A 54,917-nucleotide genomic window follows, 5' to 3' on the forward strand; every position below is an offset into this window, starting at 1 on the left:
GACCTGCGCGTCGAGCCCAAAAAGAAACGGACCCGAGGTCAAACCTTTGGGTCCGTTTTTTTATGCCTGTGCGCGGCTTCGGGTGCGCAGCAGGTCTTCCACAGCCGACACCTCCAGCGGGCGTCCAAACAGAAAGCCCTGCACTTCGTCGCACGCATGCGCCGTCAGGAAGGCCGTTTGCTCGGGCGTTTCCACACCTTCGGCCGTGACGGTCATGTTCAGCGCGCGGGCCATCGCGATGATGGTCTTGGTGAGCGCAACGCAGTCGGCCACCCCTGGCACGCCGCTGATGAACGATCGATCGATCTTGATGTTGTGGATCGGCAAGCTGCGCAGATACGACAGCGATGAGAACCCGATGCCGAAATCATCGAGCGAGATGCGCACGCCCCGCGCGGCCAGGCTCATCAGCAGCCGCTGTGTCGATTGACGGTCGGCCAGCAGCACGCTTTCGGTCAATTCGAGTTCCAGCCGGCCGGGCGCCATGCCCGAGGCCTTGAGGGCCTCGTCAACGTCGCGCTCGATCACGCCGGCATCGCATTGCCGCGCCGACACATTCACCGCCATGCGCCCCGTGAAGCCGAACTTGCGCGCCCAGGCTTCGCCCTGCGCGCAGGCCTGCATGAGCGCCCAGCGGCCGAGTTCGAGGATGTAGCCGGATTCCTCCGCCACGTCGATGAACTCGCTCGGTGATACGGCGCCCAGCTCGGGGTCGGACCATCGCATCAGCGCTTCAACCGCTACAAGCTCGCCTGAATGCAGCGCGTACTTGGGCTGATACACGAGCCGCACCTGACCGCGCCCCAGCGCCCGCCGCATGCGCTCGTTGAGCGTGAAGCGGCGCAGCATCTGCGTTTCCAGCGCGCGTGAATAACGGGCGATGCGGTTGCGGCCGCTTTCCTTGGCGCGGTACATGGCGGCTTCGGCATGGCTGACGAGCGTGGCCGCATCGCCGCCGTCTTCCGGGTAGGCCGCCACGCCGATGCTGGCCGACAGATGCACCTCGCGTTCGCCGCCGGTAAAGGGGCGGGCCAGCGCGTCCAGCACCTGTTGTGCGAGCGTGTCCGCGGCGTTCGGATCATCGATGGCCACGCAGAACTGGTCGCCGCCCAGTCGGGCCAGCAGCGCACGCTGCCCCGCCTCGGCGCGGATGCGCTGCGCCGCGGTGTTCAGCACGTGGTTGCCCATGTGGTGGCCAATCGCTTCGTTCACGGTCTTGAAGTGGTCCAGCCCGATATACAGGAGCGCCGATTGCCCGGTGGAGGGCAGCGCCAGCCGCGCATCGAGCCGCTCGATGAATGCGGCGCGATTGGGCAGCCCCGTGAGCGAATCCTTGGTTTCCAGCAAGCGCAGTTGCTCGTAGGCGGAACGCTCGGCCGTGATGTCGGTAAAGATGACCAGCACCGCGTGCGGCGATGCGCTGTCCTGCGAGAACATCGGCAGCACCGACTCGCGCAGCCACACGATTTGGCCATTGCCTGCCGGCACGCCCACCACGACGTTGCTGATGGCGCGCCCCGTGCGCGCTGCAAGCGTGGAAGGCCATGCGGCGCGCGGCAGGATGGCGCCGTCTTCGCCCAACATCATGTCGCTCAGCGCCACACGCGGGCGGCCTTTCCAGGAGGCGCCCGACATGCGAAGGATCTCGGCAGCGCTGCGGTTGTACGACAGCACGCGGCCATCGGTGGACAGCGTCAGCACGCCCTCGCTCAGATGGTTCACGACCAGCCGATACTGATCGCGCAACTCGCGGGTCTGCCGATATTCGTTTTCCAGGCGCAGCAGCTTGACCAGCGCGGCGATGTAACGGCCGCACTCTGCGCGCAGCGTCGCGTCGTCGGTCAGGGTGGCAGTTTCAGCGTTGGGGAAGAAGAGGCAGAGGAGATCATCGGCGACGGCCATGCCGCCATGCTGGGCCGGGATGCGGCATAGCCATGCCGGCTGCGCGGTGTCCAACACGCGGGTGAGCGCTTCGCGCAACGCAGCGGGCGCATTGGCCTCGCGAACCAGTTCGATCGGCGCCAGCTCATTGAGCAACGGTGCGATGCGGGCGAGCCCGATATCGACCTCGCCCTGCGCCGTGGGCGACAAATGCGCGGCATGGTCGTCCTGCAGCGCCAACCGCGCGCGGGCACGCTGGGTGCCATAGAGCCGCGCCCGGCCCGAAACCACGCGCACGACCACACACAACGCCGATGGCAAGGCGGCTTCGAGCGCGCGCAACGCAGCATGCAGCCGCTCGCCCAGCGACGCGGCGGAAGGCAGCGTGGAAAGCAGATGATCGAGATGCTCGTGCGGCAACGCGGCACCGATGGCGTCGGCGCTCAGCACGCGCTCGCCGGCCTTGCCCGGCAGCTGCGCATCCAGCGGCAGCGGCAACCCGTGTACGACGACCTGCTGCGCGGGCAATCCGTCAAAGCGGGTCGGCGTGACGGTCAGGCGGACGCTGACAACCTCGTTGGAATCGCCGGCGGAGATGGCTGCGACGAGCTGCGCCGCAGGAATGACCCGTGCCTCCGACGGCATGGCATCGGCGTGTTCTTCGGTAGGAGGCTCCAGCCACGCGGGCACATCCTGGAAGAAGCGCGAGAAGGGCTCGCCCAGCAGTTGGTCGGCCGAGAGCGCCCGCACCATGCAGACGCCTGCGGCATTGGCAAAGACGATGCGGCCTTCGAGCACCACATAGAGCGGAACCGGAAGGCTTTGCGCCGACAACGGGTAGGAAATTTCGTCTTGCATCCCGCGCTCCAACCTGAGGTATTGCCGTCATGTCTTTAAGCAGGGACTTCGGGCGAGGGTAGCGAAAACGTGCCGGCTGCCGGAAGTCGGGGGCAATGCTCTTCATGATGCGCAAAAGTCGTGCGCGGCGCAAAGTCTAGTTTGTGGTCGATACAACACATTTTGATCTCGTTTTGTCGACCGTGCCGTTGTCCGTTTGCAGCGCGGGTTTCAAAACGGGTGGTTCGGATGCTGAGGTATGCGCCGGTGGGCATTCAGCATTGGCACCATGTTGACTTTCTCGCGCGGCGAAATGCTGATCCATCCAGCGATGCGCCAGCGTCAGGCCGATTGCACATATCAAAATGCATGTTCCCATTGTCAGGATGAAATAGGCGCTGATCCGTTCGATCGAACGTTCCGGAAAGAAGAAAGTCGCGGCGGCAAACACGGTGCCTGCCAGCAAGCCAAAGAGCAAAAGCAGATAGTAAAAACGACGCGGCAAGAGCGAATTCATCGTTGTCTCATCCAACTGCAACCAAGTGTGTGCTGTTTTGAATCGTTTTACCGCTGGGCCAAATGGACATGCCGCATCGTTGCGATCACGGTGCAATGGCATGCCGGCGCGCGGCGCCGTGCGGATGAATCGGTATTGCGTTTGCTGGACTGCTGCAGACTGCCGCCCGCGGCAAAAAAACCAGAATTGCGGGACCCGGCGGCGCTTGCTATGGTGGTGGCACTGAAATGCAGTGCGATACGCGCTTGTGGCTTGAATGATCTCGTACGCTAATCCGACGCGTCAATCTGAGTTTCGGGTTGAAACTGAGCATCGGGCGTGCCACAAGTTGATTCTTGGCGGAGTGGCGTTCTTTGAAGGGCCTCGATCAAAAACATTGAAATTTGATTTCAGTTATGAATACAATTGATCTAATATCTGGTTCGCACCAGATTTCACACCAGACTTTATCGGGAGCCCCTATGGCGACATACAAGGAATTGATTGCACAAAAGGCCAAACTGGAAGAGCAGATCGAAACTGCGCGCGCCAAGGAGCTGGAAGCGGTGATCCAGCAAGTGCGCCAGACGGTTGCCGAATATGGCCTGACGGCTGAAGACCTGGGCCTGGCCCAGCGTCGTGGCCGTCGTGCCGGTGCCAAGGCTCCGGTGCCGGCCAAGTATCGCGACCCGAAGACGGGCGCGACGTGGTCCGGCCGCGGCCGCGCCCCGGCCTGGATTGGCAAGAACCGCGATAAATTCCTGATCGCCTGATCGGTCGGCCCTGCCTGACGCGCAAGTGCCGCAATGCAAATGGCCCACCTGCCCGGTGGGCCATTTGCATTGCGGCACGCGATGATCGTTCCTGTATAACGACGGCATGACGCCCCGCCTGCCCAAATACCTCGAACTGGCCGATCGCATTCGGCTCGACATCCTGCACGGAGCGCTGCCGGCCGGCAGCATCGCGCCCAGCGAGAACGAAGTCGCCCAACGCTACGGCGTATCCCGTTTGACGGCGCGCCGCACGCTGAATGAGCTGGCGGCGCGCGGTCTGCTTAAGCGCTCGCGGGGGCAGCGCAGTGTGGTGCTCGATCGCGTGGGGCCGCATCGGCCGGTGCTGTACGCGCCGGGCCAGTCCGATGCGGCGCTGGAATATGTGCCGGGCGCTGTCTATACGGTGAGTGCTTTTCGACTGGAGGCGGCCGACGCGACCGTGGCGGCCGCGCTCGACCTGGCGGTGGGCGCACAGGTGGCGTTTGTGGAGCGCCGTGCCCAGGTGGAGGGGCAGCCCATCATGCTGCTGCGTACCTGGCTGACGTCGCGGCTGGCGGCGATGCTCGAGGCGCGCGACTTTGAAGATCGCCTGTTCGTGCAGGTCTTCCAGCGTGCCAACCTGACCATTGCGCGCTCGCGCGAGGCGCCGCTGGCATGTGTGGCCGATGCTCACCAGGCTGCGCAGCTCGGTGTGGATGCGGGCGTGCCGCTGGTGCGCGTGCGTCGCATCGGTTACAGCGTCGCGGACACACCGATTTCCCTCACGTACTGCGATTTTTCTCCCGAACGCTATACGCGCGAAGTCGACATCCGCGTGCTTCAAAACGACTGAAAGCGCACTGCGCCAGACCGGTGCAGAAACGGCGCCACACACCCTGCAATGGGGACTTGTCCGCCTGGGGTATTCAAGCTAGTCTGCGCCCCTTCCCGAGAAAACACATTCATTTGTGAAGCGACGCTTTGCCGACGGCGTATTGGCACGGCAGTTGCATTCACGGCGCCATCTCAGCAGCGGCGGGTTGAGCCACCTGCCGCCTCCACGCTGATTCAGTCGATTCAACACAACGGAACCACAAGAGGGAGAACTCAACAATGCAACTCAAGCGACGTTTTTCGCTGGCCGTGCTGGCTGCCGCCGCCGGTTTGACCGCAGGCGCAGCGCAAGCCCAATCGTCTGTGACGCTGTACGGCCAGGTGGATGCCTGGGCGGGCGCCACCAAGAACCTGGGCCAGGACCGCGCCTGGGGTGTCAATTCGGGCGGCATGTCGACGTCGTATTGGGGCCTGAAGGGCAGTGAAGACCTGGGCAACGGCCTGAAGGCGATCTTCACGCTCGAAGCGTTCTTCCGCCCCGATACGGGCAAGTCCGGCCGCTTTGACGGCGACCACTTCTTCGCACGTAATTCGTTTGTCGGTCTGCAGTCGAATAGCTGGGGCTCGATCAAGCTGGGCCGCAACACGCCGCCGTACTTCGTTTCGACGATCCTGTTTAACCCGTTCATCGATTCGTACACGTTCTCGCCGATGGTGTTCCACACCTACCTCGGCAACGGCCGTTCGGGCGCCGCGGGCATCTCGGGCCTGGTCGGCGATTCGGGCTGGGACAACTCGATCATGTACTCCACGCCGGACATGGGCGGCCTGACGGGCACCCTGATCTACGGCGCTGGCGAGCAGGCCGGCCACAACGGTCAGAACAAGTGGGGCGGCAGCCTGCTGTTCTTCCGCGGCAATTTTGCGGCCACGGCGGCGTTCCAGCAGGTGCGCTACGACGGCGCACCGGGCGATCTGAACAGCCTGGTGGCGGGCTTTGCGCGCCAGACGGCGGGGCAGCTGGGTGCGACGTATGACTTTGGCGTGGTCAAGCTGTACGGCCAATACCAGTACATCAAGAACACGATCAGCACCGGCGACGCCAAGAGCAACGGCGGCCAGCTGGGCGTGTCGATCCCGGTCGGCCCGGGCAGCATCCTGGCGTCGTACGCGTACACGAAGACTTCGGGCGCGGCCGACGTGAAGCGCAACACCTGGGCGGTCGGTTACGACTATTCGCTGTCCAAGCGCACCGATGTGTATGCGGCGTATTTCCGCGACAAGGTGTCGGACCTGTCGACGGCCGACACCTTCGGCGTAGGCATCCGCGCAAAGTTCTAAGCCTTTCGCGTTTTGCTTTCCTTGTCACCGCCCGCGTCTCGACAGCGTGGGCGGCCATTTGCAACGGCGTCCGGATTCCGGGCGCCGTTTTTTGTTGTGCGCAAGACGGGGGAGGGCGGAGGGTCAGCCCGTGCGGGCCAGGCGCAGCAGAGGTGAAGGCAGCGAAGAGGACTCTGCCCCAATGTTCGGCTGATTCAGCAGCATGGCGCCGCGCTGCGTCGCCACGAAAACGGCCTCGGTACGGCTGCGCACTTCCAGCCGGCGATACAGCGCGTTGATATGCGCCTTCGTTGTCGCCTCGGAAATGCTCAGCATGCGGCTGATAGTTTTGACCGGATGCCCCCGTGACAGCAAGACGAGAATTTCATATTGACGCTGCGTCAGGCCGAGCAAGGCGCAATCGTCATTACCATTTCCGCTGGAAGCACCTGCCGCAATGGCTTCAGGTCTGGTCAGCACAATCGACGCCGGCACATAACGGCCGCCGGCGAGCACCAATTCCAATGCCGCCGCAATCAATTTGCCGGAATAGCTTTTCAGCAGATAGGCAGAGACATTCAATTGCATCAGCGTGCGGACATGGGCGGCGGAATCGGTTTCGCCCAGCACGGCAACATGTCGGGGATGTGGCTGTTGCAACAGCCGCGAGAGGGCGGGCAGATCGTCGATGCCCGGCAGGGGCAGGCCGATCAGGGCCAATTCGGCGTCCGCATGCGCCGCGAGATTCTCAAAGAGGGCTTCGTCCGGCTCGACGCTGACCACCTCGGTAATGGCCGGCAAGGATTGCAACACATGGGTCGCGCCGGCACGCACCAAAGGGTGTGCCTCCACTACGATTGATTTCACTGCGCCGCCTGTCTGGTTATGGTTTGTTTGTCCATTTCCGGAATCAGCCTGTTGCCGCGTCTATTTGAACTTGTGGTCCAAAATCAATGCAGCCGTGCCCTTGGAAATGCTTTTGGCGCGCGGTCTCGGTATATTTCCCCGTTCAACCGGCAGTCACCGCAGTACGGTGCCGCCGGGCCGAAACCTTGGCTCGCCATTCAGGCGCAATTTCCTTCCGGTTTTTCTTGTTTATGTCGCCAGGCGCGGAGGATTAACTCCGCCAAAATCGCAGAATAAATCCCCAGCATGCTTGTTGCACCCATCAATGGGATGTAAACCTTTTTGTTTACCCCGATCGGTGGTGTGCTAGACCCCCCTATACATAGCAGGATCAGACGGCAGCAGCTAGCCCCACTTCACGCCCATTGACGTGAGCGTAAAGCGCGGCTTTTGTACCCAAAAAGCGTGTTTTGGTGGCTTATTGCGCGACCACCGAGAAGCGCGGCATCGATAGCGGCTGTTTGCCGTCGCGGCCGTACGGTGTGCCGCCGCCGTTGTTGGCAGCATGCAGGACGGACAGCGCGTTCTGCGTGGCGCGCAGGCGCAGGTCGATCAGGGTGCCGTTGTCGATGTTGCGCTGGCGCAGCAGGCGGGCCAGCGCGAGGTTCTCGTCGAACAGGCGGCTGGCGGTTTCGTCGGTGCGCAGGTATTTGACCAGCCCGTACGGATCGGCACCGCCGTGCTGGGCCCACCACAGGCGGCGGTCACGGTCGGCTTCGCCCAGGGCGGCGAGCTGTTTTTGCTTGGTCTGGGTGATGCGCTCGAGTTCGACCATGTCGCCATCGCGCAACGCCTGCGCTTCGGCATCCAGGGTGAGGGTGGCGGCGCGCAGCAGTTCCTGCTCGTCGGCAAGGGTGCGGATCAGCAGTGTGTTGTCCATGGTGACTACCTCAGGCTCAGACTTGGAAGCTTGGGCAGCCGCCGGCTGGCACACCGCCCCGCCGCGATCAGTCCGAACGGACCGGCGGCGTCAGAAAATACAGGGGACGGACGACGGGAAACCCCCGTCAGACCTTCTTGGAGCGCGTGGAGAGCAGCGATTGCGCGTCGGAAAGCGCCGCATCGGCGATCTTGCCGGCGTCCATCTTGAGCGTGCCGTTCTGAATGGCACTGCGGATCTGCTCGACGCGTGCGGCGTCGAAGTCGCCGCTGCCCACTTGGCGCGAGACTTGTTGGACCGACAGCGACGGCGAATCGCCGGTGTGGCGCGTGGGGCCCGAAGCCGTCGTAGCGGCCGGGGACGAACCGGTCGCGCGCGTCGACCCGGACGCAGCGTCCTTGGTCGGCGCAACGGCCGGCGTATTGTTCACGATATGGTTGATTTTCACGGGTGTCTCCGAAGAGCGCGTTCATCCTAACACCCATATCGGCCAACCCCGGCCCAAACTTTAGCGGCAGGTATCGATCACGCATCACAGTAGAAAAGTGATCCGCCGTTATCAATCTGATCCTAAAACTGGATCGCCACGACGCCGGCGGACTGTGCGATGCCCGAGACGACATTGCCGTTGGCGGTGCGCACCTGCGCCACCTGGCCCACGGCGGCCTGGTTCAAGGCCCGGCCGTCGCTGCTGACCTGGAAGCCGCCGCCCTCGGCGACGATCTTGACGGTCTGGCCAGCCTGCACCGCAACGGGCAGGCGCAGGCTTTCGGCGCGCAGCGGCTGGTTGGCGGCCACGCTGGTGAGCAGTACACGCCCCACCACATCGGCCGGCTGCTGCACGACCGACGCCGGCAGCGTGGAGAGATCGCCCGTACGCGCTTCCAGATCGCCCATATCGAGCGTCTTGCCGGGCGGCAACGGGTGCGAAGCGACGTAGTACGTCCCCGTGATCTGGATGGTGGCCGGCACCCAGGCCGCCCAGGCGTGCGGCGAGCGGCAGCGCACGCCTACTTGTATACGGCCGCGCAGGCGGTTGGCCGCCGGCAGCATCAAGTCGATCTGGTCGCAGGGCTGGTTGGCCACGCGTGGGTCAATGGGGCCGACTTCCACGGAGGCACGTGGCGCACCCGTCTCATTCGTGCCGCCCAGGATGTCCAGTTGCGATTGCAGCTGTTGCTGAATCTGCATCTGGATGGCGTTCGGCCCCTGGATGGTCGTGGCTTGCGGCTGTTGCGCGGCTTGAGCAGGCATGGGCGCGTTGGCAGCGGCAGGCGGATAGCCGACGCGCATCATGCCCTGGGCGTGCGCCAGGATCGGATGCACGAGGCTGGCCAGCAGGCCCAGCGCCAGGATCAGCAGCAGCTTGCGCTGACGCCCCGCCAGCGGCATGGCCGCTGTGACAGGTCGGATCGGGTGGTGCGTGCTGCGTGCAAACCGCGTGGACATGGAAAGCCCCTTCATCAAAAGTCCGGTGAAGTGTAGCCACGCGTGCGCGAGGGCCAAATGCGGAAATGTCGGCCAATCCCCCCCTTATTCCAACGAATGGTCTTGCACACCGGCCCCTAGACTTTGCAACGTGGTGAAGTCCCTGGCGTTGCGCGGTTCCTGGCCGTGCAGCCTGCCCCGGTAGATCGGTTTCCCGGCCAGATATCGGATTCGCAGACAGGTCTTTTCCACTGAGGTGCATGACGGCAACTCAGCATGACAAGCGGTTCAGCGGTTTTGGAGACGGCATCGGCGGTTTTGAAGGGGCCGCTGATGCCGAGTTCTCCTGCCCAAGGGAACGCGCAATACGTAAACGCAAACGCAAGACAGAACGCAACCCCGGCGGGTGGCAGCAATTACCAGGACGCCACGCGCAAGGAATGACAGACATGGTCGACAAGCTGGATCAGTTGTTCGGTTTTCAGGAGCAGGCGTTGCACCTGCGCTCGCAGCGCCACCAGATTCTGGCCTCGAACATCGCCAACGCCGATACGCCCAACTACAAGGCGCGCGACTTCGATTTTCAGTCGGCGCTGCAGAAGGCGGTCGGCCAGCAAGGCGGTAACAGCCTGCCGATGACGGCAACGGCTGCGGGCCACCTGAGCGTGGATGGCGCGCCGGCCGGCGATGTGTCGCTGATGCAGGCATCGCTGTCGCAGCAGACGAAGGCGCTGCAGGGCGAGATGCAGTACCGCACGTCGCAGCAGCCGTCCATCGACGGCAACACGGTCGACATGGATGGCGAGCGCATGCGCTTTGCCGACAACACCGTGCGTTACGAGGCCGATCTGAGCATCGTGACGCAGAAGATCAAGTCGATGCTGGCGGCCATTCAGAACAGCTAGCGCGATGTAGCACCAGCAGCAACAGCAAGAGCAGCAGACAGGCATTAAGACGACCGCGCAGCGATCACGCGCGGCGAAAGAGGGGCGGGAACTGTGTGGCGCTCCGGGCCGGGAGAGTTCGGTCCGGAGCAAGCCGCCATACAGAACACCGGATCGGTCCGGCAGGCATGCCGGCAACAGTGTTTGAAGACATCGGAATCAACATGTCGCTATTCAAGGTGATGGATGTAGCGGGCAGCGCGCTCACCGCGCAGTCCAAGCGCATGAACGTGGTCGCCTCCAACCTGGCCAACGCAGAAAGCGTGACGGGCCCGGACGGCAAGGCGTATCGCGCCAAGCAGGTGGTGTTCTCGCCCGCGCAGCAGTCAGACGACTACGCCACCGGCGTGTCGGTCGACCGCGTGGTGGAAGACACCGTCACCCCCATGAAGCGCATGCACCAGCCGGGCAACCCGCTGGCCGATGCCGACGGCTACGTGACCATGCCGAACGTCGATGTGGTGGACGAAATGGTCAACATGATTTCTGCGTCGCGCTCATACCAGGCCAACGTGGAAGTCGCCAACACCACCAAGACGATGGCTTCCAAGGCTCTGACCCTGGGCCAGTAAGCGGCACCTTCCTAGCGAGACACGAACATGACCGTCAGCTCAACCACCAACACGACCAGCACCGCGGGCACGACCACCGGCAACCAGCTGGCCATCACCACCGGCAACGACCTGCAGAACACGTTCATGCAACTGCTCGTGGCGCAGTTGAAGAACCAGGATCCGCTCAACCCGATGGACAACTCGCAGATGACCTCGCAGCTTGCGCAGATCAACACTGTGAACGGCATCCAGCAGTTGAACACCACGATGTCGAGCATGCTCACGCAGAACGCCGCAACGCAGGCGTCGTCGATGATCGGCCGCACGGTGCAGGTGCCGACCAACAACCTGACGCTGGCCTCGGGCGCTGCCAACTTCGGCGTCTCGGTGCCCAACGGCGCCGACGACGTCGTCGTCACGATCACGAATGCGGCCGGCGTTGCCGTGCGCACCGTGGACCTCGGCCAGATGACGGCCGGCAGCGGCAACTACACCTGGAACGGCAAGGACGACAAGGGCAACCAGCTTGCCGACGGCGCCTATTCCATCAAGGTGACGGCCACGCAGGGTGGGAAGGTCGTCACGGCAAACGCGCTGGGCACCGACAAGGTGGCCGGCGTCACGATCAACAACGGCACGATGCAGCTGGCACTGGCGTCTGGCGGAACCGCCAGGCTGTCCGACGTTGCATCGATTCAGTAATCACCGGTCAACTGCGGGCAGACCCCGCGCTTTTATCTTCTACGGGAGAACACAATGGGATTCCAGCAAGGCCTGAGCGGTCTCGATGCCGCCGCTGCCAACCTCGACGTGATCGGCAGCAACGTGGCAAACGCCAACACTGTCGGCTACAAGAAATCGACCGCCGAATTTGGCGACGTGTACGCGCGTTCGCTGGTCGGTGCATCCGACAACCAGATCGGCCAGGGCGTGAGCGTGACCAAGGTGTCGCAGTCGTTCACGCAGGGCAATGTGACCAACACCGGCAACCCGCTGGACATCGCGATCAACGGCACGGGTTTCTACCGCATGGTCGATGCGTCCAGCGGCCAGGTGTCGTACACGCGTAATGGTCAGTTCCAGACCGACAAGAACGGCTACATCATCTCGGCAACCGGCCAGAACCTGACCGGCTACGGCGTGGATTCCACCGGCAAGGTCAACACCGCCGTGCTGACCAACCTGAAGATTCCCGTCAACGACCTGGCGCCGCTGGCCACCACCAACACCGCATTCGGTGTGAACCTGGATGCCGCGGCCACGGTGCCGACCACCACGCCGTTCTCGGCCACCAACTCGGCCACGTTCAACCACTCCGTTTCGGAGCAGGTGTACGACGGCACGGGCACGGCCCACATGCTGACCAACTACTACGTGCGTACCGCCGCTGGCTGGGACGTGTACTCGCAGGTGGATGGCAACAACCCGACGGGCGGCAACCCGGTGACGTCGCTCACGTTCAACAGCAGCGGCCAGCTCACCTCGTCGCCCAGCAAGGTCAACGTGGCCTTTGGCGGCATGAGCATCGCCACCATGGATTTCACGGGCACCACGCAGTACGGCGGCGGCTACAACGATACCGCCCCGGGCGTGACGCAAGACGGTTACGCCACCGGCCGCCTGGCCAGCTACGCGGTTGGTACCGATGGCACCGTCACCGCGCGCTACTCCAACGGCCGCACCTCGACGCTGGGCCAGATCGCCATGGCCAACTTCAAGGCACCGGAAGGTCTGCAGAACATCGGCGGCAACCAGTGGGTGGAAACGTCCAACTCGGGCGCGCCGAACCTGGGCACGCCGGGCATGGGGTCGTTTGGCCTGCTGCAGTCGTCGGCGGTGGAGCAATCCAACGTGGACCTGTCTGCCGAGCTGGTCAACATGATCATTGCGCAGCGTTCGTACCAAGCCAACGCGCAGACCATCAAGACGCAGGACACCATCCTGCAGACGCTGGTGACGATGTAATCGTCGTTGCCTGAAGCTGACTGACCGCACACCAAGGACACTCGCATGGACCGCTCGATCTACGTGTCGATGACTGGCGTAAAGCACCTGTTTGACCAACAGGCTGCCAGCGCCAACAACCTCGCCAACGCCAGCACCACCGGCTTCAAGGCGCAGATCGATGCGTTCCATACGGTGGGCGTGCAAGGCGATGGCTCGCCCACGCGCAGCTACGTGATGGCCTCGGCCATCGGTACGGACCTCGCGCCCGGCCCGATCGAGACCACCGGCCGCAGCCTGGACGTGGCCATCGACGGCCCCGGCTTCTTTGCCGTGCAGACGCCGGAAGGCGGCGAGGCTTACACCCGCGCCGGCGCCTTTCAACTGGGCCCGGACGGCACGATCCAGACGCTCTCCGGCCAGCCCGTGCTGGGCGATGGCGGCCCGATTACGCTGCCGCCCGACACCACGGTGCAGTTTGCCAAGGACGGCACGGTCAACGCGATCAGCGCCGACAGCCGTACGCCGCCGGTGTCGCTGGGCCGCCTGAAACTGGTGAACATCGAGCCGTCGAACATCGACCGCGGCGCCGACGGCCTGTTCCGCCAGCGCGACGGCCAGGACGCCGACGTGGATGAAAAAGTCCGCATCACCGGCGGGGCGCTGGAGGGCAGCAACGTCAACCTGACCGACTCGCTGGTCAACATGATTGCCATCTCGCGCCAGCTCGAAATGCAGATGAAATCGCTGCATACGAGCGACACGAATGCCCAGTCGGCCAATGAACTGCTGCGCCACGCCTGAACGGCCGGCGCATTGAATTGAATCAACCAAGGACTCGAACATGATTCGCTCCCTGTGGATTTCCAAAACCGGGATGGACGCCCAGCAATCGCAGCTGGATGTCATCTCGAACAACCTGGCGAACGTCAACACGACGGGCTTCAAGCGCTCGCGCGCCGTGTTCGAAGACTTGCTGTATCAGAACGTGCGCGAGCCGGGAGCCCAGTCGTCGCAACAGACCACGCTGCCTTCGGGCATGCAGATCGGTACCGGTACGCGCATCGTCGCCACCGAGCGTCTGCACACGCAGGGCAACCTGCAGCAGACCGGCAACTCGACCGACGTGGCCATCAACGGCAACGGCTTCTTCCAGGTGCAGATGCCCGACGGCACGCTGGCCTACACGCGTGACGGCAGCTTCCAGATCAACGCGCAGGGCCAGCTGGTGACTTCCAGCGGCTACCCAGTCCAGCCGGCCGTGACGGTGCCGCAGAACGCCACCAGCCTGACGATCGGCAAGGACGGCGTTGTGACGGTCACCACGCCCGGCACGGTCAACAACACGCAGGTGGGCACGTTCCAGCTGGCGAACTTCATCAATCCGGCCGGCCTGCGCAGCATGGGCGAAAACCTGTACGCCGAAACCGAAGCGTCGGGCACGGCCAACCTGGCCAACCCGGGCTCGAACGGCGTGGGCGCGCTCAACCAGAACTACGTTGAAACGTCGAACGTGAACGTGGTGGAAGAAATGGTCAACATGATCCAGACGCAGCGCGCGTACGAGATCAACAGCAAGTCGGTCCAGACCTCGGACCAGATGCTGGAGAAGCTGTCGCAGCTCTAAGCTGGGGCGGCGTTGTTTTTAAGGAAGTTTTGCGATGCATACCCCCCCGGTTTACTCGCTCACGCACAGCGGCCGCGCCGTGCGTATCGTTCGATTGGCTGTGCTTGGCACGGCCGCCTTGCTCGCTACGGCGTGCGGCATGCTGCCGCCGCCGGCCCCGATCGTGCAAGGCCCGACAACCGCGCGCCCGCCGATGCCGGTGATGGCGCCGCGTCAGAACGGGGCGATTTACCAGGAAGTGGCATCGGGCAGCGGTGGTTTTCGCGGCATGTTCGAAGACCGCCGCGCACACATGGTGGGCGACACGATCACCATCGTGATTACCGAGAACACGGCGGCCAGCAAGCAGACTTCGGGCAGCGTCAATCGCACAGGCAGCATGACGGCTTCCGTGCCGACGTTTGCGGGCATGAACCCGGGTGTGCTGTCGCTGCTGGGTGTGTCGGCCAGCGACGCGAACAAGTTCGACAGCAAGGGCGCCAACGGTGCGCAGAACAACTTCACGGCCACGATTACCGTCACGGTCGTGGAAGTGCTGGGCAACGGCAACTTGGTAGTCAGCGGCGAGAAGCAGATGGCCGTGGGCCAGGGCACCGAGTCGATCAAGTTCTCGGGCGTGGTCAACCCCACCACCGTCAACAATCAAAACACCGTGCTGTCCACCCAGGTGGCGGACGCACGCATGGAATATCGCGGCACGGGCTATGTGGCCGAAGCCCAGCAGATGGGCTGGTTGTCGCGGTTCTTCCTGACCGTGTCACCGTTCTGAGGGATCAGCCATGACTTTGCATCGACTCATCGGCGCGGCCCTGGTGGCACTGAGCGCAATTTCAGCGGTTGTTCCGATCACGGCACACGCCGATCGCATCAAGGATCTGACCACCGTTGCCGGCGTGCGCGACAACGCGCTGATCGGCTACGGCCTTGTCGTCGGCCTGGACGGCAGCGGCGACCAGACCACGCAGACGCCGTTCACGGTCCAGAGCTTCAACAACATGCTCACGCAGTTCGGCATCAATGTGCCGGCCGGCGCGAGCATCCAGCTCAAGAACACCGCCGCCGTGGTGGTGACGGCCACGCTGCCGGCGTTCGTGCGGCCCGGCCAGACCATCGACGTGACGGTGTCGTCCATCGGTAACGCCAAGAGCCTGCGCGGCGGCACGCTGCTGCTCACGCCGCTCAAGGGCGTGGACGGCCAGCTCTACGCATTGGCACAGGGCAACGTGGTGATTGGCGGCGCAGGCGCATCGGCCAATGGCAGCAAGGTGCAGATCAACCAGCTGGGCGCCGGCCGTATCGCCAATGGTGCGACGGTGGAGCGTGCCGTGCAGGCCACCGTGGGCGAGGCGGGCAGCATCCAGCTCGATACAGGCACGACCGATTTCGGCACCGTGCAGAACATCGTCACCGCCATCAACAAGCAGTTCGGCACGGATACGGCGCAAGCCGCCGACGGCCGCACGATCAACGTGCGCGCACCGGCGCTGGCGTCGGACCGCGTGGGCTTTCTGGCCAAGCTGCAGAACATTGACGTCACGCCGGCGCTGGCCGCGGCACGCGTGGTGGTCAACGCTCGCACGGGCTCGGTGGTGATGAACCAGCTGGTCAAGCTCGAGCCCTGCGCGGTGGCGCACGGCAGCCTGTCCGTCACCATCAGCACGGACCCGGTGGTGAGCCAGCCGGCGCCGTTCTCGCAAGGGCAGACGGTGGCGGGGGCGCGCTCGAACATCGAGGTCAAGCAGCAAGGCGGCAGCCTCATCAACGTGAAGGGCGGCACCAACCTGGCGGACGTGGTCAAGGCCATCAACGCGATTGGCGCCAACCCGCAAGACCTCATCTCGATCCTGCAGGCGATGAAGGCGGCCAACGCGCTGCGCGCCGACCTGGAAATCATCTGACGCTGCGGAGGCCACGATGAACCAAACCGACCTCACCAGCCGCCTGGCGCTCGATTCCCGAGGGTTCGAGTCGCTCAAGCAAACGGCACGTACGGACCCGACCGGCGCCGCCAAGACCGTCGCCAAGCAGTTCGACGCGATCTTCGTGAACATGATGCTCAAGCAGATGCGCGATGCATCGCCGCAGAACGGGCCGCTCGATTCGTCGTCGAGCAAGATGTACACGTCGATGCTCGACCAGCAGCTTTCGCAGACTATGGCCTCGCGCGGCGTGGGCGTGGCAGACCAGCTTCTGAAGCAGATGCTGCGTCAGGCCAACCATGTGAACACGGATGCGGGTGGCAAGGTGAATACCGCGCTGTCCAACACGACGGCCACGAATACTGCGCTGCCGGGCGCTGCGGGTGCCACGAACGATGCCGCCAAGGCCATCGCCCGTTCGTCGCTCAACAGCATGGCCGCAGCCGTTGCGCCGGGCACGGAAGACGACGGCTCGGGCATCAGCACCGTGCCGCGCCCGGGCCTGGAAGAGCGCGTGCAGCGTGCGCTGGCCGCCCTGCGCAAGCAGGCGGATGCCCAGGCGCAGACGCCGAGCGCGCCGCCCGAGGTCGATCTGTCGACGGTGGCATCGGAGCCGCGCGGCGACCGCATGAGCAGCTTCTACAACAAGCTGATCGGCCACGCATCGCAGGCCGCGCAGGAAACCGGTATTCCGGCCAACTTCATGATCGGCCATGCCGCGCTGGAGTCCGGCTGGGGCCGCCGCGAGATCAAGGCAAAGGACGGCACGAACACGCACAACCTGTTCGGCATCAAGGCCGGCGGTTCGTGGGCAGGCAAGACCGCCACGGTGACCACCACCGAATACATCGGCGGCGTCGCCCACAAGGTGCAGGAGAAATTCCGCGCCTACAGCTCGTACGCCGAGGCGTTCAAGGATTACGCCAACCTGTTGGCCAACAACCCGCGCTACAGCAACGTCGTGGCAGCCGGCAACGGCAACGATGCGGCGTCGTTCGCCAAGGGTTTGCAGCGCGCAGGCTACGCCACCGACCCGAACTACGCCCACAAGATCATGGCGGTCATCAAGCAGATCGTTTAAGTGATTTAAAAAGCATATTTTGGCAACATCGGCCGGCTCAAGTTTGTTCTTGTCCGGCCGATGTTGTTTTTAGAGCTTATTTCGGCGGCTTCGTGCTGCCCGCACCGAGACAACTATGAGCAGCTCCCTTCTGAATATTGGCGCGTCGGGCCTGCGGGTGGCCGATATCAACCTGCAGGTGACCGGCAACAACATCGCCAACGCCAGCACGCCCGGTTATTCGCGCCAGGAAGCCGTGCAGACGGAAAACATTCCGCTGTACGCCGGCGTGGGCTATCTCGGCCAGGGCGCCAACGTCACGACCGTCAAGCGCATCTACGACCAGTTTCTGACCGCGCAGGTGCAAAGCGGCCAGGCCTCGACCAGCGCGGCCGACCAGCTCAACAGCCTGGTGTCGGGCCTGAGCAAGTACATGTCGGACAGCAACAGCGGCCTGACGTCGTCGCTCACCAGCTTCTTCAATGCCGCCGATGGCCTGGCCTCCAAGCCGTCGGACACCACCGCGCGCCAGGTTTTCCTGAACGCCGCCGCTGGCCTGCAAAGCCGCTTCAATTCGATTGCCGGCCAGCTGAGTTCGCTCAACAGCCAGGTCAACACGCAGGTGCAGACGCAGATCAGCTCGGTCAACGGCACCGCGCAGCAGATCGCCTCGTTGAACGACCAGATTTCCAAGGCGGAAGCATCGACCGGCCAGCCGGCCAATGATTTGCGCGATCAGCGCGACCAGCTTGTCCAGACGCTCAATCAGTCGATCAAGGCCAGCGTGGTGCAGACCGGCGACGGCCAGTTCAACATCTACGTGGGCAACGGCCAGGCGCTGGTGCAGGGCAACCAGAGCTACCAGCTGACGGCGGTGCCGTCGCAGTACGACCCGACGCAACTGTCGGTGGGCTACAAGAGCCCGGGCGGCACGGTCAACATCGACGACAGCCAGCTCGGCGGCGGTGCGCTGGGCGGCCTGATGGACTTCCGCAACAACACGCTCATTCCGGCGCAGAACAGCCTGGGCCGCCTGGCCACGGCCGTGGCGGCCGACGTGAATGCGCAGAACAAGCTCGGCATGGACGCCAACGGCAAGATGGGCACGGACCTCTTCTCCGTGGCCAGCCCGAGCGTCGCGCCCAGCACGAACAACACCGGCACCGGCTCGCTGACTGCCAGCATCACCAACGCCAATGCGGGGCAGGGCTACGACTACCAGGTCAAGTACCAGGGCGGCGCCTACACCGTTTCGCACTATCCGGACGGCTCCGCCTCCGTGACGGTGACGAGTTGGCCGACCACGATTGACGGCGTCACGCTCAACCTGTCGGGCACGATGAACAGCGGCGACTCCTTCCTGGTGCGCCCGACCGCCAACGCGGCCGCCACCATGCAGACGCTCACCACCGACTACCACGACGTGGCCGCGGCCTCGCCGGTGGTGCTCAACCAGGGCAGCAACAACACGGGCAGCGCCTCGGTGTCGTCGCTGGGCGTGGACAGCACGTATGCCGGCTCGCCGCTCACGTCGCCGATCAACCTGACGTACAGCTCGGCCGTTGGCGGCTCGCTGTCGGGGTTCCCGGGCAGCGTCACGGTGACGGTGGGCGGCACGTCGACCACGTACACCGGCGGCACGGCACCCTACACCCAGGGCGCGACGTACGCGTTCAACGGCGTGCAGATGACGCTGTCGGGTTCGCCCGGCAACGGTGATACGTTCGCCATTTCGGCCAATACCGCCAACAGCACGGACAACCGCAACGCCAGCGCGCTGGCCAAGCTGCGCAACAGCAATCTGCTGGACGGCGGCACGACCTCGATCGGCTCGGCGTGGAACAACCTCGTCACCCAGGTGGGTGTGCAGGCCAACCGCGCCAGCACCAACCTGACCTCGCAGAAGGCGCTGCTGGCCAGTTCCACGCAACAGCAGCAGTCGGTGTCGGGCGTGAACCTGGATGACGAGGCGATGAACCTCATGAAGTATCAGCAGGCCTACCAGGCTTCGGCCAAGGTGATGCAGACGGCCAATTCGCTGTTCGACAGCCTGCTGTCGATTGCCGGCTGATCGGGCGACTGAAGAAAACGCCCCGCCTGCCGATAACGTCCTAAAGCCCTTCGTCCGGACCGATCATGCGAGTCAGTAGCGCCCAATTCTTTGCCGCGTCTTCCGCTTCGATGCAGAACACGCAATCGAACCTGCTCACGCTGCAGCAGCAGATTGCGAGCGGCATCGCGCTCAACAGCGCGGGCGACAACCCCAGCGCGTTTGGCCAGATGGCGCAACTGCAGCAAACGCAGGACGCCAACGACCAATACCAGTCCAACCGTGACACCACCGACGCACGCCTGACCAGCGTGTCTTCGGCGCTGACCAACCTGGTGACCACGCTGCAGCAGGGCAAGCAGACATTGGTGGGCGCCAACACCTCGCTGATGACGGATTCGCAACGCATCGGCGTGCTGGCGCAGGTCAAGCAGCAGTATCAGCAGCTGCTGTCGACGGCCAACCAGCGCGATGCCTCGGGCGTGGCCCTGTTTGGTGGCGCCAACGGCACGACCGATCCGTTCACCAACACCAGTGGCTCCGTGCAGTACGTGGGCAGCGGCCAGCCGCCGGTGGTGCAGGTCTCGCAGAACATCTCGATGCCGAATTCGGTGTCGGGCGATTCGGTGTTCGTGCGCATCCCCAACACGGATCCGTCCAACCCGAACGCCAACCAGAGCATCTTCAAGACGTACGAGAACCTGATCACCGCGCTGTCGACCCCGATCAATGCGGCCACGCAGGCCACCGACGTCGCGAACCTGCAAAAGGCCGTGCAGACGGCGCAGGGCAATCTGGACAACGCCTATCAGGTCGCCCTGCAAGCGCAGGTGACGGTGGGCACGCAGCAAGCGCAGATCACCACGCTCAACAGCAGCGGCTCGAACTACGGCGAGCAGTTGAAGGAGCAGATCTCGAAGCTGCAATCGGTGGATTACACCAGCGCCATCTCGCAGTTCTCGCAGCAGCAGGTGTCGCTGCAGGCCGCGCAGAAGACGTTCACGGCCATGCAGGGCATGTCGCTGTTCCAGTACATCAATCCTTGATGCGGCGCGGGCCGGCGGTCGGAGGGCGCGGCGTATCATGTCGGCTCACCTACCGTCAGGACTGGTCATGCCCATCCAGTATCTTCGCCGCCTGACCAGCCCGGAACGCTCGGAAGACGCCAACCGGCGCCTCGGTCAGTCACTGGCCTTTGTGGCGGGCGCCGCCAACGCGGGCGGATTCCTCGCCGTCAAGCAATACACCTCGCACATGTCCGGCATCGTCTCGGCGATCGCCGACGACCTCGTGCTGGGCGACGTAGTCCTTGTGTTGGCGGGTTTTGCTTCGCTGCTGGCGTTTCTGTGCGGCGCGGCGTGTACCGCGGTGCTCGTCAACTGGGGGCGCCGCCGCAGCACGCAGAGCGAATTCGCGCTGCCGCTCATGCTGGAGGCCGCGCTGCTGCTGCTCTTCGGCCTGATGGGCACAACGCTCGGGCAATACCGCGTCGTGTTCGTGCCGGCCACCGTCGCGCTGCTGTGCTTCCTGATGGGGCTGCAGAACGCCATCATCACCAAGATCTCGAAGGCGGAAATCCGCACCACACACGTGACCGGTCTGGCCACCGACATCGGCATCGAAATCGGCAAGGCGCTGTATTGGAACCATGGGCATCACAATCTGCCCGCCGTGGTGGCCAACCGGCCCAAGCTGCGTCTGCTGGCGTCCTTGCTCGGGATGTTCTTCGTGGGCGGCGTGGTCGGTGCGTTGGGCTTCCGGCACCTCGGCTACACGGCCACGATTCCGCTGGCGTCGATTCTGATGCTGCTGGCGGTGGTGCCGGTGGTGGATGATCTGCTGGCGCGACGTCGGTAGCGAACAGGCGCCCGTCAGCGCAGCAGCAGGCCGATCGCAATCGCGCAGCCCAGCACGATCAGCCACGGCACTGCCGTTCGGACGACCACGGTGCGCAGCCAGTCTGCGTCATTCGCGCGGCGCGCGGAGCGGATGAGCCCGCCCGCCAGCAAGACTTCGAACGCTGCTTCCGACAACAGCATGGGCCCTTGCGTGTAGAAGTACGTGAGCACGCCAAGCGATGCGGCCACCACCGCCACAACCACCGCAATCACGATCGCCAGCGGCAGGAATTCGTCCGCCGAAGCCAGTCCTTCGGCCACGGCGTCCGCACCGCCCCCGCCACCGCCCGGCAGCGGAAGATCGAACGCGAGGTCCACCGCCACGTCGGCGGTGTCGACGGCCCACTCGCTGTGCTCGCGCGGCACCTGGCGCTGTTGCGTAAATCCGGCGTAGGCGAGCCAAAGCTTGAAGGCGGCGAGCATGGCCAGCCAGGCGGCCACCGTTGCCACGCCATACCGCACCGGTGGCGCATCGAGCCCCGCCATGCGCAGCAGCTTGTTGCACGCCACACCCCACGCCAGCGACCACAGCACGATCAGGGCGACATGCATGCGCAGCGCGAAGCGGCTCGCCAGTCGGCGCGTGAAGTGATGCTTGAGCGGGGGCGCGGCGCCCAGCGGCGCGGCCTTGCGCATCACACCATCCCGCCATTCACGCCAATCACCTGCCGCGTGACGTACGACGCCGCATCCGACATCAGGAAGCCGACCACCGCGGCCACTTCGGCAGGCTGTCCCACCCGCTGCATCGGGACGGCCTGCAGGGCTTGGTCTACGTGTTCCATGTGGGCGAGCATGTCCGTTTCGATCAGCCCGGGTGCGACACAGTTGACGGTGATCTTGCGCGACGCAAGCTCGACGGCCAGCGCCTTGGTTGCACCGATCAACCCGGCCTTGGCGGCGCTGTAGTTGACCTGCCCGCGATTGCCCATCACCCCGGAGACGGACGCGATGGTGACGATGCGCCCGCCTTTGCGCGCCCGCACCATCGGCATGGTGAGCGGATGGACGACGTTGTAGAAGCCATCGAGACCGGTCTCGAGGACGATGTCCCAGTCTTCGTCGGTCAGGGCGGGGAAGGCAGCGTCGCGGGTGACGCCTGCACACAGGACGATGCCGTAGTAGGCGCCGTGGGCTTCAACGTCGGCGTCGAGCTGGGTGCGACAGGCGGCGCGGTCGCGCACGTCGAACTGCAGCACGCGGGCGCTGCCCTTGTTTGCTTGGATGTCTGCGACGATGGCGTCGGCCTCGGCACGGCCGCTGCGGCAATGCACGGACACGTCAAACCCGTCGGAGGCGAGCTGGTAGGCGATGGCGCGGCCAATGCCGCGGCTGGCACCCGTCACAAGAACGCGGCGGCTCATGTGGTGAGACTCCCTTGAAGATCGGTCGGCGGAATACCGCGATCATCGCATGCGCGGCAGGCGTTGCTGCGGCAGCGCGCGCTGCCTATCGAGGCAGGGTGCTGAACTGGCTGAACGCCCGCCCACCCAGATCCAGCGCATCCATCACCGAGCGCTCCACCACCGGCGCCAGCGACGTCATCATCACCATGACGAGCATCAGCCCGACCACCAGTGTGGCGGCGATACCCACGGCAAACGGGTTGAGCGCCTGCGCCGTGCGGGACAGCACGGCAAAGCCGAGGTTGACGATCATCATGATCGCGATGATGGGCAGGGCGATGCGCAGGGCCAGCGCAAAGACGATCGTGCCGCCGCCGGCCAGCGTCTGCCAGCCCGGATTGCCCAGCGGCGCCGCCGAGACGGGCAGGGCGGTAAAGCTGTCGAACAGGGCGTGCAGCAGCACGAGATGGCCGTCGCCGGCAATGAAGGCGGTGACAGCCGTGAGGCTGAGGAAGCGGCCCAGCAGCATGCTGCTTTCGGTTTGCGTCGGGTCGAGCAACGAGGCAAAGCCGAGGCCCATCTGCACCGACATCACCTCGCCCGCGCCGCTGACGGCCGAGAATACGAGCTGCACACAGAAGCCCAGCGCCAGCCCGATCAACACCTGCACCAGCGTGATCCACAGCCCTTCATAGGAGCCCACCGACACGCCCGCGGGCACCGGCAGCATGGGCGCCAACGCCACCGTGATGACCACGCCGAAGGCCACCTTGATCGACGTCGGGATCTCGGTATTGGCAAACGGCGGTGCAATGGCGATGAACGCCAGCACGCGCACGAGCGGCCACCAGTACATGGCGATCCAGCCGTTGAGCTGCGTGGCGGTGAATTGGATCATCGTGGATTGCGGCTGCGTCAGCTTGCTGACGTCAATTCACGTAGTTGGGAATGTTGGTCAGCACGCCGCGCGTGTAGTCGACGATTACCGCGACGATCCACGGGCCGGCCAGCACCATCGTGGCAGCCACGGCCAGCAGCTTGGGGATGAACGACAGCGTCTGCTCGTTGAGCTGCGTGGCAGCCTGGAACACCGCCACCAGCAGGCCGACGACGAGCGACACCAGCAACATCGGCGCGCCCACCATCATGGCGACCTGCATGGCCTGACGGGCCATATCGAGAACGTACTCGGGTGTCATGTCGGTTTCCTATCGACGCTCATTGCACAAAGCTCTGGGCCAGCGAGCCCAGCAGCAGGTGCCAGCCATCCACCAGCACGAACAGCATGATCTTGAACGGCAGCGAGAAGATCGACGGCGTGACCATCATCATCCCCATCGACATCAGTACGGCCGCCACCACGATGTCGATCACCAGGAACGGGATGAAGATGGCAAACCCGATCTGGAACGCGCTCTTCAGCTCGCTGGTGACGAAGGCCGGGATGAGCGCACGCATGGGCGTTTGCTCCGGCGAGGCGATGGCCGGCATGTTGCCCATCTTGACGAATAGGGCCAGATCCGGCTCGCGCGTCTGCTTGAGCATGAACTGGCGCAGCGGCGTGGCGGCCGTGTCCATGGCCTGCTCGACGGTGATCTTGTTGTCACGCAGCGGCACGTAGGCGTCGGTGTACACCTTGTCGAGCACCGGCGACATGACGAAGAACGTGAGGAACAGCGCCAGCCCGATCAGCACCTGGTTGGGCGGCGTGGTTTGCGTGCCGAGCGCATGGCGCAGCAGCGACAGCACGATGATGATGCGCGTGAAGCTGCTCATCATCAGGATGATGGCCGGCAGAAACCCGAGCGACGTCAGGAAGACCAGCGTCTGCACGGGCAGGGAATAGCTCTGGCCGCCGGCGGTGCCCGTGAGTAGCGGCAGACCGGGTTGCGCCTGTGCGAACACGGCGGGCGCAGCGCCCAGCAGCGCCAAGGCCATCAGGCAACGGAGGAAGGTGCGCACGTTCATTCCGACTTCCCCGTCAGGTGACGCTTGAGCTGGATGGACAGTGCATCGGCAAAGCGGGGCGGCTTGCTCGGGCCGGACGTGCCGTCGCCGGATGGGTCGTCCGGCGTGGAGGCGGCTTCAGCGGGGCGCGGCAGCGTGTGGAGTGTCTGCACGTGCTGCTGCGTGACGCCCAGCACGAGCCATGTGCCTTCCACATCGACGACGACGACCTTTTCGCGGGCGCCCAGCATCTGCTGTGCGACCACGGTGATCACCTGGCCGCGGCGCCGGCCCAGGCCTGCGGGGCCCATGCCCGCGCGCTGCTGCAGGCGGCGCAACAGCCAGCCGGCCGCCACGATCATCGCCAACACTACAAACAGCCCGCCTAGGGTGCGGGCCCAATCCACTGCATGGTTCATTTCAACACCTTGCCCGGGGGGAGCATTGGTAGCTGTCAGGGTGCCGATTGACGGCGCACTTATGTTGATGTGGCTTAACGGTTCAACTTACGGATACGTTCCGACGGCGTGATGATGTCGGTCAGGCGGATACCGAACTTCTCGTTGACCACCACCACTTCACCTTGGGCGATCAGGTACCCGTTGACAAGGACGTCCATCGGCTCACCGGCCAGCGCGTCGAGTTCCACCACCGAGCCTTGTGCAAGCTGCAGCAGGTTCTTGATGGGCACCTTGGTGCGACCCAGCTCCACCGTCAACTGCACGGGGATGTCCAGGATCATGTCGATGTCGTTGCGCTGGGGTGTGCCCAGGCCGTCGGCCGTCAGGGGCTTGAACACCGGGCTGGCCTCTGTGGCGGCTGCCGCGGGCGGGTTGGCAACCGGGTTCGGGTTGGCGGCAGCGCGCTGGGCTGCTTCCAGGGCCATGGCCTCTTCCATCGTCATCTCGACATCGACGTCGTCGGCGTTGGCTTCGGGGTTCATGGTCGGTTCAGTTGTCATCGTCAGACTCCGTGGCAGCGTCGCTGCCGCTCATATTCAGCATGCGGTTGACCCGCAGCGCGTATTGGCCGTTGAACGTGCCGTAGTTGCATTCCATGACGGGCACGCCGTCTACCTTGGCGGTCACGCTGTCATCCAGCTCCAGCGGAATGACGTCGCCCACCTTCATGTTCAGGATGTCGGACACCTGCACCTTCGCCGTCGCGAGGTCGGCAATCAGTTCCACCTCGGCGGTCTGCACCTGTTGCGACAGCAGCCGCAGCCAGCGCTTGTCCACTTCCAGCGCTTCGCCCTGGATGGCGGAAGTCAGCCGGTCGCGGATCGGCTCGATCATCGTGTAGGGCATGCAGATATGCACGTCGCCGCCGTTGTTGCCCAGCTCGATGCTGAAGCTGGTGGTGACCACCACTTCATTGGGCGTGGCCACGTTGGCGAACTCGGTGTGCATTTCCATGCGCAAGAATTCGAAATCGATCGGGTAGACCGGCTGCCACGCCTTGGCGTAGTGCTCGAAGACGAGGTGCAGCATGCGCTGGATGATGCGCTGCTCGACGTCCGTAAAGTCGCGGCCTTCCACGCGCATGTGGAATCGACCGTCACCGCCGAACAGGTTGTCGACCACCAGGAAGATCAGGTTGGGGTCGAACACGAACAGCGCCGTGCCGCGCAGCGGCTTGACGTGCACCAGGTTGAGCGAGGTCGGCACCACCAAGTTGCGGATGAACTCGCTGTACTTCTGCACCTTCACCGGCCCGACGGAGATCTCCGCGTTGCGCCGCATGAAGTTGAACAGCCCGATGCGCCAGTTGCGCGCGAACCGCTCGTTGATGATTTCCAGCGTGGGCATGCGCCCACGGACGATGCGCTCCTGCGAGCCCAGGTTGTACGAGCGTATGCCCGAGGGATCGGCGGCTTCGACGGGGTCGTCGTCCGCGTCATCGGACACACCCTTCAGGAGCGCGTCGATTTCCTCCTGGGAAAGAAACTCTTCCTTGAGCATGTCACTGGATCACAAAGTTGGTGAACAAGACATCCGCCACCGGCGATTCCTTGCCGACAGCCTTGAAGACGTGTTCGCTGAGTTCAACGATTTCCTTGGCGAGCTTGACCTTGCCGTCGGCCGGGTACAGCTCGGTGGGCGTCTTGCTGGCGAGCAACATCAGGACCTTGCTGCGCAGCTCGGGCGTATAGGTCTTGATCTCTTCTTCGGCATGCTTGTCGAAGCTCTTGAACGTGATGCCGATCTGCAGGTAGCGATCATTGCCCTCTTCGGGCTGCAGGTTGACGGTCAGGGTTTCCATGGCCACGAACACCGGCTGTTTCGGCTTGGGCGGTGCGGCGGGGCCGGATGCGGCGTGATTGCCGCCTCCGAGGAAGAACCAGGCAGCGGCGCCGCCCATGCCGACGAGCACGAGCACGATCAGGATGATCAGCAGCAGCTTGGTGGAGCCGCCCTTTGCAGGGGCGGGGGCAGTAGTGGCGGCAGCGGCTTCGGCCATGGGGATCACTCGGGGACTGGGGGGGTTGGCTTTCCCGGCTCCGTGGTGCGGGATCACGTTAAACAACGCAATGCACAGAGTCGGGTTCTCGGATGGCATTCTTCCCCACCTCTGTCCAGCTCATTCCAGCAAGAAACGCGGTCAATCCCGCTTATCTCGGGCGTTTGCGATACAGGCGGGGGCACGTCGGAATCACCAAAAGTAGTTTGAAGCGCACTTTTATAGGGCGAGCAGCCTTCGCCTAGTGCATTGCCAGCCGCACGGGCGCAGGGGAACGCCAAAAAGTGACGTTGGCCCGAAAGATTTGCCGGCGCTTGCCGTTGTAATGAAGGAAGGCGCCGGCACGTTCCGGCCCTGCATACCCGCGTTGCCTTGCCGGAAGCCGCCTTGAATTCCTTGCCCTTTTCCACCCGTGTTGACCTTGCGCTCGTCGATGCCGATGGCTTGCCGGCCGACTGTCCTGCGCGCGGCGCGCCGCCGGGCTTCTGCCCGAAGCTTGACCTGTTGTCGATGGTCAACGCGCTGACGGAGGGCATCCTCGTGTGCGGGGTGGATCGCCGCGTCACCTATGCCAACCCGAGTGCCGCACGGCTGCTCGGTTTGCCGGTGGACGCCCTGGTGGGGCGCCTGCTGCCTACGGTGGTGACTTCCGCCGTCGACGAATTCGACGCGTCCATCCACGAAGCCGACTGGCCCGATCAGGACGTGATCGCCGAAGGCCAGCCGCAGTTGAACCAGATTTTCGGAATGCACTGCGTGGATGGCCGCACGGTGTGGGTTTCCAGCAACTGGACGCCGCTGTATGCCGACGGCGGCCATTCGATGACGGCCACGCCGCGGGCCTCGGAAGCCGGTGCGACGCCCTATTCGGTGCTGGTGTCGCTGGTCGACATCACGCAGATCCGCGAAGCGCAGCAGCGCATCCGGCATCTGGCCACGCACGACACGCTGACCGGTTTGCTGAACCGTTCCGCGCTGGAAGATCGCCTGGAGCACGCGCTGGCGCTTGCCCGCCGCAACCGCTCGCGCGTCTCGGTCATGTTTCTTGACCTGGATCGCTTCAAGAACGTCAACGACACGCTGGGCCACCAGTTTGGCGACATGCTGCTGCGTGAAGTGGCAGCCCGCCTGCAGGCCTGCGCGCGTGAAGCCGACACTGTGGCGCGCCTGGGCGGCGATGAATTTGTCGTCATGCTCGAAGCGCTCGATGGCCTGGGCACGCGGCGCGTGGCCGAGCGCATCCTCTCGGCCATCAGCGCGCCGTTCCATATCGAAGGGCAGGAGCTGTATCTGGGCGTGTCGATCGGCATTGCCGTGGCACCGCACGACGGCGACGATCCGAACACGCTGCTGCGCAAGGCCGACGCCGCCATGTACCTGGCCAAGGAGCGCGGGCGCAACAACTTCCAGACCTTCACCAGCGACCTGGACGATCGCGTCTCGCGCCGCTTCCGCATTGAATCGGGCCTGCGCCGCGCGAGCGACCGCAACGAGTTTTACGCCGACTACCAGCCGCGTGTGGATGTGCGCAGCGGCCGCATCGTCAGCGTGGAAGCGCTTATCCGCTGGAACTCGGCCGATTTCGGCCGCATGATGCCGGGCCAGTTCATTCAGGATGCAGAAGAAACCGGCCTCATCGTCGAGATCGACCGCTGGATCCTGCGTGCCGCCTGCGACCAGCTTGCACGCTGGCGCCGCATCGGGCTGCCGGACTTGCGCATGTCGATCAACCTGTCGGGCCAGGCATTCAGTTCCGGGCAGCTGAGCGGCATGGTGCGTGGCGCGCTTTCGACCAGCGGCTTGCCCGGCAACGCGGTCGAGCTGGAGATGACCGAAGGCATTCTGATTCGCGACGATCCGTCCTTGCATGCGCTGCTGACCGAGCTGCGGGCGATGGGGGTGTCGCTGGCGCTGGACGATTTCGGCACTGGATATTCATCGCTGTCGTATCTGCACCGCTTCCCGATCGATACGCTGAAGATCGACCGGTCGTTCGTGCAGGACCTGCCGCACGTGGCCGAGCGCGCGGCCATCACGCGGGCCATCATCATGATGGCCCAGGCCATGGGCATGAAGACCGTGGCCGAAGGCGTGGAGACCACCGGCCAGCTTGAATTCCTGCGCGAAGTCGGCTGCGACGAGTTTCAGGGCTATCTGCTGACGCGGCCGCTGGAACCGTCAGCGGTGCAGGACCTCGTGCGCGAGAACGCCCGCCGCTACGGCGAGCGTGTCCCGCGATTTCTATAAGTCTTCAGTTTATTTAGGATGCCCCGGAAAGCGTAGCGAGCGGCCCGAGGTTGGTGGGAGACGCGCAGCCGTACATGGGTACGGCGAGCATCGCACCACCAAGATCGGGTCGCGCAGTAGCTTTACGGGACACCCTAGATCTGCAGGCCGTTGCTGACGACGTACATGGTCAGCTCGGCGTTGTTGCGCAGCTTCATCTTTGAGAGCACGCGCCCCCGATACACGCTTACTGTCTTGACACTGATCTGCAGTGCCTCGGCAATCTCGCCGAGCGTGCGGCCGGAGCCCAGCATGCGCAGCGTCTGGAATTCGCGGTCGGAGAGGATGTCGTGGCGTGGCTTGTCCCAGTCGACGTTCAGGTTGTCGGCCAGGACTTCCACGAGATCCGAAGGCAAGTACTTCTTGCCCTTGGAGATGGCGTTGACGGCCGCCAGCAGCTGCGGCTGGCTGGCGTCCATCGGCAGATAGCCGGCGGCGCCCGCCTTGAGCGCTCGCACGGCCAGCAGCGCCTCAGGGTGCCGGCCCAGTGCCAGCACCGCCAGGCGGGCATGCTGCTGACGCACGGACTTGATCGTCTGGAATTCGTCTCCGGTGGCCGATTCCACCGAGAAGAGCATGACGTCCCACTCGCGCTGGGCGAGGAGGTCGTTGTTGGCATCGCGCAGGTCCGGCACGGCCTCGATCTGGCGGGCCAGGCGCGAATCCTTGAGGATCTGGCGCAGGCCGACACGGGCGATATCGTGCGGTTCGACGATCAGGACATTGAGCATGGTGGGTGTTGCGGGTCAAACGCGGGCTCGCTTCGAGCTCTTCTTTCCGCCGGCAGGCCTTGGGCCGACTGGCGGGCTTGCAACTCCCCATCTGTGCCGTGTGTGGCGCTCTATATAGAGAGATGCAGGCGCCTATGAACTGGTCGAACGAGTATAGCCGAGGGCCTGCCGGCCAAGAAGCAGGCGCACCGCCTCTTTTGGAGGGGTGTCGGAAGTCAGGCGGCCGCAAGCCCAAACCGCCGCCGACGCACAAATTTGTCAAGGCGACCCTAAACTTTCCTCAGAGGCCACCGATAACCTGAGTACAACGCAGACCTGATCCCCTTCAAGTTGCAGGTCACGTTGCCCGGCCTAGCCGGAATTAGCAAACACGGGCAACAAACCATCGGGAAACTTAGGAGCCGTCATGTCCCTCAGCCTCAATACCAACATCTCGTCCCTGCAAACGCAGCAAGCTCTGTCGCAATCGCAGTCCGCTCTGCAAACGTCGCTGCAACGTCTGTCGACCGGCCTGCGTGTGAACAGCGCGAAGGACGATGCCGCTGCTTACGCTGTGGCTTCCAGCCTGACGACCACGCTGAACTCGCAAACCCAAGGTATCCAGAACGCCAACAACGCACAGTCGTACCTGCAAACGGCCGACTCGTACCTGGGCCAGGTTGAAAACAACCTGCAACGTATGCGCCAACTGGCTGTGGAAGCCAACAACGGCGGTCTGTCGACCACCGACCAGGCCAACCTGGACAAGGAATACCAACAGCTGGCCACGGCCAACAAGAACATCGAGACCAACGCCAACTACAACGGCGCCAAGCTGTTCGACGGCTCGGTCACCTCGACCACGTTCCAATACGGCCAAAACTCGGCGACCGACGTCGCTACCGTGACCAACGCCAACCTGGCCAGCTTCGGTACGCTGTCGAGCACGAGCGTGACCTCGACCGCCAACGCAACGGCAGCCCAGGCCAAGATCGACGCCGACCTGGCCAGCCTGAAGGCAGCTCGCGCTGACCTGGGTGCACAGCAAAGCGGTCTGAGCTCGACGATCAACACGCTGACCTCGTCGAACACCGCCCTGTCGGCTGCAAAGTCGGCCATGGTCGATACCGACTACGCTTCGGAAACGTCGAACATGACCCGTCAGAACATCCTGCAGCAAGCGGGTACGGCGATGCTGGCGCAAGCCAACTCGGCACCGAACAGCATCCTGAGCCTGCTGAAGGGCTAATCAGGCAGTTGGATGCAGTCCAGCCGCTCCGGCGGTTGGGCCAAGGGCCGGCGCTCCTCGGAGCGTCGGCCTTTTTTCATTGGTCTTTCATTGGTCGGATACCCCCCTTTTTCGTGGGTGGCGCCTGCATAACCTGCCCTAAAGAACCGGCAGCCCGTGCCGTTGTGTAGAGAGACTTCCGCCGGCGCAGATGCTTATCGGACCCGATCATGGCGACTACCACTACCACCTCCTCAACCAGCAACTACGTTCCGCCGATCTCCATTCCCGGTATCGGGACGAGCATCGACGTCAATTCGCTGGTGACCAGCCTCATGAAGGTGGAAAGCCAGCCGCTGACGCAGCTGCAGACGCAGCAAAGCTCGTACCAGACGCAGTTGTCGGCCGTAGGCTCGCTCAAGAGTGCGCTGTCGACCTTCCAGACTGCGCTGTCGAGCCTGACCAGCGCATCGAACTACAGCGCCATGAAGGCCAGCGGCTACGACACCTCGATGCTGAGTGCGTCGGTGACGGGCTCGGCGCCTGCCGGTTCCTACGCCGTCAATGTCACGCAGCTTGCGCAATCGCAGGTGCTGGCGGCGCAGGGGCAGACGTCCACCACGACCGCCATCGGCAGCGGCGCATCGACCACGATTTCGTTCTCGTTCGGCGCGGTGTCGGGCGGCTCGCTTTCGGGCGGCAAGTACACCGGTTCGACGTTCACGCAGAACGGCAACCTCGCGGGCGGCTCGATCACGATCGATTCGTCCAACAACACGTTGGCCGGCATCCGTGATGCGATCAATTCGGCCAACCTGGGTGTCTCGGCCAGCATCGTCAATGACGGCAGCGGCAATCCGTACCGTCTGGTGCTGACATCCACCGCGGGCGGTTCCAGCTCGGAGATGAAGATTTCGGTGTCGGGCGACGCGACGCTGCAATCGCTGCTCTCGCAAGACCCGGCCGGCACGCAGAACATGACCGAGGTGACCACGGGCCAGAATGCCCTGGCCACCATCAACGGCATTGCCGTGCAAAGCCCGACCAACACGTTGTCGAACGTAGTGGATGGCACGTCGTTCACGCTGTCCAAGACAGGCAGCACCAACGTGACGGTGGCCAACGACCCGACCGCCACCACCACCGCCGTCACGAACTTCGTGAACGGTTACAACGCGCTGCGCACGCAACTGAATTCGCTTACCAAGATCGACACCGCCAACAGCGCCAACAATGGCCCGCTGGCTGGCGATGTGAGTACCAAGACGCTGATCAACCAGATTACCGACGTGCTGGGCCAGGCGGTCGGCAACGGCAACTACCAGTCGCTGGGCAGCGTCGGCGTGACGATGAATTCCGACGGCACGCTGTCGGTGGACAACACCAAGCTGTCGGCAGCGGTTGCAAAGTCGCCCAGCCAGGTGGCGGGCTTGTTTGCCGGCACCGGCACGGCCACTGATTCGCTTGTCAGCGTGCCGACGTTCTCGGATTCCACGCAGGCCGGCAGCTACGCCGTCAACGTGACACAGCTGGCCACGCAGGGCACGCTCACGGGTTCGGCGGCCGCCAACACGACCATTACGGCGGGTGTGAACGACACGCTCGCCTTCAACATCAGCGGGATGTCCGTCAACGTGACGTTGGCGGCCGGCAGCTACACCGCGACGACGCTGGCTGCGCAAATTCAAAGCCAGATCAACGCATCGACCACGCTGCAGAACGCCAAGGTGACCGCCTCGGTGTCGGCCAATGCCAGCGGTGTGCTGAGCATTACCGACAGCCAGTTCGGCTCGGTGTCGGCGGTCTCGGTATCGGGTGCGGGCGCTTCGTCGCTCTTCGGCGCGAGCCCCACCGCCGCCAACGGTGTGGATGTGCAGGGCACCATCAACGGCGTGGCCGCGACCGGTTCGGGGCAGAACCTGTATGGGATCGCCGGTTCCGCCACCGACGGCTTGAGCGTGCAAATTGCCGGCGGCCCGCTCGGCGCCCGCGGCACGGTCACGGTACAGCGCGGTTACGCCGCCCAGCTCAACACGGTGATGACCAACCTGCTGTCGTCCAGCGGCATGGTGCAGAACGAGACCGACGCGATCAACAGTTCGCTCACCTCGCTTGCCAGCCAGATCACCGCCATGCAGACGCGCCTGGACAACAAGCAGGCGCTGTACTACACGCAGTTCAACGCGCTGTCCGCGGCGGTGGCCAGCATGACGAACACCAGCAATTACCTGACGACGCAGCTCGCGGCCATTGCGAAGCAGACGTCGAGCAACAACTAAGCCGGGTTTAGGTTTAGAGCACAACCCATAACAAAACAGACTACAGCGAGGACCTTTTCCATGTACGCTGCACGCCGTGCCATCGGTGCCTATGCGCAAGTCGGCATCGAGACGTCCGTGGTTGACGCCAATCCGCACCGCCTGATCGCCATGCTGTTTGAAGGCGCGCGCGCCGCCATCAATCTGGCAAGCGCCGCCATCCAGCGCGGCGACGTGCTGGCGAAGGTGAAGGCTTTCGACAAGGCCATCTCGATCATCGGCCAGGGCCTGCAGGCCAGCCTCGATCACCAGCGCGGCGGCGACATCGCCGTGCAACTGAACACGCTGTACGACTACATGCTGCGCCGCCTGCTGGTGGCCAACGGCAACAACGATCTGACGATCCTCGCCGAGGTGGATGCCTTGCTGGTCCCGCTGCAGGATGCGTGGCTTGCCATCGGCCAGACCGGCCAACCGGCTGCCGCCGTGGCAAACAGCCACCTGAGCGTTGTGAGCTGATTGCCGGTCGTTTGTAGTCAGGCGACCTTTGACTGAATTCGGCCCAACTGGAGCCACTATGCACCGCAACATCCCGATCAAGGACAGCGAAAGTCTGTTCACCTGCTACGAAGCCATTGCGCGCCTGACCGCTGAAATGGTCAGCGCGGCCGAAGTGGGTAACTGGGAAGTCGTCAGTACGCTGGAACGCGAGAGTGCCGCCTATGTGGATGCGCTGCGCCGTTCCGAGCCGCATCCGCAGCTCTCGCGTGCCGACGTGGAGCGCAAGCGCACGCTGCTCGTGCGCATTCTGGAAGATGACGCACGCGTGCGCGCCATGGTGTATCCGCGCCTGGACCGCCTGCAGAAGCGCATCGACACGGCGCGCCGCGCCACCACCGCAAGCAACGCTTACGGCAGCATGGCGCGTTATTGAGGCGACGCGTCTTGCAGCTGTTTTGACAGCGTCAGATAGTGCTCGGACTTGCGTGCGAGCGCTTGGCTCTGCATCTGGTACACGATCGCCAGTTGCTGCGCAGCGAGAAAGCTGCCCCGGCCGATGACGCTGCCGTCCATCTCCGGCTGATCGCCGATCTCCAGGCAGCGGTTGAAGACCTGTTCTGCCAACGGTAGCCACCGCACGCCTGCCTCGTCAGGGTGCTTGGCCGCCGCATCCAGCAAGACCAATCCCAGCGCAAAGCACAGATCCGGAAAGTCCGGCCACGTCTGGATGGCGACGTCGCCTTGCGCAAGTGCCTCGTCAACGCGGTCGGCCTTGCCCAGGCTGTACACATAACGCAGTGCCAGGTTGCGGCGGTACGGCGCATCTGCCGGCGCCAGGCTGAAGGCGCGCGCGTAGTACGTCACGGCCTTTGCGTAGTCTTCGTGATGCAGCTCGGTTTCCTTGCCGAGCTGATACAGCACATACGGATCGTCCGGCCGATGCGCGAGTTCATCGAGCAGCAGCTGCGTATTGCGCTCGCCTTTCTTCTGCATCTTGGCCGCGGTATAGCCGTCGTGGCGCACCACGACCGGCACCCGCGTTGAGGGCAAGGAGGACACCGGCTGCTCATGGATGCGCCCCGTGTAGTGCACGCCACGCGGCAGCAGCCGCGGAATCCACGCAATCAGCTGGCTGGCGGATTCAGTTGCATCGGTATCGTTCTTGACGCACACCACCCCGACGGACGGCTCTGCGCCGCCGACCGTGCGCAGGTGCTCGCCGCCGCTTTCCAGCCATTCGTCTGCGTCCAGGATGAGGTTCCAGTCGGCATTGGCCGCCTGCAGCGCCGTGTTGCGCGCGGCGGAGAAGTCGTTCGTCCACGCCATGTGGCTGACAAGTGCGCCGCACGACTGCGCAATGGCGACGGTGTCGTCAGTCGACCCCGTATCCAGCACCACCATGCGATCGACAAACGGCTTGGCGCTGAGCAGGCAGCGCGCAATGCTGGCGGCTTCATTGCGGGCGATGACAACCAGCGCCAGGTCGGCGGAAGCGGACGGTGCGTTCATTCGCGGTCGTCCGCTGTGGCCAATGCGTCGAGCAGCTTGCGCAGCACGTTGCGCGTGGCGCCGATCTCATCCAATTCCAGCGGAATCTTGCAGGCCAGGGCTTCGGGCACCTTGGCGGCACGTTCGCGAAGGGCGCGGCCGGCTTCCGTCAACTCGATGACGACGCGGCGCTGGTCATCGGGATCGCGCGTGCGGGTGACGAGGCCTTGCTCTTCGAGCCGCTTGAGCAGCGGTGTAAGGGTGCCCGTATCGAGGTAAAGCGTGCGGCCGAGGTCACCCACTGCGCAGGGCGCCTGCTGCCAGCACGCCAGCATCACCAGGTACTGGGGATAGGTCAGGCCCAGTTCATCGAGCAGCGGGCGGTAGAGGCGCGTCAGCAAGTGGCCGGCGGCATACAAAGGAAAGCAGAGCTGCTGATCGAGCGCCAGCACGTCGTTCACGGAAAACTCCCGGGGGGAACGGTCTGGCGCCCGAGCGGCGAGTGCCGCATCGGCCCGGAAAGGGCTCAGCGCGTGACCGTGTTCAATTGGACGTCAATATTGCCACGGACGGCATGCGAATAGGGGCATACGCCATGCGCGGCCGCCACAAGCGCTTCAGCCGTCGCCTGATCGACGCCGCCCAGGGTGGCCGACAGCGACACCGTCAACGCAAAGCCGCCGTCTTCGCGCGGGCCGATGCCGACCGTGGCCGTGACCGAGGTCGAGGCCAGCTTGATCTGCTTGGCACGTGCTACATGCAGCACTGCATTTTCGAAGCAGGCGGCATAACCGGCGGCAAACAGTTGCTCAGGATTGGTGGCCGCACCGCCTGCGCCGCCAAGCTCGCGCGGCAGCGAGAGGGGCAGGTCGAGCGTGCCGTCGGCGCTGCGAACATGGCCGGCGCGGCCGCCCTCAGCGGTGACTTGGGTCTGGTAAAGCGTCTTCATGGTCGGGTCCTCTTGTTGGGAAACCCGGTCGGCGACATGTCGGCCGGGAGATCGATCCAGAAATCGATGATGCAATTATATTGCGTGCAATATAAATAACAAGAGTGAGCGTAAGCCCTCCTCCGTGATGGGAAAAGGGCGGGGGAGCGTGATGTCAGATCGACATGCTCATGATGCTTTGGTACGCCGAGACCAGCTTGTTGCGCACCTGCACGGCCGTCTGCATGTCGATGTTGGCCTTCTGCAGCGAGAGCATGACGTCGTGCAGGTCGACGTCGTTATTGCCCATTTCAAAGCTGCGCGAGATGGATTCGGCCTTCTGTTGTGAAGCGTCGACGCGGTCCAGCGACGACTTGAGCACGGAGCCGAAGTCGACGCCGGGTTTGCCGGTTTCGCCGCTGGCGGTGCTGCCGCCGACAGTGGACGGCGCCAGCACGCTGTTCATCAGCGAGACCACGGAATGGGCGTTGGAGAGATCCATGTGGGTGTGACCAGTGACTCAGGGAAATTTGGCGAGCGTTTCGAGTTCCGACACGAAACGGACTTCGCGGCCGGCCGGCACCGCAATGTCCATCGGGATCGGCGTGACGACGATGGTGTGATGCGGAATGGCGTCATCGTCGTCGAGCACCAGAAACGAGGTGTCGGCAAAGCCGTGCGCGTGGTGGAAGACCTGCAGCGGTGCGCGGCGCAAGGTGGCGTACTTCGGCGGCTCGGGCTTGAACGGATCGAGCTTGGTCACGTATTCGAACGCGGCATTGACGCGGTACAGGTCATACGGCGCCGGCAGATCGGACACTTCGCCCAGCGCGCGGACGCGGTTGGCGATGTAGTAGTTGTCGATCCAGTGGCCGCCTTCATGCGTGCGCAGGCGCAGCGCCACCTTCATGCGTGCCAGCACGAATTGGTTGATGGCGTTCAGCCATTCGGGGCGCTCGGCCGCCGGCAGCGTGTGCGAGAACTTGCCGAACAGGTATTCCAGCCCGCCGCGATAGCGGTCCCACGCGTGTTTCACTTCTTCGTTGCCGGCCTGTGCGCGGGTCTCGTCGGCAAAGTAGCGCGAGACCGAGCGATAGAACGGCGTCTTGCTGAAGTACACCGCGCTGGAGCCGAGCATCTCCGCCGCATGCACAAAGGCGTAGAACGCGGGCTCGGGCGCGCTGAAGTAGATGCGGTCCATCACCTCGCGGCGCGCCAGGTAGATCTCCGGAAAGAGGTGGTGCGACAACACCAGTGCCAGCAGCTTGGCGTAGTCGTGCTGCTCGATCAGGTAGTTGTCGTCCTGGCGATAGAACATGGTGACGTCCTGCCGCGTCGGCAGGTCGTGGATGAACCACGGCGCAAAGATGACATCCACGCCCGGGTTGCGCTCGAAGATGTCGATGTTGTTGTTGATCTCGGCCAGGATCGGCAGGTCGTCGTCGGCGTGATAGAGCACGTACTTGCCCTGCGCGCTGCGATAGAGCTGGTTCAGGTTTTCTGCCGAGCCGAGGTTCGACGGGCGGCGGAAATACCGGATGTTCAGCTTGTCCTGGTAGCGGCCCACGACCTCTTCGGTGGCATCGGTCGAGCAGTTGTCGCCGATCAGCAGTTCGTAGCTGAACTTCAGTTCGCCGATCTGCGAGACGAGTTCTGCAAGCAGATTCTCGAGATAGCGGGCGCGGTTGTAGGTCGGGATGCAGACGCTCAGCGCAACCTGCTGGAGGGCCTCCGCCTGCTTCACGGGCGCCACGTCTTGCGGCGCTTCGGGTTGGATTGCTTCGATTTCACTCATTGGATGAACTCGCGCCAGTGGAGGGTCTGAGGGCACATGTACTGCTTGCCGGCCGGGCCATGATTGGCAATCAGGTCCAGGCTGCTGACAAAGGGGGTGAACGCGCCATGCAATTGCGGATACGGCCGCATGGCGTAATTCATGTATTCGACGGCAACGCCTTGCTGCTCGAACTCGGCGTGGGCCAGGTAGTTCTTGGCACCGTGTCCGGTGATGTAAGTGTCGCCTTGCAGCTTCTTCACGATGGCGAGCACGCGGTCGGTGTTGCGCCCGGGAATGTCCAGCTCCGGCGCGTCGACAAACTTGCGGTCCAGCTCGATGCCCAGGTAACGGCACACCGCGCGCATGGACGCCAGTGCCAGCGCACCCATGTTGGTGTAGTCGGCTTCGTACACGGAGCGCACGAGCGCCAGCATGTCGCTTGCATGCGGCGCGGCCTCGTAGGCCTGCTCCAGCATGCGCAGATGCTGCGCTCGCCAGTCGACGTTGGTGGCGGGTTTGACTTCGTCGATGCGCGCACCGAGGTGGAACTTCTCCAGCGGCACCGTCATCCAGCGCGTGCCGGCCGGCTCCTTGATCTGCACGCGGTTGGTGAAGCTGCCCTTGGAGAACTGCACGTCAGCGTAATTGACGAGCACGTCGGCCAGCATGATCTGCTCGAGCAGACCGACCCACGGGAACAGCATCGGTTGTGTGATCACGACCTTCATGACGCCAGCATCCGTTCCATGAGGACAACGTCGTGCCAGCGGTTGTCTTGCAGGTAGTGGCCCGCCAACGTGCCGACGGTGCGGAAGTCGAGCTTCTCGTACAGCGCGATGGCGCGGGTGTTTTCAGCCAGCACTTCCAGCGTGATCTTGCGCAGGCACAGCGTTTCGCTGGCGTAGGCAAACGCGGCTTCGCATGCGGCCCGCCCATGGCCCTTGCCTTGCGCGGACGACGCCAGGCAAATGCCAAGCGAAGCGTGTCGGTTGACCGCATCGATGTGGTTCAGCTGCAGGTAGCCCAGCACGCTGTCATCTGCCTGGCTGGCAATGACGAAGAGCACCAGGTCGCTCTGCTTCGATTTCGCGATCAGCCAGTCGCGCACACTCGCGGCGGAGTTCGGCCGCGGGCGCGTCATCAGCTGCAACTGCGTCGGCACATCGTTGCGCAGCGGCAGCAGTTGAGGGATGTCGCTCTCGCGCCATTCCCGAAGGACGAGGGAGCCGCGCGCGATCATGGCTGGAAGCGGAAATAGCGGAAGCGATTCGGATACGCGGCTTCCACGGTGTGCCGCACTTCATCGGCAATGACCGGATTCACGGCCAGGTACACCACTTCAACTTCGTCCGGAATGCTGTCCAGCGCCACCACCGGTTTGCCCGCCAGGGAGGACCCTTGCAGGTACGGGTTCTGATCGACAAACGCGCGCAGGGCATGCGGCTGTTGCAGGTTGCTTGCCGTGTAGGCGCCATAGAAACCCGCGCCGTAAATGACGGCGGGGGCGCTGCCGTGCTGCGTTTCAAAGTCCGTCAGATGGCTGGAGGCCTGTTGCCAGAAGTGGGCAAGCTTGCGAGCGGCGCTTTGCGTGTCGGCCAATGCTTGCGCATCGAGCACCGGCGCGACTTTGCTGTCGCCAGGACGGCGCATGGCGGTCACGACGAAGGCGCCACGGTGGCTCTGCGCATCGGCTTCGAGCAAGTCAAACCCGTGGTTGGCCAGCAGCGTCTGCAGCGACGTGTGCGTGAAGTGGTTGACGTGATCCGCCACCAGAAAATCCACCGAGTTGGTGAACGTGTTCGGGACGATCGCGTACAGCACGCCGCCATCGCGCAGCAGCCCGTGAATGTTGCGCAGCGCCGTCGTCAGGTCGGGGATGTGTTCGAGCGAGAAGAACGAGCTGACGACATCGAACGAACGCTGCCATGCCGGCGGGATCGTGTACGTCGCCCATTGTCCGGGGCTCAGGAATTTTTCCCAGAAGCCGACGTAGCGGTCGCTGATGTCGAACAGATGGACGTTCACGTCGGGGCGCTGTTGCTTGAGCAGGCGCATGGTGGCGCTCTTTGCGCAGCCGAAGTCGACTACGCGCGCGCCCTCATGCAACGCGCCTTGCAAGGCCAGCTTGCGCTGGAACGTGGCGACCTGATGGTCGGCGCGGAAGATCTTCTGGCCGTTCTCCACCGCGTAGATCTGATCTTCTTCCTCGCTGTTGACGAGGATGTCGTACTCGGTGTCGTAGAAGCTGCCGTTGTCGCACAGCTCGGCGGTCTGGATGTGGCCGCACGCGGCGCAGCAGAACACTTCCAGCGTGCCGTCCATGGCACGACGCAGCGAAGACAGCGAACTTTGCGGCGCGGCGCGGTAAATCGGTTCCGCCAGCGGCTGTTGGCAGACGTTGCAGGGCAGTGCACCTTGGGTCATGGTCAGGCTTCCACGGAGAGTTCGGGGTGGACGGTACGGAAGTCGACGCCGTTGGCGTACGAACCCTTCCAACCGTGCGAGCGCCCGGTCGGCTCGCAGAAATTGAAGTAGCGGAACTGCATCGACCAGCGCGAACGCTGGCTCGTGTTGTGTCCCGAGGCGTGCAGCACCAGAAAGTCGACCATCACCAGGTCACCCGGCTTGGTGAGCGGTTGCACGTGCGGATAGCGCGCCAGGTAGCTGGCCTCGTCCTTGATCAGCAATGCGTAGGCGCCTTGCTTGCCGGCGTTGTCCGGGTCGGCGCTGAAGACGGGCAACGGGCCTTCGACGTGCGAGCCGGGGCAGAACTCCACCGGTCCGATCTCGGGCGTGATTTCGACGAGCGGGCTCCAGAACACCACGCCGTCCAGGCTGCGCAACTGGGCCGGATATTCCTGATGCCAGTTGGCGCGAAATTTCTCTTCACGCGGGTTGTCGATGCGGATGCCGGAGCCGGCGTGCGCAATGCCCGGCAGCGCGCCAGGGCGCACGCTGCGAACGAGCTGCTCATGGCGCTCGTCGCCCAGCAGGCGGACAAACGCGGGGATCTGCTTGACGGCGTCATACACCTCGGCGCCGTATTTGCGATTGGCCTTGATGACCGCCTGATACCCGTCGTCGAACCGTTCCGGCGCAAACGGTGCGCGCTCGATGTCGAGACGGTATTTGTCGATCACCAGACCGATGATGTCGTAGATGGCGCGCTGGATCGGCTCGACCTGCGACGGCGCATAGAAGTCGCGCAGGATCAGCAGGCCGTCGCGCTGGAAGGTCTCGATCTGGTCGGGGCTCAGGATGCCAGGCATGTCAGCGTCTCCTGGCGGGCCTTCACGAGATCGAGCACCACGTTGCACACCGTCGCGATGTTCTCGCTCGACATGTCGTGATACGACGGCAGGTTGATGGCGCGCTCGGCAATCGCGTAGCTGTTGGGCGCGTTGCGGCGCGCGGTGGCCTCGGACGTGCCGAACAATTCCGTCTGGCTCAGCGGATAAAAGAACACGCGCGCGTCGATGCCGCGCCGCGAGAACGCGGCCAGCAGCCCGTCGCGCGTAATGCCCAGCGCTTCGTCGAACACGACGGTGGGCATCCAGTAGCTGTTGAGCGTGCCGGGGGCCTCGGGGTTGAGCGCAAGGCCGGCAACGCCGCCAAGGTGCGCCTGATACTCGGCAAAGATCTCGCGCTTGCGGGCAACCAGCGCGTCGATGCGCTCGAGCTGTGCGCAGCCGATGGCGGCCTGCACGTTGGAAATGCGGTACTTGAAGCCGATGAAATCCGACCAGAATTGCTTGCCGCCCGGCACGCGGCCATGGTTGTTCAGCGTCATCACGCGGTCGTACAGCGCGCGGTCGTTGGTGACGAACATGCCGCCTTCGCCCGTCGTCATGGTCTTGGTGCCATGGAACGAGAACGTGCCGAAGATGCCTTGCGAGCCGGTTGCGTGGCCGTGCCAGCGCGAGCCTACAGCCTCGGCTGCATCTTCGATGACGGGAATGCCGTGGCGCTTGCCGATGTCGAGCAGGCGGTCCATCTCGCACAGGTTGCCGTAGAGGTGCGTGGCGATGATCGCCTTCGTGCGCGGCGTGATGGCGGCTTCCACGAGCGCCGGGTCCAGGCACCACGTGTCCGGCAGGATGTCGACAAACACCGGCGTCGCGCCCACGTAAGTGATGGGAGATGCCGTGGCGATCCAGTTCGTGTCGGCCAGGATCACCTCGTCGCCGGCGCCGATGCCGAGCGCGGCCAGGCCCATGTGCATGGCACCGGTGCAGCTTGAGGTGGCAATGGCGTACTGCGTGCCGACAAATTCCGCAAACTGTTTTTCGAAGCGGTTGATGTAGGCGTAGCACTGGTCGCCCCAGCCGTTGCGTGCGGCGTCGGTGGCGTATTCGACTTCCAGCTCGGTGATGGACGGCTTGGAGTACAGAATTTTCTGGGTCATGGCTGTTCCTGCAGTTCAGGACTCTGGGCGCGCAACGTGATGCCCGCAAACGCGTCGGTCAGCGGCGGATGGTTGCGGTCCCGGTCGGAGCATTCGGTCATGTCGAGCGGCCAGGCGATGGCCAGGCGGCCGTCGGTCGGGTTGAGCCCGTCTTCAGCGGCTTGCGCGTACGGCGTCGAGGTCAGATACAGCAGCTCGCAATCGTCTTCCAGCGCCTGGAAGCCGTGGGCAAACCCGCGCGGCACCAGCAGACTGTTGTGGCGGTCGGCGGACAACTCCACCGCATGCCATTGCAGGAACGTCGGCGAGCCTGCGCGCAGGTCAACGGCCACGTCGAACACACGGCCGCGCACGCAACTCACCAGCTTGATCTCGGCATGCGGCGGGTACTGAAAATGCAGCCCGCGCACGGTGCCGCGCTTGGCGGAATACGAGTGATTGATTTGCGCGATCGGGCTGTCGAAGCCGGCGGCGGCCAGTTCGTCTGCGCAGAAGAAGCGCGTGAAGTAGCCGCGATGGTCACCGATCACCTTGCGGTTGATCTCGACCACGCCGGCCAGCGGCGTCGGTTGGATGGTGAAGCGGCTCATGCGGCGCTCCTGCGTGTGGCAGCAGATGCGGCGGCGGTGAAGCGGTCGATCTGCTGGTCGCACAGCGCGCGCGCATCCGCGCTTTTTTCATGCAGATGCCGATACCACGCGGCGGTCTGTTCCAGCGCAGTTTCGAACGGCCACGCTGTCTGCCAGCCTAGCTGCTGGCGTGCCCGGCTGGCGTCGAGATGCAGCATGCCGGCCTCGTGCTTGCCGGTGGCGGCATTGGCGTCCAGTTGCCAGATCAGTGCGGGCCAATGTTGCTGCAAGCCTCGCAAGACCTGTTCGACCGTGCGTGTGGCGGCGCTGTCCGGGCCGAAGTTCCAGGCGGTTGCGCACGCGGCGTCGCCGGCCAGCAGCCGTTGCGCGAGCACCAGGTACCCATGCAGGCAATCCAGGACGTGCTGCCACGGCCGCGTGGCGTGCGGTGAGCGGATCACCAGCGGCGTACCGGCACGCATCGCGCGCTCGGCATCGGGAATGAGGCGATCTTCCGACCAGTCGCCACCGCCGATGACATTGCCAGCGCGGCCGGTGGCCAGCAGCGGGCCGTTGGCGAAGAAGGCGCGCCGGTAGCTTGCGGCCACCAGTTCGGCGCAAGCCTTGGACGCGCTGTAAGGATCATGGCCGCCAAGTGCATCCGTCTCGCGGTAGCCCCAGGCCCATTCGCGGTTGTCGTAGCACTTGTCGGTGGTCGCCACCACGATGGCCGACAGGCCGGCGCATGCGCGCGCGGCTTCCAGCACATTCACGGTGCCCATGACGTTGGTGGCGTACGTGCCGACCGGGTCCTGGTACGACGCGCGCACCAGCGGTTGCGCGGCCAGGTGAAAGACGACGTCGGGTCGCGCCGCGGTCATCGCGGCACGCAGGCCATCCGCGTCACGGATATCGCCCAGCGTGTGGCCGGCCATGGCGGATTCCACCTCGGCCAGCGTAAAGAGATTCGGGCGCGTTTCGGGCGCCAGGCTGTAGCCGTAAACATCGGCGCCAAGCTGGCGCAACCACAGTGCCAGCCAGCTGCCCTTGAAGCCCGTATGACCGGTCAGGAAGACGCGCTTGCCAGCCCACGCACGCGGGTCGAGCGTCACCACTTTTTCCACGGTGCACTCCCTGCTTGCCATAGGGCTTCCAGACTGTTCTTGTCGCGCAGCGTGTCCATCGGCTGCCAGAAGCCGTGGTGCTCGAACGTGTTCAGTTCGCCCATCTCGGCCAAGCGCGCCATCGGTGCGCCCTCCCACGGCGTGTCTTCGCTCGCGATGTATTCAATGACCGACGGATTGAGCACGAAGAAGCCGCCGTTGATCCAGCTGCCGCCGTCGCCGGGCGGCTTTTCGGTAAAGCCGGTCACGCGTGCGCCGTCGCGCTGGAGCATGCCGTAGCGGCCCGGCGGCTGCACGGCCGTCACAGTGGCCATCTTGCCGTGTGCGCGGTGGAAGGCGATCTTGCTCGTGATGTCGATGTCCGACACGCCGTCGCCATAGGTGAAGCAGAACGGCTCGTTCGGGTCCAGATAGGCGGCCACGCGCTTCAGGCGGCCGCCGGTCTGCGATTGCTCGCCCGTGTCGACCAGCGTGATGCGCCACGGCTCGGCATGGCGCTCGTGCACGGTCACTTCGTTCTTCGACATGTCGAACGTCACGTCCGACATGTGCAGGAAGTAGTTGGCGAAGTACTCCTTGATGACGTAGCCCTTGTAACCGAGGCAGATGATGAAGTCGTTGATGCCGTGGGCGGCATAGATCTTCATGATGTGCCACAGGATCGGGCGCCCGCCAATCTCGATCATCGGCTTGGGCCGCAGGTGCGATTCTTCGCTGATGCGCGTGCCGAGGCCCCCGGCCAGGATGACTGTCTTCATGATTGCGTACTCATGCGGCGGCGACTGCGCTGCGTTCCTGCATCTGCCGCGCGAGGTCGGAATATTGGTTCGACTTGATGGCCAGCGTGTCGGCCAGGGCGCGGTAGGTCAGCGCCAGGTACTTTGCGGCGGCAAAGCTGCCGCGCCCGAATACGGCGGCGTCCAGCTTGGGCTGCTCGCCAATCTCCAGGCACTTCAGGAAGGCGTTTTCCGCCATCGGCAACCACTGTTTTTCGGCCTGGGCCGGGTGCTTGGCAGCGGCTTCAAACATGAGATGGCCAAGCAGGTAGAAGTAGTCCGGCGAGCCCGACCATTCGTCCATCCACTCGCCGGCCAGGGTGATGGCCTCGTCGAGTTGCCCGGTCTGGCTCAGGCACGCGAGCAGGCAGATACACAGGTCGTGCCGATAGGGCGACTGCTTGGGTGCCGTCGCCACGGCGCGGCGGTAATACTCAGCGGCCTGGGCGGCGTCGCCCTGGTTGATCTGGAAATCCTTGCCGAGCTGGTAGAGCACGTACGGATCGTCCGGACGCGCGGCCAGCTCGAGCTGGAGCAGGGTGTGGTTGCGCCCGCGCTTCTTCTCGAGCTTGACGTCCAGGTAGCCGTCGTGCCCGATCACCAGCGGCAGGCGAACGCGCTGCAGGTCGGCATCGGGCTGCTCGTGGATGCGGCCCTTGTAACGCACGCCGCGCGGCAGCAGGCGCGCAATCCAGCTGTTGGATTGCTCCACCTTGCCCGAGACTTCAAACCCGCTGCGGATGCACACCACGCCCAGCAATGGGCCGAAGGTGCAGGCGTCGCGCAGCTCGTCCGTACCGGCCTCGATCCATTCGTCGGCGTCCAGCACGAGGTTCCAGTCCGCATTGGCGGCGTCCAGCGCGGCGTTGCGGGCGGCCGAAAAGTCGTCCACCCACGTGAAATGGTGCACCTGGGCGCCGCACGCCTGCGCGATCGCCACGGTGTCGTCGGTCGAGCCGGTGTCCAGCACGATCATGCGATCGACGTGCGGCTTGGCGCTCATCAGGCAGCGCTCGATGCAGGCGGCCTCGTCGCGGGCGATGACGACCAACGCAAGACTGCCCCTGGCGGGCTTGGCGCGGTGTTTGGCGTGTTTGGACATGCGGCGCGAAGAAAAAATAGATCTATAGAAGTGACGTCAAATCGACATGCTCATGATGCTTTGGTACGCCGAGACAAACTTGTTGCGCACCTGCACCGCGGTCTGCATGTCGATGTTGGCCTTCTGCAGCGAGAGCATCACGTCATGCAGATCCACGTCGTTGTTGCCCATTTCGAAGCTGCGCGAGACGGATTCGGCCTTCTGCTGCGAAGCGTCGACGCGGTCCAGCGACGACTTGAGCACCGCGCCAAAGTCGACGCTGACCTTGGCGTCGTCGCCCGAACCGACGCCCGCGCCAATACCACCCACCGTCTTCGACGGCGCCAGCACGCTGTTCATCAGCGAGACCACCGAATTGGCGTTCGTAATATCCATGTGAAGTCAACTCCTCATTGCTCGTATTGCTTGCGGCGCCGCTGCTTGGCTGCCTGGGCCGGCTTTCCTGGGCGCTTTCCGCCCCGGCCGGCTGGTCGCTATGGCGCCACGGTGATGCAAAGGTAGCCGCCCGACCGTCGTTCCCAAGCGCCCAAAAGAACGGGAAAAGGCCCTCTTCTTGGCAATTTGCTTGCGCACCCGCTGCCGATAATGGCAACCACGGAGCCATGCCCAGACGTTGGGCGAGCGCTCAAGCAACGTAGTCAGTCAGGAGATTTGGGATGCCAACGACAGCCGATTCGGTTGCTGTCGCCGACACGCTCGGTACGGTGGATATGCCGGCGGTGGGCCAGGGCGCGATGACGCGCCAGAACGCGGGAGGTGCAGGTGCGCTGGGCGCCCTGGGCCCGCTCGGCCGTCTGTCGCCGCGCCTGCTGATGATGATCGGCGGGGCAGCGCTGGTGGCCGTCATTGCCGCCGCGATGCTGTGGAGCCGCGGTCCGGACTATCGCGTCCTGTACAGCAATGTGTCCGACAGCGACGGTGGGGCGATCATCGCCGCGCTGCAGCAAATGAACGTACCGTACCGCTTTGCCGAAGGCGGCACCGCCATCATGGTGCCCGAGACGAGCGTGCATGAAGCCCGCCTGAAACTGGCTTCGCAGGGCCTGCCCAAGGGCGGCCAGGCCGGCTTCGAGCTGATGGAGAACCAGAAGTTCGGTACCAGCCAGTTCACCGAGCAAGTCAATTACCAGCGCGCCCTGGAGGGCGAACTGGCCCGCACCATCCAGGCCATGCAGGAGGTGCAATCCGCCCGCGTGCATCTGGCGATGACCAAGCCGTCGGTATTCGTGCGCGAGCAGGCCAAGCCCAGCGCGTCGGTGCTGCTGAAGCTGTATCCGGGCCGCATGCTCGATCGCTCGCAGGTGCAGGCCATTGGCCACCTGGTGTCGAGCAGCGTGCCGAACCTGCCGCTGGCCAACGTGACGGTGGTCGACCAATCCGGCCGTCTGCTGTCGTCGTCGTTCCAGGACAACGCCTCGGGCCTTGACCCGACGCAGCTGAGCTACGTGCGCGACGTCGAGCAGGGCTATATCAAGCGCATCGAAGCCATCCTCGGCCCCGTGGTGGGCGAAGACAACGTGCGCGCGCAGGTGACGGCCGACGTCGATCTGGACAACACCGAGCAGATGGCCGAGACCTATCGTCCGAACCAGGACCCGGCCAACGCCGCCGTGCGCAGCACGCACACCGCTGAAGCCACGCAGAACAAGGCCGACGCCCAGGGCGGCGTGCCGGGCGCGCTGTCCAACCAGCCGCCGACCGCGCCGCGCATGCTGCCGACCGCACCGGCGCCGGCCTCGGCGTCGCAACCGGCCGCGACCGGCCCGAACGGCCAACCGCAGCAAGCGGCCGCTGCCAACACGAGCGGCACCGCAACCAACGGCAATTCGTCGAGCACCCGCGACACCACGACCAATTACGAAGTCGACAAGACCGTGCGCCGCACCCGCGCGGCAGTGGGCACCGTGCGCCGCCTGTCGGTGGCCGTGGTGGTCAACTACCGTGGCGACGGCAAGACCTGGAAGCCGTTGTCGGAAGCCGAGATGGTCAAGCTCAACGCATTGGTCAAGGATGCCGTGGGCTTCGACGCCAAGCGTGGCGACTCCGTGAACGTGGTCAACAGCCAGTTCTCGGGCACGCTGCCCACGCCCAAGGACGACCTGCCGCTGTGGAAGCAGCCGGAGATGATCCAGTACGGCATCCAGGGCGCCAAGTATCTGGCACTGACCATCGGCTTCCTGATCCTGGTGTTTGCGGTGATCCGGCCGGCGATCCGCTCGATGGGCAAGAAGGACGAACCGGCCACGCCCACCTTCGTGGGCCGCGAAGGCGAAGACCCGAACGCGCCGATCATCACCGGAGCCGCGGCTTCGGCCGGGCCGGAGCTGGAAGGCCCGGCGGCTGCCGGCGCGGAATCCGAAGAGCTGCCGGACGCGCTGCCGCAACTCAAGAACAACGACTTCGAGAAGAAGCTCGAGACCATGCGCCGCGTGGCGCAGAGCAACCCGCGCGCCGTCGCGGCCGTCATCAAACAATGGGTGAGTAACGAATGAGCGCCGAAGGACTCCAACGCAGCGCCATCCTCATGATGTCGCTGGGCGAAAGCGAAGCCGCCGAAGTGCTCAAGCACCTGGGCCCGCGCGAAGTGCAGAAGCTGGGCGCGACCATGGCCGCGCTGAAGAACGTCTCGCGCGAGCGTGTGCTCGATGCGTTTGACGCGTTCTTCGTTGAAGCCGAAGACTTGCCGCTGGACGTGGATTCAAACGAGTACATCCGCACCGTCTTCCGCAAGGCACTGGGCGACGACCGCGCCGCCAACATCATCGACCGCATCCTGTCGGGCGGTGACACCAGCGGCATCGAAGGCCTGAAGTGGATGGATGCATCGTCGGTGGCCGAACTGATCCGCAACGAACACCCGCAGATCATCGCCACGATCCTGGTCCACCTCGACCGCGATCAGGCTTCGGAAATCCTGACCTATTTCACCGAGCGCCTGCGCAACGACACCATCCTGCGTATCGCCACGCTCGACGGCATTCAGCCCAGCGCCCTGCGCGAGCTGAACGATGTGCTGACCAAGCTGCTGCAAGGCAACGACCACCGCAAGAAGAACGCGATGGGCGGCGTGCTCACGGCAGCGGAAATCCTCAACCTTGTGCCGAGCGCCGTGGAAAGCTCCGTCATCGAGGGCGTGCGTTCGCGCGATCCGGAACTGGCCGACGCCATCGTCGAGAAGATGTTCGTGTTCGACAACCTGATCGATCTGGACGGCCGTGCGCTGCAGACGCTGCTGCGCGAGATCAGCCAGGACGTTCTGGTGGTGGCGCTCAAGGGCGCCAAGCAGGAGTTCCGCGACAAGGTGTTCGCCAACATGTCGCAGCGTGCCGGCACGATGCTCAAGGAAGAGCTGGAAGTGCTCGGCCCCGTCAAGGTGTCGGAAGTCGAAGCGCAGCAGAAGGAAATCCTGGTTGTGGCGCGCCGCCTGGCCGACGAAGGCGAGATCACGATTGGCCGCAAGGCGGAGGACGCCTATGTCTGACCGTGCCGGCCGCTTTGCTGTGACGGGGCGCTGAGATGCCGCGTCCGCCGATCATCCCGCGCGACACGCTGGTCGAATACCAGGCGTGGGAGCCGACCGACTTCCGCCGGCAGGCCGCAGAGGCTGCGGCCGCCGCCGCGCCGCCGCCTCCGCCGCCCGAGCCTGAAGAACCGCCGATTTCCGAAGAGGAATGGCAGGCCGCGCTGGACGCGGAGCTTGCCAACGCCCGCGACGAAGGCCGCCGCGATGGTTTCGCGCAAGGCTTCCAGGATGGCTTTGAACAAGGCCGCCGCCAGGGCGAGGAAGATTCCAAACACATCGCCGCGCTCATGCAATCCGTGCGCGAGGCGATCGACCAACTGAACGGCAGCGTTGCCGAAGAGCTGGTCGATCTGGCGCTGCAACTGGCGCAGCAGTTTCTGCACGGCGCGCTGCATGCGCAGCCCGAGCGGATCCTGCCGATGGTTCGCGAAGTGCTGGGCGATGCGCCCACCGCCCCGGCGCCCGCCATGTTGCGCGTGCATGCCGATGACGCCGAGCTGATTCGCCAGACGCTGGGCACCGAGCTGGCCGCCGCCGGCTGGACGCTCATCGTCGACGCCGCCATCGAGCGCGGCGGCTGCCGCGTGCAGACCCGCTTTGGCGAAACCGATGCCACGCTGCAAACCCGCTGGGCCGAATTGACCCGCGCGCTGGGCCGCGACACCGCATGGCTTGCCAGCGAACGCTCGGAAGCCGAACGCGTTGCAGGAGGCGCACTCCATGTCGCCTGAGACCGTGCAGCCCGCCGCCAACAATCCCAACCTGCGCGTGTGGCAAGCCCACCTGCAGCAGACCGCGCAGCGTGCGCGTCTGGCGCGCCCGGTGGTGACGTGCGGCAAGCTCACGCGCGTGGCCGGCCTGGTCATGGAAGCCGTTGGCCTGAAGCTGCCGGTGGGCAGCGCGTGCCGCGTGGAACTCCCGCACGGCCGCCACGTGCTGGCCGAAGTGGTGGGCTTTGCCGAAGAGCGCGCCTTCCTGATGCCGCAAACGGATCTGGTGGGCGTGGTGCCCGGTGCGCGCGTGTTCCCGCTGGAGCCGCAACGCCTGCCCGTGTCGAGCGAAGACGGCGCCGACCCGACGATTTCGCACAGCAAGTTCCTGCCCGTGGGCCCGCGCCTGCTGGGCCGTGTGGTGGACGCCAACGGCGAGCCGCTCGACGGCAAGGGGCCGCTCGGCGCGCATGAAGATCTCGCCTGGGGCACGTTGAACCCGGCGCCGCTGAACCCGCTCAAGCGCAAGCCGATCGAGCATGTGCTCGACGTGGGCGTGCGCGCCATCAATGGCCTGCTGACTGTTGGCCAGGGCCAGCGGCTCGGCCTGTTCGCCGGCTCCGGCGTGGGCAAGAGCGTGCTGCTGGGCATGATGGCCCGCTACACGCAGGCCGACGTGGTGGTGGTCGGCCTGATCGGCGAGCGTGGCCGTGAAGTGAAGGAATTCATCGACGAGATTCTTGGCGACGAAGGCCTGGCACGTTCAGCCGTGGTGGCTGCGCCGGCCGACACCTCGCCGCTGATGCGCCTGCAGGGCGCCGCTTACGCCCACACGATTGCCGAATACTTCCGCGACCGCGGCTGCAACGTGCTGCTGATCGTCGATTCGCTCACGCGTTATGCGATGGCGCAACGCGAGATCGCCCTGGCCATCGGCGAGCCGCCGGCCACCAAGGGCTATCCGCCCTCGGCGTTTGCCAAGCTGCCCGCGCTGGTTGAGCGTGCCGGCAACGGCATGGTGGATGCCAACGGCCGCGGCGGCTCCATCACCGCGTTCTACACGGTGCTGGCCGAAGGCGATGACCAGCAGGACCCGATTGCCGATGCGGCGCGCGCCATTCTGGACGGCCACTTCGTGCTCTCGCGCAAGTTGGCGGAGCAGGGCCACTACCCGGCCATCGATATCGAACAGTCGATCAGCCGCGTGATGTCGGCCATCGTGCCGCGCGAGCAGCTCGACACGGCGCGCCGCTTCAAGCAGCTCTACGCCCGCTACCAGCGCAACCGCGACCTGATTGCCGTGGGCGCCTACGCGCGCGGCAGCGACCCGGTGACCGACCAGGCCATCGCGCGCTACCCCGACATGGAAGCGTTCCTGCAGCAGGGCATGTTCGAGAACGAAAGCCGCGAGCACACGCTGCAGAAGATGCAGGGGGTGCTGGCGTGATGTGCCCGCTTGACACTGTGAAGCCGCAAGCGTTGCGCAAGCCGAAGGCTAAAGCCGCCGGATTTGCGTCCGATGGGTTGATGTAACGGGAAGCTGGAGGGTCCACCGATGACCACCATGAACAAGCCGTTCCGCCTCGAAACCGTGCTGGAACTGGCCCAGAAGGACACCGAAAAAGCCACGCAGGAAGTCGGCCGCCTGATGAACACGCGCGAGGCCGCCACGCAAAAGCTGGCGCTGCTGTCCGACTACCGCAACAACTACCACCAGCAGATGCTGAGCACCGCTGAAGGCGGCATGGACGTCACGCGTTTGCGCAACTACGCGGCCTTCATCGACCGCCTGGGCAACGCCGTGCATCAGCAGAAAGGGACCATCAACGCGCTCGAGCAGCAGCTTGCGATGAGCCGTGCCAACTGGCTGGAAAAGCAGCGCCGCGAGCAGTCGTTCGACATCCTGCGCCAGCGCCACATTGAAGAGCAGCGCCTGGACGAAGAACGCCGTGCCCAGCGCGACAACGATGAACACGCCGCCAAGGTGATCCGCATGCGTGCGGCACAGGGCGGCAATTGAAGACCAACGCGAACACGCAGTCGCAAGATGGAGTCAACGTGGGCTTGAGTGCCACCCCCAACGCCGCTGCCAAAGACCTGGGCGCCATGCTGTCGGCCGGCAATACCGCCGCCGCTGACAAGACGCAGGCTTCCTCGTCCGGCACCGATACCTTCGGCAACCTGTTGTCCGACCGCCTGGCCCAGGACGCCGCACGCCGTCGTGCTGACGCACAATCCGCCGCCGACGATGCCGGCCGCCGCGCCGATATCGCCCGCAAGGACGCGACGCGCACCAGCGCCGCCAGCAACGATCAGGACGCCAAGCCGGCCGACGGCAATACGCCCGTGCCGAGCATCACCACACCTGCCGCCAGCACTACCGATACGGCCAACGCCAAGCCGGCGCAGCCGGGCAGCGCCAAGGATCTCGATACCGCTGCACAGCAGGCGGTGGTCGACCCGGCTGCCCAACTGGCGGCTCAGATCGAAGCCGCACGCCAGGCCGCGCAGCAGGCGGCCGCAGTCGTGCAGCAGCCGGTTGCGCAACCGGCGGCCCAAACAAATACCAAGCCCGATACCGACGCCACCGCGCCGGCTGTCGCCAAATCGTCGGCAAATGACGCTGCTGCTCTGGCTGCCGCAAACGCTGCGGGCAACGAGGCGGCCAGCGCGGCACAGGGCGCCGCTGACCCGGCCATGACGGCACAAGCTGCGCCGGCTGGGTTGCCGGCTGCGCAGGACGCCAAGGCCAACGCTGCAAACACGCCGACGCCGCCGGCCACCGCGCTGCCCGACAGCAGCACGCTCGCCCAGACGATGGCCCGCACGCGCGCCGTTGCCGACAACACGCCGCCCGCCGTGCGCCAGCTCGGCAGCACGTCGTCTGCGCAGGGCGCGAATGCCGACCACGGCCTGCCGCGCCGCAGCGACCTGAGCGCACACAACACCGTCACGCAGACAGCCGCGACCGCCGTCGCTGATGCCACCAGTCACGCCAGCAATGGCGGCAACGCCGGCAACACGGACAACGCCGGTACGCAAGCCAATGCGCAGGGCAGCGGTACGCTGTTCCAGGGCGCACTGTCGCGTGCCAATGGCGATGCCGGCATGGCCGCCGCACCGACCTTTGCGGTGGGTGGCGCCAACGCAGGCGCTGCGGCAGGTGCATCGATCACGCCGCAGCAAGTCCACACGCTGCCCACCTTTGGCGACGCCGCATGGCCGCAGAGCATGGCGAGCCAGCTCGCCTTCATGCAAGTGCACCGTCAATCGTCGGCCGAACTGCAGCTGAACCCGGCTGAACTGGGCGGCATGCACGTCAAGCTGGAAGTGGACAACGGTGCCGTCAACGCGAGCTTCGTCTGCCAGCACCAGGCGGTGGCCGAACTTGTGCAGGACGCCATGCCGCGCCTGCGCGACGCCATGCAGCAAGGCGGGATGCAGCTTGCGCAAACGTCGGTCAGCACGGGTGACTTCAGCCAGCAGCAGAGCGCATCGCAGGGTTCATCGGCGCAAAACCAGGGCAGCGGTTCGGGCAACGGGAATAGCGGCAGCCGTTATGGCGGCGGCTCGCAAGACCGCGCCGATACGCTGGCGGTGGCACCGCGTCGTGTGTCGACCCACGAAGGCGCTATCGACACGTTTGCCTGACCGGCCGCTGGCCCCGCAGCGTCTAAAGTTCGGTGCAACCCTGCCGTTAATACGCAGGAGTGCCATGCAAAAATGGCCAGCCGCAAGGCAATGAAAGAAGGACGGGAAATAACAACGCGAGCACGCCGCGCATACGTTTGACGCGGCAGCGTTGCAAATGAATAACAAGGGGGTCAAGTCCGACTGGCGAAGAAGGGATCAAACGGGGATCATTTCGCCACATCCGTCTTCGGGCGGATGCACACGGACCGATGCGGGGTGTCCGAGCCGGGGGGCTGGCGCACCGCATGTTTGCCGTACTTACGGGAGAGCGCACCGCGAGGTGCGCTTTTTGTTTTTGTGCCCCTGCTTCGTCGTCGCGGCGCACATGCGGGCAGCCTCAGGCGCCCGCTTCCGCCGTGGTGAGTGTGGCGGGCGTGACCGATACCACGTGCTCTACGCCATAGCCGCGCTCCACCCATGCGTCGATCCCGCCATGCAGCGGACGCACGCGCTTGAAGCCGCGGCCCATCAGCGTGCGCGCCAGCATCACGGCAGACGCCTCGTTGGGGCAGGCGCAGTAGATGATGATCTCGCGGTCGGGGCCGTCGATCTCGATCGCGCGGTTGCTGCTGGACATGTCATACAGCATCGCCCCCGGAATGCGTTGCGGCTGCAGCATGCGCGAACTGTCTGCGCGCACGTCGATGATGACCGGCGCCGCGCCCGATTCGATCAACGCATGCAACTCGTCGGGCGAGATGCGCGCCATCTCCAGCATCTTGCGAAAGCGCCAGCGCTGCAGCCAGCGCGCCG

Annotated in this window: 58 protein-coding genes (1 of these 58 only partly in view); 26 read left to right on the forward strand and 32 right to left on the reverse strand. The window is 64.6% G+C overall.

What is annotated here, in order from left to right; translation table 11 throughout:
- Positions 1-60 precede the first annotated feature (60 nt).
- Entirely contained in the window at positions 61-2,739 is a 2,679-nt protein-coding gene (locus ABIC76_RS06240) for a putative bifunctional diguanylate cyclase/phosphodiesterase (protein WP_354533352.1), read from the reverse strand.
- Positions 2,740-2,875: 136 nt separating this feature from the next.
- Complete coding sequence (locus tag ABIC76_RS06245) at positions 2,876-3,235, reverse strand: hypothetical protein (RefSeq protein WP_354533353.1); 360 nt, start codon at positions 3,233-3,235, stop codon at positions 2,876-2,878.
- A gap of 461 nt (positions 3,236-3,696) precedes the next feature.
- Here ABIC76_RS06245 and ABIC76_RS06250 point away from each other — a divergent pair, with 461 nt between their 5' ends.
- The 3 genes from ABIC76_RS06250 to ABIC76_RS06260 all read left to right on the forward strand — a co-directional run bounded on the left by ABIC76_RS06250 (position 3,697) and on the right by ABIC76_RS06260 (position 6,144).
- A complete protein-coding gene (locus ABIC76_RS06250) occupies positions 3,697-3,987 on the forward strand; it encodes an H-NS histone family protein (protein WP_009240021.1) in 291 nt (96 codons plus the stop codon).
- 106 nt (positions 3,988-4,093) lie between these two features.
- Positions 4,094-4,822, forward strand: coding sequence for a GntR family transcriptional regulator (locus ABIC76_RS06255; protein ID WP_102065424.1), 729 nt, complete (start codon positions 4,094-4,096; stop codon positions 4,820-4,822).
- Between the two features lie 260 nt (positions 4,823-5,082).
- A complete protein-coding gene (locus tag ABIC76_RS06260; protein WP_027679856.1) occupies positions 5,083-6,144 on the forward strand; it encodes a porin in 1,062 nt (353 codons plus the stop codon).
- 123 nt (positions 6,145-6,267) lie between these two features.
- Here the strand turns inward: ABIC76_RS06260 and ABIC76_RS06265 are convergent, their stop codons facing one another.
- The 4 genes from ABIC76_RS06265 to flgA all read right to left on the reverse strand — a co-directional run bounded on the left by ABIC76_RS06265 (position 6,268) and on the right by flgA (position 9,358).
- Positions 6,268-6,990, reverse strand: coding sequence for a LuxR C-terminal-related transcriptional regulator (locus ABIC76_RS06265; RefSeq protein WP_354533354.1), 723 nt, complete (start codon positions 6,988-6,990; stop codon positions 6,268-6,270).
- A 457-nt stretch (positions 6,991-7,447) separates the two neighbouring features.
- Positions 7,448-7,909, reverse strand: a complete 462-nt coding sequence (locus tag ABIC76_RS06270; protein WP_004631399.1) for a flagella synthesis protein FlgN — start codon at positions 7,907-7,909, stop codon at positions 7,448-7,450.
- Positions 7,910-8,036: 127 nt separating this feature from the next.
- Entirely contained in the window at positions 8,037-8,357 is a 321-nt protein-coding gene (flgM, locus tag ABIC76_RS06275) for a flagellar biosynthesis anti-sigma factor FlgM (protein ID WP_102065422.1), read from the reverse strand.
- 122 nt (positions 8,358-8,479) lie between these two features.
- On the reverse strand, positions 8,480-9,358 hold the full coding sequence (flgA, locus tag ABIC76_RS06280; RefSeq protein WP_102065421.1) for a flagellar basal body P-ring formation chaperone FlgA: 879 nt from the start codon (positions 9,356-9,358) through the stop codon (positions 8,480-8,482).
- Positions 9,359-9,786: 428 nt separating this feature from the next.
- On the opposite strand from flgA, the gene flgB reads away from it, so the two are divergent.
- The 12 genes from flgB to ABIC76_RS06340 all read left to right on the forward strand — a co-directional run bounded on the left by flgB (position 9,787) and on the right by ABIC76_RS06340 (position 21,292).
- The gene (flgB, locus tag ABIC76_RS06285; protein WP_102065420.1) at positions 9,787-10,242 is read left to right on the forward strand and encodes a flagellar basal body rod protein FlgB; all 456 of its coding nucleotides are present in this window, start codon (positions 9,787-9,789) and stop codon (positions 10,240-10,242) included.
- Between the two features lie 203 nt (positions 10,243-10,445).
- A complete protein-coding gene (gene flgC, locus ABIC76_RS06290; protein WP_354533355.1) occupies positions 10,446-10,853 on the forward strand; it encodes a flagellar basal body rod protein FlgC in 408 nt (135 codons plus the stop codon).
- A gap of 27 nt (positions 10,854-10,880) precedes the next feature.
- Positions 10,881-11,537: a flagellar hook assembly protein FlgD gene (locus ABIC76_RS06295; protein WP_354533356.1), complete on the forward strand. Its 657-nt coding sequence runs from the start codon at positions 10,881-10,883 to the stop codon at positions 11,535-11,537.
- A 54-nt stretch (positions 11,538-11,591) separates the two neighbouring features.
- Positions 11,592-12,800, forward strand: a complete 1,209-nt coding sequence (gene flgE / locus ABIC76_RS06300; protein WP_102065419.1) for a flagellar hook protein FlgE — start codon at positions 11,592-11,594, stop codon at positions 12,798-12,800.
- Positions 12,801-12,845: 45 nt separating this feature from the next.
- A complete protein-coding gene (gene flgF / locus ABIC76_RS06305) occupies positions 12,846-13,583 on the forward strand; it encodes a flagellar basal-body rod protein FlgF (RefSeq protein ID WP_354533357.1) in 738 nt (245 codons plus the stop codon).
- Between the two features lie 40 nt (positions 13,584-13,623).
- Positions 13,624-14,406 (forward strand): flagellar basal-body rod protein FlgG, encoded by a 783-nt coding sequence (gene flgG / locus ABIC76_RS06310; protein WP_009240010.1) that lies wholly within the window; start codon positions 13,624-13,626, stop codon positions 14,404-14,406.
- Positions 14,407-14,440: 34 nt separating this feature from the next.
- Entirely contained in the window at positions 14,441-15,175 is a 735-nt protein-coding gene (locus tag ABIC76_RS06315; protein ID WP_102065418.1) for a flagellar basal body L-ring protein FlgH, read from the forward strand.
- Between the two features lie 10 nt (positions 15,176-15,185).
- Positions 15,186-16,304, forward strand: coding sequence for a flagellar basal body P-ring protein FlgI (locus ABIC76_RS06320; RefSeq protein ID WP_354533358.1), 1,119 nt, complete (start codon positions 15,186-15,188; stop codon positions 16,302-16,304).
- A 16-nt stretch (positions 16,305-16,320) separates the two neighbouring features.
- Complete coding sequence (gene flgJ, locus ABIC76_RS06325) at positions 16,321-17,406, forward strand: flagellar assembly peptidoglycan hydrolase FlgJ (protein ID WP_354533359.1); 1,086 nt, start codon at positions 16,321-16,323, stop codon at positions 17,404-17,406.
- A gap of 115 nt (positions 17,407-17,521) precedes the next feature.
- Positions 17,522-19,456 carry a flagellar hook-associated protein FlgK gene (flgK, locus tag ABIC76_RS06330; protein ID WP_343548585.1) on the forward strand — a complete coding sequence of 645 codons (1,935 nt, stop codon included), beginning with the start codon at positions 17,522-17,524 and terminating at the stop codon, positions 19,454-19,456.
- 65 nt (positions 19,457-19,521) lie between these two features.
- Positions 19,522-20,481 (forward strand): flagellar hook-associated protein FlgL, encoded by a 960-nt coding sequence (gene flgL / locus ABIC76_RS06335; RefSeq protein WP_354533360.1) that lies wholly within the window; start codon positions 19,522-19,524, stop codon positions 20,479-20,481.
- Positions 20,482-20,548: 67 nt separating this feature from the next.
- A complete protein-coding gene (locus ABIC76_RS06340; RefSeq protein ID WP_316874635.1) occupies positions 20,549-21,292 on the forward strand; it encodes a YoaK family protein in 744 nt (247 codons plus the stop codon).
- A gap of 14 nt (positions 21,293-21,306) precedes the next feature.
- On the opposite strand, the gene ABIC76_RS06345 is transcribed toward ABIC76_RS06340, so the two are convergent.
- From ABIC76_RS06345 to fliL, 9 genes are all read right to left on the reverse strand, one after another.
- The gene (locus ABIC76_RS06345; protein WP_354533361.1) at positions 21,307-21,969 is read right to left on the reverse strand and encodes a hypothetical protein; all 663 of its coding nucleotides are present in this window, start codon (positions 21,967-21,969) and stop codon (positions 21,307-21,309) included.
- A complete protein-coding gene (locus ABIC76_RS06350) occupies positions 21,969-22,697 on the reverse strand; it encodes a 3-ketoacyl-ACP reductase FabG2 (RefSeq protein WP_009240003.1) in 729 nt (242 codons plus the stop codon). The genes ABIC76_RS06345 and ABIC76_RS06350 overlap by 1 nt, the downstream gene beginning before the upstream one ends.
- Before the next feature lie 85 nt (positions 22,698-22,782).
- Positions 22,783-23,577, reverse strand: coding sequence for a flagellar biosynthetic protein FliR (fliR, locus tag ABIC76_RS06355; RefSeq protein WP_065855877.1), 795 nt, complete (start codon positions 23,575-23,577; stop codon positions 22,783-22,785).
- Positions 23,578-23,608: 31 nt separating this feature from the next.
- Entirely contained in the window at positions 23,609-23,878 is a 270-nt protein-coding gene (gene fliQ, locus ABIC76_RS06360) for a flagellar biosynthesis protein FliQ (RefSeq protein WP_004631435.1), read from the reverse strand.
- Between the two features lie 19 nt (positions 23,879-23,897).
- Positions 23,898-24,647: a flagellar type III secretion system pore protein FliP gene (gene fliP, locus ABIC76_RS06365; RefSeq protein ID WP_354533362.1), complete on the reverse strand. Its 750-nt coding sequence runs from the start codon at positions 24,645-24,647 to the stop codon at positions 23,898-23,900.
- Entirely contained in the window at positions 24,644-25,045 is a 402-nt protein-coding gene (fliO, locus tag ABIC76_RS06370; protein WP_027679874.1) for a flagellar biosynthetic protein FliO, read from the reverse strand. The genes fliP and fliO overlap by 4 nt, the downstream gene beginning before the upstream one ends.
- A gap of 74 nt (positions 25,046-25,119) precedes the next feature.
- Positions 25,120-25,587 carry a flagellar motor switch protein FliN gene (fliN, locus tag ABIC76_RS06375; RefSeq protein ID WP_102065410.1) on the reverse strand — a complete coding sequence of 156 codons (468 nt, stop codon included), beginning with the start codon at positions 25,585-25,587 and terminating at the stop codon, positions 25,120-25,122.
- A complete protein-coding gene (fliM, locus tag ABIC76_RS06380; protein ID WP_354533363.1) occupies positions 25,577-26,587 on the reverse strand; it encodes a flagellar motor switch protein FliM in 1,011 nt (336 codons plus the stop codon). The genes fliN and fliM overlap by 11 nt, the downstream gene beginning before the upstream one ends.
- A gap of 1 nt (position 26,588) precedes the next feature.
- The gene (gene fliL, locus ABIC76_RS06385; RefSeq protein WP_102065408.1) at positions 26,589-27,086 is read right to left on the reverse strand and encodes a flagellar basal body-associated protein FliL; all 498 of its coding nucleotides are present in this window, start codon (positions 27,084-27,086) and stop codon (positions 26,589-26,591) included.
- A 510-nt stretch (positions 27,087-27,596) separates the two neighbouring features.
- Here fliL and ABIC76_RS06390 point away from each other — a divergent pair.
- Positions 27,597-29,333 carry a sensor domain-containing protein gene (locus tag ABIC76_RS06390; protein ID WP_354533558.1) on the forward strand — a complete coding sequence of 579 codons (1,737 nt, stop codon included), beginning with the start codon at positions 27,597-27,599 and terminating at the stop codon, positions 29,331-29,333.
- A 134-nt stretch (positions 29,334-29,467) separates the two neighbouring features.
- On the opposite strand, the gene ABIC76_RS06395 is transcribed toward ABIC76_RS06390, so the two are convergent.
- Positions 29,468-30,103, reverse strand: a complete 636-nt coding sequence (locus ABIC76_RS06395) for a LuxR C-terminal-related transcriptional regulator (protein ID WP_027679879.1) — start codon at positions 30,101-30,103, stop codon at positions 29,468-29,470.
- A gap of 406 nt (positions 30,104-30,509) precedes the next feature.
- On the opposite strand from ABIC76_RS06395, the gene ABIC76_RS06400 reads away from it, so the two are divergent.
- From ABIC76_RS06400 to ABIC76_RS06415, 4 genes are all read left to right on the forward strand, one after another.
- A complete protein-coding gene (locus tag ABIC76_RS06400) occupies positions 30,510-31,331 on the forward strand; it encodes a flagellin N-terminal helical domain-containing protein (protein ID WP_102065407.1) in 822 nt (273 codons plus the stop codon).
- Positions 31,332-31,540: 209 nt separating this feature from the next.
- On the forward strand, positions 31,541-33,589 hold the full coding sequence (gene fliD / locus ABIC76_RS06405) for a flagellar filament capping protein FliD (RefSeq protein WP_354533364.1): 2,049 nt from the start codon (positions 31,541-31,543) through the stop codon (positions 33,587-33,589).
- A gap of 60 nt (positions 33,590-33,649) precedes the next feature.
- A complete protein-coding gene (gene fliS, locus ABIC76_RS06410) occupies positions 33,650-34,087 on the forward strand; it encodes a flagellar export chaperone FliS (protein ID WP_102065405.1) in 438 nt (145 codons plus the stop codon).
- A 58-nt stretch (positions 34,088-34,145) separates the two neighbouring features.
- Positions 34,146-34,502 (forward strand): flagellar protein FliT, encoded by a 357-nt coding sequence (locus tag ABIC76_RS06415; protein WP_027679883.1) that lies wholly within the window; start codon positions 34,146-34,148, stop codon positions 34,500-34,502.
- On the opposite strand, the gene ABIC76_RS06420 is transcribed toward ABIC76_RS06415, so the two are convergent.
- The 15 genes from ABIC76_RS06420 to fliE (ABIC76_RS06490) form a co-directional block, all read right to left on the reverse strand.
- Positions 34,496-35,578: a glycosyltransferase family 2 protein gene (locus ABIC76_RS06420; protein WP_354533365.1), complete on the reverse strand. Its 1,083-nt coding sequence runs from the start codon at positions 35,576-35,578 to the stop codon at positions 34,496-34,498. The two genes, ABIC76_RS06415 and ABIC76_RS06420, sit on opposite strands and share 7 nt — an antisense overlap.
- On the reverse strand, positions 35,575-36,018 hold the full coding sequence (locus ABIC76_RS06425) for a MarR family winged helix-turn-helix transcriptional regulator (protein ID WP_027679885.1): 444 nt from the start codon (positions 36,016-36,018) through the stop codon (positions 35,575-35,577). The genes ABIC76_RS06420 and ABIC76_RS06425 overlap by 4 nt, the downstream gene beginning before the upstream one ends.
- Positions 36,019-36,083: 65 nt before the next feature.
- Positions 36,084-36,506, reverse strand: a complete 423-nt coding sequence (locus ABIC76_RS06430; protein ID WP_027679886.1) for an organic hydroperoxide resistance protein — start codon at positions 36,504-36,506, stop codon at positions 36,084-36,086.
- Between the two features lie 154 nt (positions 36,507-36,660).
- Positions 36,661-36,987, reverse strand: a complete 327-nt coding sequence (gene fliE, locus ABIC76_RS06435; RefSeq protein ID WP_354533366.1) for a flagellar hook-basal body complex protein FliE — start codon at positions 36,985-36,987, stop codon at positions 36,661-36,663.
- Positions 36,988-37,005: 18 nt separating this feature from the next.
- Positions 37,006-38,280, reverse strand: coding sequence for a glycosyltransferase family 2 protein (locus ABIC76_RS06440; protein WP_354533367.1), 1,275 nt, complete (start codon positions 38,278-38,280; stop codon positions 37,006-37,008).
- Positions 38,277-38,990, reverse strand: coding sequence for a WbqC family protein (locus tag ABIC76_RS06445; protein WP_102065402.1), 714 nt, complete (start codon positions 38,988-38,990; stop codon positions 38,277-38,279). Before ABIC76_RS06445 ends, ABIC76_RS06440 begins: the two co-directional genes overlap by 4 nt.
- Positions 38,987-39,502, reverse strand: a complete 516-nt coding sequence (locus ABIC76_RS06450; protein ID WP_354533368.1) for a GNAT family N-acetyltransferase — start codon at positions 39,500-39,502, stop codon at positions 38,987-38,989. Before ABIC76_RS06450 ends, ABIC76_RS06445 begins: the two co-directional genes overlap by 4 nt.
- Positions 39,499-40,686: a class I SAM-dependent methyltransferase gene (locus ABIC76_RS06455; protein ID WP_354533369.1), complete on the reverse strand. Its 1,188-nt coding sequence runs from the start codon at positions 40,684-40,686 to the stop codon at positions 39,499-39,501. The genes ABIC76_RS06450 and ABIC76_RS06455 overlap by 4 nt, the downstream gene beginning before the upstream one ends.
- A 2-nt stretch (positions 40,687-40,688) precedes the next feature.
- Positions 40,689-41,531: a phytanoyl-CoA dioxygenase family protein gene (locus tag ABIC76_RS06460; RefSeq protein ID WP_102065399.1), complete on the reverse strand. Its 843-nt coding sequence runs from the start codon at positions 41,529-41,531 to the stop codon at positions 40,689-40,691.
- Positions 41,516-42,667, reverse strand: a complete 1,152-nt coding sequence (locus tag ABIC76_RS06465) for a DegT/DnrJ/EryC1/StrS family aminotransferase (protein ID WP_354533370.1) — start codon at positions 42,665-42,667, stop codon at positions 41,516-41,518. The genes ABIC76_RS06460 and ABIC76_RS06465 overlap by 16 nt, the downstream gene beginning before the upstream one ends.
- Complete coding sequence (gene rfbC / locus ABIC76_RS06470; protein WP_354533371.1) at positions 42,664-43,257, reverse strand: dTDP-4-dehydrorhamnose 3,5-epimerase; 594 nt, start codon at positions 43,255-43,257, stop codon at positions 42,664-42,666. Before rfbC ends, ABIC76_RS06465 begins: the two co-directional genes overlap by 4 nt.
- Positions 43,254-44,381: a CDP-glucose 4,6-dehydratase gene (gene rfbG / locus ABIC76_RS06475; RefSeq protein WP_502947840.1), complete on the reverse strand. Its 1,128-nt coding sequence runs from the start codon at positions 44,379-44,381 to the stop codon at positions 43,254-43,256. The genes rfbC and rfbG overlap by 4 nt, the downstream gene beginning before the upstream one ends.
- Entirely contained in the window at positions 44,345-45,118 is a 774-nt protein-coding gene (rfbF, locus tag ABIC76_RS06480) for a glucose-1-phosphate cytidylyltransferase (protein WP_027679896.1), read from the reverse strand. The genes rfbG and rfbF overlap by 37 nt, the downstream gene beginning before the upstream one ends.
- 10 nt (positions 45,119-45,128) lie before the next feature.
- A complete protein-coding gene (locus tag ABIC76_RS06485; RefSeq protein WP_102065395.1) occupies positions 45,129-46,238 on the reverse strand; it encodes a glycosyltransferase family 2 protein in 1,110 nt (369 codons plus the stop codon).
- A gap of 36 nt (positions 46,239-46,274) precedes the next feature.
- Positions 46,275-46,613 (reverse strand): flagellar hook-basal body complex protein FliE, encoded by a 339-nt coding sequence (fliE, locus tag ABIC76_RS06490; RefSeq protein WP_260803294.1) that lies wholly within the window; start codon positions 46,611-46,613, stop codon positions 46,275-46,277.
- 281 nt (positions 46,614-46,894) lie between these two features.
- Between fliE (ABIC76_RS06490) and fliF the strand changes: the two genes are divergently transcribed.
- The 6 genes from fliF (at position 46,895) to ABIC76_RS06520 (ending at position 54,122) form a co-directional block, all read left to right on the forward strand.
- Positions 46,895-48,730: a flagellar basal-body MS-ring/collar protein FliF gene (fliF, locus tag ABIC76_RS06495; RefSeq protein ID WP_354533373.1), complete on the forward strand. Its 1,836-nt coding sequence runs from the start codon at positions 46,895-46,897 to the stop codon at positions 48,728-48,730.
- Positions 48,727-49,719 (forward strand): flagellar motor switch protein FliG, encoded by a 993-nt coding sequence (gene fliG, locus ABIC76_RS06500; RefSeq protein ID WP_027679900.1) that lies wholly within the window; start codon positions 48,727-48,729, stop codon positions 49,717-49,719. The genes fliF and fliG overlap by 4 nt, the downstream gene beginning before the upstream one ends.
- 35 nt (positions 49,720-49,754) lie before the next feature.
- Positions 49,755-50,492, forward strand: coding sequence for a flagellar assembly protein FliH (gene fliH / locus ABIC76_RS06505; RefSeq protein WP_102065393.1), 738 nt, complete (start codon positions 49,755-49,757; stop codon positions 50,490-50,492).
- Positions 50,482-51,918 (forward strand): flagellar protein export ATPase FliI, encoded by a 1,437-nt coding sequence (gene fliI / locus ABIC76_RS06510; protein WP_102065392.1) that lies wholly within the window; start codon positions 50,482-50,484, stop codon positions 51,916-51,918. The genes fliH and fliI overlap by 11 nt, the downstream gene beginning before the upstream one ends.
- Positions 51,919-52,026: 108 nt before the next feature.
- Positions 52,027-52,491, forward strand: coding sequence for a flagellar export protein FliJ (gene fliJ / locus ABIC76_RS06515; RefSeq protein ID WP_004631467.1), 465 nt, complete (start codon positions 52,027-52,029; stop codon positions 52,489-52,491).
- A gap of 38 nt (positions 52,492-52,529) precedes the next feature.
- Positions 52,530-54,122 (forward strand): flagellar hook-length control protein FliK, encoded by a 1,593-nt coding sequence (locus tag ABIC76_RS06520; RefSeq protein ID WP_354533374.1) that lies wholly within the window; start codon positions 52,530-52,532, stop codon positions 54,120-54,122.
- A 379-nt stretch (positions 54,123-54,501) separates the two neighbouring features.
- Here the strand turns inward: ABIC76_RS06520 and ABIC76_RS06525 are convergent, their stop codons facing one another.
- A protein-coding gene (locus ABIC76_RS06525; RefSeq protein WP_354533375.1) for a DedA family protein/thiosulfate sulfurtransferase GlpE crosses the window boundary here: on the reverse strand, positions 54,502-54,917 show its final stretch. The gene runs 562 nt beyond the window's last position; 416 of the gene's 978 nt are visible here — the last part of the coding sequence; the start codon falls outside the window, past its right edge; it ends in the stop codon at positions 54,502-54,504.

The organism is Ralstonia sp. 1138 (assembly GCF_040544795.1).
GTDB classification, from domain to species: Bacteria; Pseudomonadota; Gammaproteobacteria; order Burkholderiales; family Burkholderiaceae; genus Ralstonia; species Ralstonia flatus.

Excerpts from the sequence above, each read along its gene's own strand:
- ABIC76_RS06240 (WP_354533352.1), bottom strand. The coding sequence starts at position 2,739 with ATGCAAGACGAAATTTCCTACCCGTTGTCGGCGCAAAGCCTTCCGGTT.
- ABIC76_RS06245 (WP_354533353.1), bottom strand. The coding sequence starts at position 3,235 with ATGAATTCGCTCTTGCCGCGTCGTTTTTACTATCTGCTTTTGCTCTTT.
- ABIC76_RS06250 (WP_009240021.1), top strand. The coding sequence starts at position 3,697 with ATGGCGACATACAAGGAATTGATTGCACAAAAGGCCAAACTGGAAGAG.
- ABIC76_RS06255 (WP_102065424.1), top strand. The coding sequence starts at position 4,094 with ATGACGCCCCGCCTGCCCAAATACCTCGAACTGGCCGATCGCATTCGG.
- ABIC76_RS06260 (WP_027679856.1), top strand. The coding sequence starts at position 5,083 with ATGCAACTCAAGCGACGTTTTTCGCTGGCCGTGCTGGCTGCCGCCGCC.
- ABIC76_RS06270 (WP_004631399.1), bottom strand. The coding sequence starts at position 7,909 with ATGGACAACACACTGCTGATCCGCACCCTTGCCGACGAGCAGGAACTG.
- flgA (WP_102065421.1), bottom strand. The coding sequence starts at position 9,358 with ATGTCCACGCGGTTTGCACGCAGCACGCACCACCCGATCCGACCTGTC.
- flgB (WP_102065420.1), top strand. The coding sequence starts at position 9,787 with ATGGTCGACAAGCTGGATCAGTTGTTCGGTTTTCAGGAGCAGGCGTTG.
- flgC (WP_354533355.1), top strand. The coding sequence starts at position 10,446 with ATGTCGCTATTCAAGGTGATGGATGTAGCGGGCAGCGCGCTCACCGCG.
- ABIC76_RS06295 (WP_354533356.1), top strand. The coding sequence starts at position 10,881 with ATGACCGTCAGCTCAACCACCAACACGACCAGCACCGCGGGCACGACC.
- flgE (WP_102065419.1), top strand. The coding sequence starts at position 11,592 with ATGGGATTCCAGCAAGGCCTGAGCGGTCTCGATGCCGCCGCTGCCAAC.
- flgF (WP_354533357.1), top strand. The coding sequence starts at position 12,846 with ATGGACCGCTCGATCTACGTGTCGATGACTGGCGTAAAGCACCTGTTT.
- flgG (WP_009240010.1), top strand. The coding sequence starts at position 13,624 with ATGATTCGCTCCCTGTGGATTTCCAAAACCGGGATGGACGCCCAGCAA.
- ABIC76_RS06315 (WP_102065418.1), top strand. The coding sequence starts at position 14,441 with ATGCATACCCCCCCGGTTTACTCGCTCACGCACAGCGGCCGCGCCGTG.
- ABIC76_RS06320 (WP_354533358.1), top strand. The coding sequence starts at position 15,186 with ATGACTTTGCATCGACTCATCGGCGCGGCCCTGGTGGCACTGAGCGCA.
- flgJ (WP_354533359.1), top strand. The coding sequence starts at position 16,321 with ATGAACCAAACCGACCTCACCAGCCGCCTGGCGCTCGATTCCCGAGGG.
- flgK (WP_343548585.1), top strand. The coding sequence starts at position 17,522 with ATGAGCAGCTCCCTTCTGAATATTGGCGCGTCGGGCCTGCGGGTGGCC.
- flgL (WP_354533360.1), top strand. The coding sequence starts at position 19,522 with ATGCGAGTCAGTAGCGCCCAATTCTTTGCCGCGTCTTCCGCTTCGATG.
- ABIC76_RS06340 (WP_316874635.1), top strand. The coding sequence starts at position 20,549 with ATGCCCATCCAGTATCTTCGCCGCCTGACCAGCCCGGAACGCTCGGAA.
- ABIC76_RS06345 (WP_354533361.1), bottom strand. The coding sequence starts at position 21,969 with ATGCGCAAGGCCGCGCCGCTGGGCGCCGCGCCCCCGCTCAAGCATCAC.
- ABIC76_RS06350 (WP_009240003.1), bottom strand. The coding sequence starts at position 22,697 with ATGAGCCGCCGCGTTCTTGTGACGGGTGCCAGCCGCGGCATTGGCCGC.
- fliR (WP_065855877.1), bottom strand. The coding sequence starts at position 23,577 with ATGATCCAATTCACCGCCACGCAGCTCAACGGCTGGATCGCCATGTAC.
- fliQ (WP_004631435.1), bottom strand. The coding sequence starts at position 23,878 with ATGACACCCGAGTACGTTCTCGATATGGCCCGTCAGGCCATGCAGGTC.
- fliP (WP_354533362.1), bottom strand. The coding sequence starts at position 24,647 with ATGAACGTGCGCACCTTCCTCCGTTGCCTGATGGCCTTGGCGCTGCTG.
- fliO (WP_027679874.1), bottom strand. The coding sequence starts at position 25,045 with ATGAACCATGCAGTGGATTGGGCCCGCACCCTAGGCGGGCTGTTTGTA.
- fliN (WP_102065410.1), bottom strand. The coding sequence starts at position 25,587 with ATGACAACTGAACCGACCATGAACCCCGAAGCCAACGCCGACGACGTC.
- fliM (WP_354533363.1), bottom strand. The coding sequence starts at position 26,587 with ATGCTCAAGGAAGAGTTTCTTTCCCAGGAGGAAATCGACGCGCTCCTG.
- fliL (WP_102065408.1), bottom strand. The coding sequence starts at position 27,086 with ATGGCCGAAGCCGCTGCCGCCACTACTGCCCCCGCCCCTGCAAAGGGC.
- ABIC76_RS06390 (WP_354533558.1), top strand. The coding sequence starts at position 27,597 with ATGGTCAACGCGCTGACGGAGGGCATCCTCGTGTGCGGGGTGGATCGC.
- ABIC76_RS06395 (WP_027679879.1), bottom strand. The coding sequence starts at position 30,103 with ATGCTCAATGTCCTGATCGTCGAACCGCACGATATCGCCCGTGTCGGC.
- ABIC76_RS06400 (WP_102065407.1), top strand. The coding sequence starts at position 30,510 with ATGTCCCTCAGCCTCAATACCAACATCTCGTCCCTGCAAACGCAGCAA.
- fliD (WP_354533364.1), top strand. The coding sequence starts at position 31,541 with ATGGCGACTACCACTACCACCTCCTCAACCAGCAACTACGTTCCGCCG.
- fliS (WP_102065405.1), top strand. The coding sequence starts at position 33,650 with ATGTACGCTGCACGCCGTGCCATCGGTGCCTATGCGCAAGTCGGCATC.
- ABIC76_RS06415 (WP_027679883.1), top strand. The coding sequence starts at position 34,146 with ATGCACCGCAACATCCCGATCAAGGACAGCGAAAGTCTGTTCACCTGC.
- ABIC76_RS06420 (WP_354533365.1), bottom strand. The coding sequence starts at position 35,578 with ATGAACGCACCGTCCGCTTCCGCCGACCTGGCGCTGGTTGTCATCGCC.
- ABIC76_RS06430 (WP_027679886.1), bottom strand. The coding sequence starts at position 36,506 with ATGAAGACGCTTTACCAGACCCAAGTCACCGCTGAGGGCGGCCGCGCC.
- fliE (WP_354533366.1), bottom strand. The coding sequence starts at position 36,987 with ATGGATCTCTCCAACGCCCATTCCGTGGTCTCGCTGATGAACAGCGTG.
- ABIC76_RS06440 (WP_354533367.1), bottom strand. The coding sequence starts at position 38,280 with ATGAGTGAAATCGAAGCAATCCAACCCGAAGCGCCGCAAGACGTGGCG.
- ABIC76_RS06445 (WP_102065402.1), bottom strand. The coding sequence starts at position 38,990 with ATGAAGGTCGTGATCACACAACCGATGCTGTTCCCGTGGGTCGGTCTG.
- ABIC76_RS06450 (WP_354533368.1), bottom strand. The coding sequence starts at position 39,502 with ATGATCGCGCGCGGCTCCCTCGTCCTTCGGGAATGGCGCGAGAGCGAC.
- ABIC76_RS06455 (WP_354533369.1), bottom strand. The coding sequence starts at position 40,686 with ATGACCCAAGGTGCACTGCCCTGCAACGTCTGCCAACAGCCGCTGGCG.
- ABIC76_RS06460 (WP_102065399.1), bottom strand. The coding sequence starts at position 41,531 with ATGCCTGGCATCCTGAGCCCCGACCAGATCGAGACCTTCCAGCGCGAC.
- ABIC76_RS06465 (WP_354533370.1), bottom strand. The coding sequence starts at position 42,667 with ATGACCCAGAAAATTCTGTACTCCAAGCCGTCCATCACCGAGCTGGAA.
- rfbC (WP_354533371.1), bottom strand. The coding sequence starts at position 43,257 with ATGAGCCGCTTCACCATCCAACCGACGCCGCTGGCCGGCGTGGTCGAG.
- rfbG (WP_502947840.1), bottom strand. The coding sequence starts at position 44,381 with ATGGCAAGCAGGGAGTGCACCGTGGAAAAAGTGGTGACGCTCGACCCG.
- rfbF (WP_027679896.1), bottom strand. The coding sequence starts at position 45,118 with ATGAAGACAGTCATCCTGGCCGGGGGCCTCGGCACGCGCATCAGCGAA.
- ABIC76_RS06485 (WP_102065395.1), bottom strand. The coding sequence starts at position 46,238 with ATGTCCAAACACGCCAAACACCGCGCCAAGCCCGCCAGGGGCAGTCTT.
- fliE (WP_260803294.1), bottom strand. The coding sequence starts at position 46,613 with ATGGATATTACGAACGCCAATTCGGTGGTCTCGCTGATGAACAGCGTG.
- fliF (WP_354533373.1), top strand. The coding sequence starts at position 46,895 with ATGCCAACGACAGCCGATTCGGTTGCTGTCGCCGACACGCTCGGTACG.
- fliG (WP_027679900.1), top strand. The coding sequence starts at position 48,727 with ATGAGCGCCGAAGGACTCCAACGCAGCGCCATCCTCATGATGTCGCTG.
- fliH (WP_102065393.1), top strand. The coding sequence starts at position 49,755 with ATGCCGCGTCCGCCGATCATCCCGCGCGACACGCTGGTCGAATACCAG.
- fliI (WP_102065392.1), top strand. The coding sequence starts at position 50,482 with ATGTCGCCTGAGACCGTGCAGCCCGCCGCCAACAATCCCAACCTGCGC.
- fliJ (WP_004631467.1), top strand. The coding sequence starts at position 52,027 with ATGACCACCATGAACAAGCCGTTCCGCCTCGAAACCGTGCTGGAACTG.